This window comes from Baaleninema simplex PCC 7105, assembly GCF_000332355.1.
Lineage (GTDB): Bacteria > Cyanobacteriota > Cyanobacteriia > Cyanobacteriales > Geitlerinemataceae > Baaleninema > Baaleninema simplex.
Genome location: NZ_KB235957.1, coordinates 66,069 through 123,739, shown reverse-complemented (window position 1 = coordinate 123,739; position 57,671 = coordinate 66,069). Strand labels below are relative to the sequence as shown.

Genomic DNA, 57,671 nt, shown 5'->3' with positions numbered 1-57,671 from the left:
CGAACCGCCGTTCGATTTGGCAATTTTGGATATGCAAATGCCGAATTTGGACGGGTTGACCTTAGCGCGGAGAATGCGCCAACGGGAGAAAGGGCAAACGCTACCGCTGGCAATCTTAACGTCGATGGGGTCGGACGTAAAAGACGTCAACGTGGATTTAGCGGCGTTTCTCAACAAGCCCATCAAACACTCGCAACTGTACGACGTACTGGTGGGGGTGTTGCAAGGACGGCCGGTGTCTCGCGAATACACCGAAGCTCCGAAATTAGACGTTCATTTAGCCGAACGCCTGCCGTTGAAGATTTTGGTGGCCGAAGACAACGCAGTCAATCAGAAGGTCGCCACGCAAACCCTCGAACGCATGGGATATCGCGCCGATGTTGTCAGCAACGGCTTAGAGGTTCTCGACGCCCTCAACCGACAACATTACGACGTGGTGTTGATGGACGTGCAGATGCCGGTGATGGACGGGTTGGAGTCGGCGCGGCGTATTTGTCAGAAGCGATCGCCCCAGCGTCGTCCGTATTTGATTGCAGTGACGGCCAACGCCATGCAGGGCGATCGCGAAGAGTGCATTCAAGCGGGGATGGACGATTACATCAGTAAACCCATTCGGATCGACGAATTGGTGGAAGCCCTCAGCCACTGTCCCGTCGCCCGCCATCTGAACGTGGAAGAGTTGGCCAACGGTAACGCTCCGAGTCCGGCTGGCGATCGCCCGACGAACGAAATGAAGTCTCGTTCTGTGCTGTCCCCTTCGCCCTCCCCCTCCTCGACACCAGAAGCCTACGTCACCCCGTTAAACGAGAAAACGTTAAACGATTTGCGGGAAATCGACGCGTTGGAAGAGTTGATCGAGTTGTATTTCGAGGAAGCCCCCAAGTTACTCGAGCGTATCGACGATGCGATTCAACTCGACGACGCCGAAGGCTTGCGAGATGCTGCCCATTCGATGAAATCGACGAGTGCGGCGTTGGGTGCGATGCCCCTCTCCGAACTAGCCGAGCAACTCGAACGTTTCGGCAAAAAAGAGGATTTAGCAGACGCGCCGTCGCTTTGGGGGCGCTTGCAGGCTCAGTACCAACGCACTGTTGAGGCTCTAGAACGAGAACGGCAGGTTATCGCTTCCCAGTAGGGAGAGGGGGAGCCGGGGAGAGGGGGAGCAAGGGAGAGGGGGAGAGGGGGAGAGGGGGAGCAAGGGAGAGGGGGAGCAAGGGAGAGGGGGAGCAAGGGAGAGGGGGAGCAAGGGAGAAACAGTTATCTGTTTGCTGTCTTCACTGGTGACTGGTGACTGGCGACTGGTGACTGTTCCCCGTTCCCCGTTCCCTGTTCCCTGTTCCCCGTCTTCACTGGTGACTGGTGACTGGCGACTGGTGACTGTTCCCCGTTCCCCGTTCCCTGTTCCCTGTTCCCCGTCTTCACTGGTGACTGGTGACTGGTGACTGTTCCCCGTTCCCCGTTCCCTGTTCCCTGTTCCCCGTCTTCACTGGTGACTGGTGACTGTACTACGCCACGACTGAGGCATGGGGACGGGCGAAAATCATGCGCCCGGCGGAGGTTTGCAGGGCGCTGGTGACGACTACACGCATTTCACTGCCGATCGCGTCGGAACTCTCTTCGACGACGACCATCGTTCCGTCTTCGAGATAACCGACCCCTTGAGCGGGTTCTTTGCCGGTTTTGAGGATTTTGACCTCGAAGCTGTCGCCGGGAAGGTAGGACAATCGTACAGCTTGGGCGAGGTCGTTGACGTTGAGGACGGGGACTTTTTGCAGCGTTGCCACTTTGCTGAGGTTGAAGTCGTTCGTCAGCAGAGTTCCGTTGATTTCAGCCGCCAGTCGTACCAGTTTGGCATCGACGGTCATGGGTTCGTCGTAGTCCGCCGGGTGAATGGCGATGCGATCGGGGTAATCCTCTTTCATTTGGTTGAGGATGTCGAGACCCCGACGACCCCGTACCCGCTTGCGATCGTTCGACGCATCGGCCACCTGTTGCAGTTCTTCGAGAACGAACTGCGGGACGAGAAACTGACCTTCGACAAAGCCAGTATCGAGCAGGTTTTGAATGCGGCCGTCGATAATACAACTGGTGTCGAGGATTTTCGTGGCGGCGGGTTTGAGGGTTCCTTCGGCCACCATCAGGGTTTCGACGCTGTTGGGGTTGAGCAGGCGCAAAAACGCCCGGCCGTGGGTGTCGGCGAGGGTAACGCCGAGAAACCCAAACATGACGCTTCCCAGGACGGCGAGGAAGGGTTTGATGAAGGCGAAGTCTTTGGGAACGGGAACGAGGAAGACCGGCGCCAACATGAGGTTAGCTACGAGTAACCCCGCGACTAAGCCAATGGCTCTTGTCAGCAGGACTTCGAGGGGCATTTCGCGAATGTTGGCTTCGATGCGGCGGTAGGTGGTTTGTACCGACAGGCCGACCATTCCACTGACAATTGCGGCGAAGCTGGCTACGACCCAGCGCAAGCCGTCAATGTTGGTGACTTGCTGCATCGCACTACCCGGAAGCAGTTCGATACTGTAGAAGCCGATGCCTGCTCCCGCTATGATGAATGAGATAATGATGAGTGCGTCGAGCATCGTTCTAGCCGATTAGACGAATCGATCGGAGCGGAATACGTTTCGAGGAAACGTTAAATCTGTTGAGAGGGAAAATCGATCTCTCTCTCTCCGAAAAATCTTGACATGGGTTTATTATAATGGTCTGTTCTCCTAACGATCGCGCTTGGTTTGAGGGGGCAAAACCGAACTCGTGGGCGATTTTGCGATCGCAGTTGCGATCGGTCGTGAGTGTTGGGAGTGTCTACAGCGACTCGATCGCTCGTTCCTCAAACCTTGTCGAAAAATCCGATCGAAAGTCGATCGACTGTTTTTGAATTCTTTAAACTCTTGCAAAACGCCAAACTCTGGCGAAACTTGGCGTCAGATCGCCGTGACGCCGCCGCGTTCGGCTTACGTTCACGTCCCGTTTTGTTGGCGACGCTGTTTTTATTGCGATTTTCCGATTTCGGTCGTCGGCGATCGCAAGCACGGTGAAAATTCTCAGACCGTTCGAGCGTACGTCAACTGGCTGTGTGCGGAAATTCAAGCGACGCCGCCGCGCGATCGCCCGTTGGAGACGGTGTTTTTCGGCGGGGGAACGCCATCGCTGCTGTCGGTGTCTCAGCTCGATCGCATCTTAACAACCCTCGATCGACACTTCGGTATCGTCGGCGACGCGGAAATCTCCATCGAGATGGATCCCGGTACGTTCGATCGCGCGAAACTTCGCGGGTTTCTGAAGGCGGGAATTACTCGCGTCAGCTTTGGCGCCCAGGCGTTTCAGGACGAGTTGTTGCAATATTGCGGGCGATCGCACTCTGTCGCCGATATTTATACCGCGTTCGACCTCTTAGAAACCGAAGGGATCGCCAACGTCAGTTTCGACCTCATGTCGGGACTTCCCCACCAAACGCCCCAGCAGTGGGAAGCCTCCTTAGAGGCGGCGTTGAACCTCGATCCGGCGCATTTATCGCTGTACGATTTGATTTTGGAACCGGGGACGGTGTTCGATCGCTTCTACAAACCGGACGCCGAACCGTTTCCCGACAGCGAAACCGCCGCCAATTTCTACCGTCTCGCCCAGCAACGTTTGACGGCGGCGGGATACGGTCATTACGAAATCAGCAATTACGCGAAACCGGAGTTCGAGTGTCGCCACAACCTTACCTATTGGTGCGATCGCCCTTACTATGGCTTCGGACTGGGGGCGACGAGTTACGTCGGCGGTTTGCGGTTCGCCCGTCCCCGCACCCGGAAGGCATATGCTGAGTGGGTGGAGCGATACGTCAATTCTGGCGGTGAAATCGAGGCGGAAACGGTCTCCGACAGCGATTTGATTCTGGAAACGTTGATGTTGCGGTTTCGCTTGGCGGAGGGATTGGCGATCGCCGGGTTACAGCAAAACGTGACAGAGAAGACGTTACAGCGATTTTGGCAGGCGATCGCCCCTTATCTCAATTGCGGTTGGATGAAATTCGACGACGATGCTGGGAAGGACAAACGAGTTCGACTGAGCGATCCCGAAGGATTTTTATTTTCTAACGTTATTTTATCGACACTGTTCGAGCAATTAGAAGATTGTGCTGAATTGCAATGTTTTCACCTCGGGATATAGCAACCTTAAATCGGGTGTATCTCAAAACTGTAAATTTATCAGATCGGAGTCTCTGCCGTAAATTGAGATGTTGTTGGGTGGCGCGATCGCTCCACCTATAAACTGAGCGAAGCCGAAGTCCATGGACGGCAGCGTTGTCGAAGTCCAACCGACCCCAAACTCATATTTTTACATCCATTGAGATGACCCCTCTCACCTCCTCATTTCCTCGTCTCACTTATGAGTCATCGTCCGCACGCCATCCCAATCTCTTGAAGGTGGATGTTTTAACAGCGTTCTAGCGTGCTTCAAATGTAACTCTAGTGGCTTATCGTTCGGACAGATGTGTTGTGCTGCTTCAAAACAGGCGATCGCTTGCTCGAAATTTCCCGCCAAATAATCTTCTCGACCTGTTTTATACAAATACAAAAACTTTGCCATTCCCGGATCGAGATCGACCGATTTTTCATCGATTAGTTCGTAAATTTTAACCGCTTGATTTTTGCCTTTAACTCGAATTTTATCTAACTCGCGAACCCAAAGGCGATCGGCACATAAATTATAAGTATGTTCGCTAATAATAATATCGCAGCCATATTCTTTTGTCAGACTTTCGAGCCGGGCGCTCAAATTGACACCATCTCCAATTACAGTATAATCCATACGCTTTTGCGATCCAATATTTCCCGAAACGACTTCTCCGGAACTCACACCAATTCCAATATTAATTTTGGGTTGATTTTCAATAATACGATGTTGATTGAACTCCTCTAACCGCCGTCGCATATCTAACGCCGACCGAATCGCCATCCAACCGTGATTTTCTGTCAGTGGAAGCGGTGCGCCAAATACCGCCATTAACGCATCGCCAATAAATTTATCTAAAGTTCCCTCGAAATTAAACACCGCTTCCACCATCGTCTCGAAATACTGGTTAAGCAGCGTGACCACTTCCGACGCTCCCAAATTTTCCGTCAGTGTCGTATATCCGCGAATGTCTGAAAACAGAATCGTAACGTCCTTGCGTTCTCCCACCATCAAGGCGTCTTCTCCTAACGCCATCACCTGTTCGGCGACGTTGGGCGTCATATAGCGATACATCGCCGTTTTCATGCGTTTTTCGCGACTGATATCTTCTAACACGATCAATCCCCCTCGGACGCCGCCTTCTGGGTTGGTTAGCGGCGTAACAGTGAGGTTGATACTGCGTTCGAGACACTGTACCTGAGATCGGGGAACCTTCGGTGGTAAATTTCCGTTGCGGTGTGCGAAGGTTCGGCGTCCCCAGAGATGGTAAAAATCGCGATCTTGGAGATCGCTCGTGGCGAGAATCGAAATCGGCGTGTCGGGATCGTCGGCGTCTTCATCTTCGATCGCATACAATCCCAAACTGACAGTTTGTTCGGGGACGTAATGTCGTGCGGCGTGGGCTAAACTATCTTCGAGGCGAAATCTCAGGCTGTCGATCGGAATGGCGTCCCAAATAAACCCACCGGTCAAATTAGCTTCCCACAGTTGTTGGTGACGTTTTCCGTTGCGACCTTTCAGCGGACAGCCGAGAAGTTCTAACGCCGCTTCGTTAATGGTGACGATTCGACCTTGCATATCTGTCGAAATGACGGCGTCGGAAAGACTTTGTAAAATATCTTTTTGATACTGTTTTTCGACGCTGACATCTTGGAACAGTTGGGCGTTTTCTAAGGCAATTCCTGCTTGAATGTTAAACGCCTCCATGAAAAACTCATCGGTGGCGGTAAAACTGCCTTGATGTTTGTTGATTAGCTGAGTGACGCCGATCAGTTCGCCTTCGGAATTGAATACGGGCATACATAAAATGTTGCGAGTAATGTAGCCGGTACGTTTGTCAGTTGACGGATCGAAGCGAGGGTCTTGATAGGCATCGGGAATGTTGAGAGACGTTCCGGTCGAAGCGACGTAACCCGCAATTCCTTTGTTGGCAGGAATGCGAATTTCCATCATCGTTTTACCGTCGGCTTTGGCAACTTTCGTCCAAAGTTCGCCGGTTTCTTGAGAGAGAAGAAATAAGGTACTGCGATCGGCTTTGAGGAGGTTTCTCGCTTGATCCATTACCGATCGCAAGGTAGTTTCGAGATCTAAACTTTTTCCGAGGGAAGTGGTGGCGTTTAGTAATGCTCCAACCCCCCGTTGGTTTTGAGCGGCGGTATAAAAAGACTGACAGCTTTCGAGAATAATTCCGATCGAATCGGCAAAAAGCTGAAACTGTTCGCGATCGGCGTGGGTAAACGAAACGTTCCCCTGTTTGTTCAACAGTTGTGCGACCGCAGCAACTTTCGATCGATCCTTACTGCTAAAAATAGGAACGCATAGGAGATTTCTGGCCGGACAGGTGGGGGATTCGTCGACTTCTTTATTAAAGAGCGGATGGTCTCTGGCCGTTTCGACGGCCACCCCTTCTCCCGTCGTCGCGACGTGACCGAGAATTCCCACATCGCAGGGAAGTCGCATTTCTTTTGTCGTCCCGTCGTCGAGGGTGACTTTCGACCACAGTTGAGAGCGATCGCGATCGACTAAAAAAATCGTCGTGCGTTCGGCTTGTAGAATTTGTCCGACTTTGAGCGTAAACGCGTCGAGGAGCTGTTCTAAAATCGTTTCGAGTGCGTCGTCGTTAATGAGGTCGATCGCCCGAAGATATTGCTGAAATTCTGCGGTAATAAAATCCAGCAGACAAATAAATTCTGCAACCTCTAAGTCTTTCACGCGACGGGCCAACGCCCCCATCCGATTCCCTTGAATCAGCGTTGCTAGAACGTTACCCGCATTGGAAAAAATCATGGCTGCGATCGTCAAATTACGCTTGAACCCACATTCCGCACTTCAAAACGTAGTATGTTTGTCCGATCTGTCAAAACTTTATGCAGAAAGCTTTATCAAGATCGCAAGTAAAAATACATACTACACAAGTTATTGAAATTTATTTTCAACAACGAAGGCTGTAATGTACTTTCTTCGTTAAAAATCCTGTTGTAGTATGCTTGTGGTGCGGAAAGTGGGCTTGAAAACCAGTCAAACACGGCTCGAACGCCGAGCGATCGCTCAGGGGAAACAGGATATTGGAAAAAACGACTGAATTCTGATTCCTTCCACGATTCCCACCCACGCGATCGCCCGCTCGTTCCATTTTAGGCGAGGTTTTGGAACCCGGAAACATTGCCCCTTTACTCTTTGGTCTGGGAATCGAGCCAACACTTGAAAATAAAGGTTCCCGACGCACAACAGACCCCGATCGCGATCGGGGTCCAAATTGAAAGCTGTTCGGGATCGCGGCGTCGGTTACTGGAATAGCGGGGGTTTCCCAACAACACGATCGCGATTGCGGCTAACGTTAACCCTACCGACCACACCGCTAAAACGGACAGCCCCCACCGCCACGAGAACCCTGGAGTTTCCGAATTCGACGGCCTGCGATCGCCGCTCGACCGCCGCCACCGCATCAGTTGATGCTCCTGGGATGGTGTCAGACGAACCAGTTCCGAGTGCTGCTGTCGGGTCGGTTTCTCCTCAGACATCGATCGCGGATTCGAGAGGGGAAGAGGGGGAGAAGGGGAGAGGGGGAGAGGGGGAGAGAGGGAGCCGGGGAGCCGGGGAGCCGGTGAGAGGGAGAGAAACTGTGAACTGTTAATGGTGTTCGCTCTTCACTCTTCACTGAAAAAGCTGTCCTCACTGTTCACTGTTCACTGTTCACTGTAAAAGGGGAGTTATTGAAATCTGCTTATCGCGATCGAAACTTGGATTGGTGAAATTGTCAACCGAAGGCGTAACTCAGACGACGTTATCAATTGTCAATTGTCAATTGTCAATGGTCAATTATCAACTATCCACTAGCTATGGATTCTCGGTTGGGGATGTAACGTCGAGAGAATTTCGCTTTCGGCGGCGGCCAATTCCCGCAGACGCGCCTCGACCGTTTCGCGATCGAAATTCGCCGTGGCTAACCCCCAGTACGCCCCGTAATGACGAGCTTCTGAAGCCATCAAACTTCGATAAAACGCCGCCAGTTCGCGATCCTCGAGGTGCGCCGCCAACAGTCCCAGCCGTTCGTGCGATCGCGCTTCGATGAGTCCCGCCACCAACAACAAATCTAGTTGGCGTTGGGGTTCGTCCCGCCGAACTAGGGATTTGAGCTTTCCACCGTAGGGAGGTGGTGCCAACGGCGCTAACGGAACGCCACGACGCTCTAAAATTTGGTTAACCTGTTGAAAGTGGTCGAGTTCTTCTTTGGCGATCGCCGTCAGTTCGCCCACCAGCTTCGCATCGGAAGGATAGCGACACATCATGTTGAGTGCCACACCGGCCGCTTTACGCTCGCAGTGGGAGTGGTCGAGCAGAACAGTATCGAGATTCGCCAAAGCTTGTTCGACCCAAGCTTCAGAGGTGGGTTGCTGGAGAAATTTAATTCGTGGCTGCTGCATCGCAAATAATTCGAGAGGCTCGAAACAATGGCATTAGGAATGTTAGTCGAGGGAAAATGGGTCAGCGAGCGAAACCAAGAAGACCGAGAGGGTCGCTTCGTTCGTCCGAACACCACGTTCCGAAATGGGATTACCGCAGACGGAAGCAGCGGCTTTAAAGCTGAAGCCGGACGCTATCACCTATACGTGAGTTTAGCTTGTCCCTGGGCGCACCGAACTCTCATTATGCGAGGCTTGAAGGGGTTAGAACGAGCCATCGACGTTTCGATCGTCGATCCGTACATGGGTGAGGACGGCTGGTTTTTTTCAGATGCGCCGGGATGTATTCCCGATACCGTCAACGACGCGACCTATCTACGCGAGATCTATCTTAAAGCGGAGCCGAGCTATACGGGACGCGTGACCGTTCCGGTGTTGTGGGATAAAGAAACGGGAACGATCGTCAACAACGAATCGCGCGAAATCATTCGGATGCTCGATACCCAATTTAACGCGATCGCCTCGAACGACGTGATGTTTTATAGCGACGCCTCCCACGATGCGATCGAGGGGGCGATCGATAAAATTTACCAACCCATTAACAACGGCGTCTATCGCGCGGGATTCGCCACGACGCAAACCGCTTACGAAGATGCGGTGACGGAGTTGTTCGAGAACCTCGATCGGTGGGAGGAGGTTTTGAGCCAGCAACCCTATTTGTGCGGCGATCGCATGACGGAAGCCGACATTTGTATGTTTACAACTTTGCTGCGCTTCGATGCGGTGTATTACGGTCATTTCAAATGCAACTTACGACATATCTGGGACTATCCAAATTTGTGGAAATACTTGAAGTCAATTTATCAAATTCCAGCCGTTAAAGCGACCTGTGATTTCGACCACATCAAACAGCACTACTATAAAAGTCACGACAAAATCAATCCTACGGGGATCGTTCCCTACGGGCCAGTTTTGGATTTAGACTCTTGATTCAGAGATTTATGCGGGAAGAGAAAAGATTGTAGACTGGTAGAGGGGGCATTGCCTACGCTTTTTGACAAAGGTGGGCGATGCCCACCCTACAACTTTCTACAACTTTCTACAACTTTCGCGAAAGGGCTGGCACTATCTACCCTACAACTCAATTCACTTCATTGGAGGATTTTTCATGACTTGGCGTGGTTCGAGTTCCCCTTTCGATCGAGTATTTGCCTGTTTGGTGTACTTACTGCCCTTACTTGAAGCAGTCACGTTTGGCAGTTATTTATTTAACCAGATTCCAATTTTAGGACAGTTGATTCTCGTTCCTCTTTCTCCCTTTATAAGCGTTTACGGCTTAATTTCTGCCTTTCCGTTCGGACGCTTGATTCTGTTTTTTGTATTGTTGTTGGCGGTTGTCCGCAACCCGCGCATCAATCACTTTCTGCGATTCAACACCATGCAGTCTTTGTTGCTATCCATTGCTCTGTTTTTATTGGATATCGTCCTTCAACTCGTTGGACTTCCGTTAAGTATTTTTCAATCTTCGAGTAACCTTTTGGCGATCGCCATGTCGAACCTGCTGTTTCTGGCGTTCTTTGGGGCGGCGATTTACGCGATCGTTCAGTGCGTGCGCGGGCGCTATCCCGAGCTTCCCGTCGTTTCTGAAGCCGCCTATCACTACGTACAATATTAGGGAAATTCGGGGCGATCGCACCTTCGATCGGTTCTCGAGTGCGTCTCAACACTGTAAATCGATCGGACACGAGCTTTTACACTCGATTTAGCCAAAGAAAGCGATACGATAAAAAACAAGCGTCGAGCGAGACGCGAAATTTGCTATTTCTGGAGTTTTCACCCTATGAACGATCGATCCGACCTGGCGCTCTCTACTCGCATTTTGTCGGCTGTCATGTATCTGATTCCTCTCGTTGAGGGCGTTGTCTTCGGAACCTTCCTTTTTCGTCAGTTTCCCGTCCTGCAAGTGGTTTTCGTACCGCTGCTGCCTTTGATACAGCTATATAACAGCATTCCGTTCGGACGACTTTTAGTCTTTTTCATCTTATTCTTTACCGTCGTTCGCAACACCAACCTCGATCGCTTCGTGCGCTATAACGCCATGCAAGCCCTCTTCCTGAGTATTATCCTCTCCATTAGCAGCTTGCTGTTGAGTCTGTTCGCCTCGGGATTGCAGCAAGGCGCTCCCCTCCTGCTCGAAACCTTAGTCAATACCCTGTTTTTAGGCGTCGTGGCGGCGGTGGGATACAGCCTGGTGCAGTGCGTGCGCGGCCGCTATCCCGAAATTCCCGCCCTCTCCGATGCGGTGAACATGCAAGTTCCTTATTAATTCCGAATTCGTGCTGAATTAACCTAACTCTTCCGATGGGGATTCCTCAGACGAGGTGGAGGGTTCCGAGGGGAGAGTTCGAGCGACGACGGGATTTTCCAACGCCCCGATTCCCTCGATTTCTACCCGCACGCGATCGCCGGGTTTCAGCGATCCGATCCCGTGAGGCGTTCCCGTCAACACCACGTCACCCGGTAAGAGTGTCATGATTTGGGAAATGTAAGAGACTAAAATCTCCGGCGGAAACACCATGCGATCGATCGGTGAAGACTGTCGGGGATTTTTTTCGTCGTTGACAAAGGTTTGAATTTTCGCGCCGGGGTTGATTTCGCGGACGATCCAAGGTCCGAGGGGACAAAACGTGTTAAATCCTTTCGCCCGCGTCCACTGTTTATCTTTCCGCTGCAAATCCCGAGCGGTCACGTCGTTGGCGATGCTGTATCCCCAAATTTTCGAGGCGGCTTCTTCGGGCGAACAGCGTTCGCAGGAAGTCCCGATAACTAACGCTAACTCCCCCTCGTAATCGACCTGCTGCGACTGAACGGGATAGACGATCGCCTCGTTGTTTCCCACGATCGCCGTGGGTGCTTTGAGAAACAATAACGGTTCCTGGGGAACGTCCGACCCCATTTCTTCAGCGTGTTTTCGATAGTTTTTACCCACGGCGACGATTTTCGACGGCGCGCAGGGGGCTAAGAGTTGATATTGTTCCGCCGCCAGTTCGCGATCGGTGGGCTGACCGTTCAACCACGGAGGCGCGTCGAATACCTGCACCGCGTGATTGAGTTGAAGCAAACCGTAATAAATGCGTCCTTGGGCAGTTTGGACTCGGACGTATCGCTGTGCCATACCGATGGGTGAGCGTTTAAGCGTAAATTATACCCCTTCTGTTTCGATCTCCCGACGATCGCCCCCGATTTCGTCCGATGTGACCCGATCGCCAACCTCGCACCGACCCTTTTAGAACCGGGGGCGAAGATGTTAGAATAAGAGCTTGACTCAAAATTTCAGTACCTCCATCTGCAATGGCAATCAAAATCCGACTCAAACGGTTTGGTAAAAAACGAGAAGTAAGCTATCGGATCGTGGCGATGAAAAGCAGCGCGCGCCGCGACGGTCGCCCGATCGAAGAACTCGGTTTCTACAACCCGAGAACTGACGAAACTCGTTTAGACGTTCCGGCGATCGTCAAACGTCTCCAACAAGGCGCTCAACCGACCGATACGGTTCGGCACATTCTGCAAAAAGCCAATGTCTTCGAGCAAGTTAAGCCTACCAGCAACGCCTAACAGCCCGGATTTCGTGGGATTAGTCCGTTTTTCGATCGAACCGTTTCTCGAATCGCCCGAATCGTTGAGCGTCGATTGCGAGTACAGTTCGAGCAAACCTCAAGTTTGGGTTCGCGTGGCCTTTGACGAAGGCGATCGCGGGCGCGTGTTCGGTCGAGGCGGACGCAACATTACCGCAATTCACAATACCTTAAGCGCGATCGCCAAAACGGCCGGTCGATCGCTGGTATTGGACGTATTTGGCGGCGCTGAATTTCATCGGGAACCGGACTCCCCCAAACCCCGCAACGGAGGATCTGTCGATCGCCACCCTCGATCCCAGCGATCGCCCCGTCGCCGTCCGCGTTCTCCCCGACTGAACTCTCAGAACAGCCAGGATAGCTAAAGACCGCAAACTGTGGGGACAGTTGGCCTTTTCTACCTTGTCCCCTCTTCACTCTTTTGTTTCCCCTCTTCACTCTCTTAACCACTTTCTAACCGCAATGCATGACTGACCGACTGACCATCGATCTGTTCGCTCCCGAAAACGCTCTCGCCCTAGCGGGACAGCAGGAAATTAATCTCAGAACCCTATCGCGTAAAACGGGGGCGAATCTCGTCCTACGGGGTCAAGAGTTAATGCTGTCAGGAACCGCCAGCCAAGTCGAACGCTGCAAGAACTTAGTGGGGTTGCTCGGTCCGCTGTGGAAAGTGGGAAAACAAGTCGCCGATGTGGATATCGCAACGGCGATGCACGCCCTCGATACGGGGCGCCAGGGAGAGTTACAGGACTTACGGGAGGATATCATCACGCGCACCCGTCGCGGCGACGAAATTCGCGCGAAAACCTTCCGTCAGCGTCAGTATGTCAAAGCGGTTCGCACTCACGATTTGACCTTTTGCATCGGCCCGGCGGGAACGGGAAAAACCTATTTGGCGGCGATGTTAGCGGTGCAAGCCCTCCTCGACAAGCAATACGAACGGTTGATCCTCACGCGTCCGGCGGTAGAAGCAGGGGAACGGTTGGGGTTTTTACCGGGAGATTTACAACAGAAAGTCAGTCCGTTTTTACGTCCGCTGTACGATGCCCTTTACGAACTGATCGATGCGGAAAAAATTCCCGATTTAATGGAACGGGGAATCGTCGAAGTTGCCCCCATTGCCTATATGCGCGGGCGCACGTTAAATAATGCTTTTGTAATTCTCGACGAAGCGCAAAACACCTCTTCAGCACAGATGAAAATGGTGTTAACACGGTTGGGATTCAATTCGCGCATGGTAGTCACGGGAGATGTGACTCAAACGGATTTACCCAATCATCAAATGTCGGGTTTGAAGGTGGCCGAACGAATTTTAAAAAACGTTGAAGGCATTGCCTTTTGTCATTTAACCTCGGCGGACGTGGTGCGCCATTCGTTGGTGCAAAAAATTGTGACGGCTTACGAGAAACATGAAAAAAATTCGCCGTCTTAGGGAAGTTAAATCGCTGTATGGAATGGTGTGAATTTTGCTGTGAAGTTGGCTAGATCCCCGGCATCTCCCAAGATTCCGGGGATCTGGAAAGAAAAACGATAAGAAAACCAAGCGGTTTGTCAAGTAATTTTAAAAAAATTAATTTAAGAAATATCGCAGTTTCAAATTAGTGATTATATATTAAAACACAAGAAAAAATCCTGAAAAGCTTTATCTCTGTTCCCTATTCCCCGTTCCCTATTCCCTCTTCCCTTTTTATTACAAAACCTATTCACGATTGCTCTATTAAAAAATGCCCAAAAAACGCCTCGATACCCTTTTGGTCGATCGCAATCTCTGTCCGTCTCGTCAACTGGCGCAACGCTGGATTCGTGCTGGAGAAGTGCGCGTTAACCAACATCCCATCGACAAACCGGGAACCCAAGTGTCAGAAGACGCTGAAATTACGGTGAAGACGCGATCGAAATTCGTCTCGCGGGGTGGAGAGAAGTTAGAGTGTGCGTTACAGGTGTTTCCGGTGGAAGTGCGCGATCGCGTGTGTCTCGATGGTGGAATTTCCACCGGAGGCTTTACGGATTGTCTGTTACAAGCTGGCGCGAAACGAGTTTACGGCGTCGATGTGGGGTACGGACAAGTCGATTGGAAACTTCGCAACGACGATCGCGTAATTTTGAAAGAACGCACCAACTTACGCCATTTAACTCCCGAGGAACTGTATTCAAACGACGATCCCCGTCCAGATTTAGGAGTCGTGGACGTTTCCTTTATTTCTCTAGCGAAAGTGTTTCCGGCGATGTGGAATTTAATGGTATCGCCGAGAGAAGCGATCGTGTTAGTGAAACCTCAGTTTGAAGTAGGGCGATCGAAAGTGGGGAAAAAGGGCGTCGTGCGCGATTTTAAAGCTAGGGCGGAGGCGATCGCACAGGTTCGAGATGCAGCCAGAAGTTTGGGGTGGTGCGATCGGGGTTTAACTCAGTCTACCGTTCGCGGTCCGGCGGGAAACATTGAATATTTAATGTGGTTGAGTGAAGACGGAACGCCACAGTTAACGGACGAATTCGTTTTAAGCGTCGCGAAAGAAGAGAAGTAGATAAAAAATTAAACGATCGAATTTGGGGTGATAATGCCTATCGAAGTAAAACAATTGAATTGCCTTTAGAATAAATTAGCTTTGATAGAAAGACATTCTTCGAGATGTAAAAGACGATTTCGTTTGTTTATTCTGCACTTCAATCCTTAATTTCTCGAGATACCCTCCATTTAGCTGAAGCTGGAGAGAGCGATCGGCGATCGCTCTCTCCAATTTACCCCAAATTTAGATTTTTACAAAAGTGAGAGGCACTCAGTTTTAACGGTGTGGTTCTTGCCGTTCTCCCAATTCCGAACAAGCGGGTTGCTACACCTCGAAATTGGCAATATCCGACAACTCAGCGGCCGATACGTCGAGAACGAACGCTAACGGACGAGAAGATTCTGTTCCTTCAAACGTTATGAGAGTTCCGCTCGAGACTTCCCAGAAGCCGAAGTCGTCAAACGTCAATCCCGTAGTCTCGAGCAGTTGAGAGACATCGATAACATCTTCACCAAGAGTAAAGTCGGTAATCAAATCGCCGCTGTCGAACTCGTCGGTATAGACGAACGCGTCTCCACCATCGCTACCTGTCAGAACGTCGCCGCCGCGTCCGCCCACAATGATGTCGCTGTCATCGGTTCCCGTCAGCCAATCCGAACCGTCTGTTCCAGAGACGATTTCGGACTCGGGCGTCGAGTTTTCAACCGTTTCTAGATCTGAGTCGTCATTTTCACCGACGGAGCCAGCTTCAGAACCCGATTCTTCGTCGTCGCTTTCACTGACGGAGCCAGTTTCAGAACCCGATTCTTCGTCGTCATTTTCACCGACGGAGCCACCTGCGGAGCCAGACTCGCCCGATTCGTCGTTCGCGTTACCGCCTTCAGAACCCGATTCACCCGACTCGTCGCCATCAGAAACCGGGGGTTGCTCTTCGACGCTGTCGTCACCCTCTCCTCCGTCCGTCGCAGCGATCTCTAACTGAACCAACAACGGCTCGTGATCGCTGGCGCGTTGGGGCGTTTCGGCAAATTCACTATTCACGCGAACGATATCGAATTCCGCCCCGTTCGCCAAGCTGTCGCTGACGAGGATGTGGTCTAACTCTTGAGAGTTGCCTTGGAAGATGAAGCTATACCGCTCGTCTTCGTCGAGGGTGTTGACTAAATTAGTCAGGCCGACACTTTCGAGACCCGTGACGGGGGACACGAACTCGAACTCGTTCAAGTCGCCTAAAACCACTAAATTAGCATCGCTGTCGGCACTCAACAGGTCAGACGCGAACGACTGAACCGCTTGAGACTGCGCTTGGCGTTCGTCTAAGCTGCCGTTGACGGTAACGTCTTCCTGGCGAGCCTCGAAGGGTTGCTCGGTGCCGAGAATGGGGGCGCTACCGCCTTTCGAGGAAAAGTGATTGTTGACGACAGTAACGTCTTCGCCTTGGACTTCAAAGGTCGCCACGAGGGGCAAACGAGCGCCTGCAAAGACTTCGCCGGGAGCTTGAGAGCCGATCGTGCGAACCGAACCGTCTACCAAGCTGACGCGATCGCTGTCGTATAAGAACGCGGTGCGGATATTTCCGCCGGGTTGACCGCCGCTGAGATTGTCGCCGATGAAGGTGTTGTCGATAAATTGGTAGGTGGGGCCGCCTGCGTTGGCGATCGCATCGATTAAGGTTTGCAGAGTTTCGTCGGCGGCTACCGTTCCGTCATCGACCGAACCGCTGTTGTCTTGAACTTCCTGCAAGCTAACGATCTCGGGAGCGTTCGAGTTGTTGACGATTTGTTGGGCGATCGCCTCGAAGCGACCGTCTGCAACGTCAGTATCGCCGTCGTTATCGTTGGGATCGAGGTTGAGAACGTTATAACTGGCGATCGCGATCGCATCCTCACCCCCAGCCAGAGAGCTAGTTTCCGGTTGCAAACCGTTTGAGACGATATTGCTGGTAAAGTCCTCCGTCGGCAGAATCTCGAAGTTACCGAAGCTGTAACCGACAACCCCCGTCACGTCGCCTAAGAAATCCCCCACGTTGACGCTGGGGAAATCGAAGTTAAAGACCCCAGAATCTTCGTCGATTTGCACCTTCTCGGGGTTGAAGTCGTCGGGGCTGATGTTTAACGTACCGCGATCGCTAATTCCAGTAGCATCGACCCCGTTGTCCACCACTGTAAAAATTTCGCCAAAGCGGTTGGTTCCCGCCACCGCCACCGCATCCTGAGCGGTAACGCGCATGGCTTCGAGGGACTCGAAAAAGTCGATTCCGTCGGTTTCCGGGTCGAAGCTGCCAAACGCGTCGTCGTCGATGTTCTCGCTTGGCGGAACGCGGCCGCCTCGACCGAGAATTTGAGGCGTCGGAAGTGCGTTATTACTGCTAATCAGCGCGATCGTGGGATTGCCACCGATCTGAGTCGTGGGGAGGTTGCGCGTGTCCGTTCCACCGGGGAAGAATTCAGAAACCGTACCCGAGACCTCGAGTTCGTCGCCGATATCGACGCCGGGACTGCTACCGGTAAAGACGAAGAGGGCGTCGGAAGTAGCAATGTCGCCGTCTCCCGTCGCGTCTTGCAGATAAAAACCGTTGGAATCGATCGCCGTGACGATCCCTTCTGTCGTCACCGTATCGCCGGAAATACTCGAAACGTCGGGCAGATTGTTAAAATCCACGCTGACGAAGGGAGAGGTATGACCCGCCCCTTGAATCTCGTAAATCGGCGTAATATCGCTACCGCCACCGTTACCACCGCCGTTACCGCCACCGTTACCGCCGCCACTGCCAAAGGTTTGGCCGTTGTTGGCTGCGTCCGGGGTTTCGGCATCTGGGACAGTCCAGGTAAAGTCAGACGCTTGGGTTCCCGTTCCAGTTAGTTGTAGGGAAAAACCAACCGGCGTGCTGCTGCTCTCGGAAACGCCGATGTCAGTACTGGTGAGACCGACGGCGGGGCCGCTGGCAGCTTCAAAACTGCCTTCGTAGCTGAGGAACTGCACCACGTCTCCGGCAGCATCGACGAGGGCAAATCCATCGGGGGAACCGTTCTGGATACCGTTGGACGGAAATTCGACGGTGACGAAGCCAAACCCGTTACTTTGGTCGGTGAAGACGTTACCGCTCAAATCCACGGTGTCGTAAGGCGATCGCTGACTGTTCGTCCCGTTGTAGAGAACCAAACTCCAGCCATCTAAGCTGGTTCCCGCTTCCCCGGCTAACTCGATGAATTCGCCGGTATCGGTTCCCGCGTTGTCGTAGTGGAACTCGTTGACGAACACGTTGGCACTGGTGGTCGCTTGGGGTTGGATTTCGTAAATACGGGTGCTGCCGCTGACTTCGTTCGCGACGACGAGTAAGGGGACGCCGTTGGGACTGTCGGCTTCGGACACGAAGGTCAAGCCTTCAGGGCCGAGATCTCCGGCGTCGCCAGTTCCCGGTTCGATACTGAAGTCGCGATCGTTGACGTATTCGACGAATTGGGCGTTACTGGGTTCGGTGACGTCGTACACCATAATGCCGCCGATGCGTTCGAGTCCGACGAAGGCGTAGGTGCGTCCGTCAACGTCTCCAATGGTGACGCCTTCGGGTTCGGGGCCTTTGTTGTCGCTGCGGCCGTCGATTTCGTTGTCGTCGTTGTTGGCGTTGAAGTTATCGGGAAAGGCATCGGCAGTAATTCGCTCGAAGTCGTCGCCGCTGTCAAAGACAGGGTTGCCGCTGCTATCCCAAATGGTAAAGGAACGAGCGCCGTAGGCTTGCAGGCGATCGATGTCGCCGTCGCCGTCGGTGTCGCCGTCGATAGTAGACACGTCGAGGCGATCGAGTTGGACGAGTTCGTCGGCGGTGAAGGCGTTGGGATCGAGGTTGGTTAAATCTCCGACTCGTTCGTCGGCGTCTCGGGCGTCTCCTTCGTTGGCGGTGACGTAGTAGGTTTGTCCGCCGACGCTGTAGGAGGCGATCGCATCGGGCATATACATTCCGAAAACGGGTAGTTCTTGAATGTTAATGCCGTCGTTGTCGTTAGCGTCTAAGCCGTTTCCCGGTTGGCTGTGGTCTTTTAAACCCAGCGGAACGATATCTTCGACGGTGGCGGTGGCAATATCGACGATCGCCACGGCGTTGTTTTCTTGCAGCGTCACCCAGGCTTTGCTGCCATCCGGGGAAACGGCAATGTATTCGGGTTCGAGATCTTCGGAAACGCTTTTTCCAGGGAAGATCCGAACGCCTTCGCTTCTTAGGGCGTCTTCTTGTCCGTCAAAGGCGGTAAAGTCAGCCGTAGAGACGGTTTGGGTGGCAACGTCAACGATGCTAATGGAACCTTGCGGATCGACACCGCCGTCGGGTTCGCCTTCGTTGGCCACGAGGATCGTATTACCGTCGGGGGTAAAGGTCAGCATATCCGGTAACGCTCCCACTTCGACTTGACCGGTGGGGGTTCCGTCGGTATTGAAGAGAACGACAACGCCAGGTTGGGTCGCGTCGTCGTTTTCGACGGCGGCGGCGAGGACGCTGAATCGGGTCGCGACGCTGTTGAGGCCGCCACCGAAGCTCGCGAGGGAGATCGACGGTAAGGAAGAAGGATTTTGCGGATCGCTGAGATCTAAGACATCAATGGCGTTGCTGTCGCCGTTAACGATAAATAGTCGTTCGCTAATGGAGTCGTAGGCGGGAATTTCAGCGGCACTTTCATCGAAGATTCCAGTCGTAAATCGGGAGATCGGGTTAAGTGTAACGGCCATATTGATGAGTCCTGATATGGTTTTCAATGCTCGAGTCAGTCTCGTCCGACGCGATCGACGAGAACGCGACCGAATGTTGACGCAGAAAGACTTCGGTGTCGCGATCGAGCAAACACCGATAAAACAAAGTTGGAAAACGCAAAACTCGAGGACAGGGGAAGCGATAGGTGTTCGCCACCGCAAGCTGTCCGTTCGATAAAAACCTTTAAGCGTCCCAAAAAACACGTAAAATGTTCTCGTTTTTTTGGGAGAGCGAGCGATCGCCTCAGTAAATTTATGGTTTTTATGACGGCTCGCAACCGCAAATTTACTGAATTTTTCCTCGCGATCGCGTTAAGAAATCATTAACGTTCTTTAAAAAAACAAGAATTGGGTTAAAAATTCATGAAATATTTCAAAACTTTAAACAATCTTTTCAGATTAAAATCTTGTTTTGTGGTAAGCGTGTCGGCGATCGCTCCCTCAAAGGAGTCTAATTGACGCACAGCCTCCATCGATCGAACGTGGGCGACAAACAGGACAAACGAGCGGTGTTCGTATTCCGATCTTTCCCATGAACCTTACTGTTGCCCGTTGTCCGTTCCCTGTTCCCTCGACCGAAGGTCGGTGAGATATTGCGCGAGGGTAAACGCATCGACACCTAGCTCGCTTCGTTCCATCGCCGCTCGTTTCCCCGCTCGGGCGTGCCACCACACCGCCGCCGACACCAACGGTTCGACAGGAACCTTCCAAGCGATCGCGATCGCCACGAGTCCCCCCATCAACCCCGTCAAAACATCTCCAGTTCCCCCTCGAGCGAGGGCGGGGGTACTGTCGGGATTGACGTTCGCGAACCCGTCGGGATAGGCGATCGCCGCTCTCGCCCCTTTCATCACCACGATCGCCCGACTCCGATCGGCGGCGGTTCGAGCAGCCAAGACGGGATGGGAATGTTGGAGATGGGGGAACAAGCGGCGGAACTCGCCGGGATGGGGCGTCAAAATCAGGGGGTTGGCGTTCGTCAGCTCCGAACTCGGGCGTCCCTCTCCCCACTTGGGCAAGCCAGACAGCACGTTCAACCCGTCGGCGTCGAGAATAACCGGTGTCGTACTCTCGAGAACCGTTCGGACGATCCCCTCCGTGTGGGGCGTTAACCCCGGTCCGCAGGCGATCGCGTCGTAGCGATCGAGATCGAACCCCTCGGGAAATCTCGCGATCGCGCCTTCTTTCGTTTCGGGACAACCCAGCACCAAGACTTCGGGTAACTGGGCGTGAACCAAGGGTTTGACCGTTTCAGGAACGGCGATCGATACCATTCCCACACCGCTGGCTCTCGCCCCCAACCCCGCTAAAATTGCCGCTCCAGAATACTGACGAGAACCGCACACCAACAGTAAATGTCCCTGTTTGTACTTGTGCGTCGCTCGGTTGCGAGGAATGGGAAACGCCGCCAACGCCGTCTGAGGCGTGATGCGTTGCAACGACGGCGTCTCCCCCAACACGGCGATAACGTCAGCCAGGGGAATATCGAATTCGACGAGTTCGGCATTTCCGATAACGTCTAAAGCCGCATCTTGAAAAAATCCTAATTTCCACAACCCCAAACAGAAGGTATATTTTGCCTTCAAAGCCGTTCCTAAAATCTCTCCCGTATCGGTATGCAGTCCCGAGGGAACGTCAATGCTGGCGACGGGTTGCGGTTGTTGGTTTATCCAGTTGACGACTTCCGCTAGATCCCCTTCAATGGGGCGAGTTTGTCCGAAGCCGAACAATCCGTCTGCGAACAAGTCACAAGTTTGAAGCGATTCGACGGATTCGACAAAGGAAACGCCGAGACTGCGGACGTACTGAGCCTGTTGTGAAGTTAGGGATTTGGCTTTGTCTCCCAACGGACGGTAGACGGACACGGGAAATCCCCGAAAGTGCAGTTCTCGGGCGATGACGAGGGCGTCTCCGCCGTTGTGTCCCGGCCCGACGAGAACGCCCACGTGAGGGGTTATTTGGGGAAAGTCTCGTTCGAGAATCGCAACCAGACGCGAGGCGATGCGACTGGCGGCTTTTTCCATCAACGCGGCGACGGGCATTCCCGCCTCGAACAGACGAGATTCGATCGCAGCCATCTGTTCGGCGGTGACGATAACGCGATCGGTGGTATCGAGGGGGAGGGGAAACGGTGTCATCACGATCGGTCGGAAGAAACAGCCTTTTGTGTTAAGTTAACGCGATGGTGTGCCTTCCTCCAACTGCCGTTTCAAGCATCGACGCGATCGCGTTTGATATGAGAGGTAATGGAAAACGGGCTGCGGCGACTGAGGTAGGTGCGGACGACTTCTAACACCCGTTCGGGTTTGGGAGGTTTTCTCAAGAACTCCGAAGCCCCGCTGAGATTGGCTCGGACGCGATCGATCGTGCCGTCACTACTGGTTAAAATCACGATGGGCGTCGCTTGAAAGACCGAGGTTTTTCGCAAAAACGCGCAAAAATCGCAGCCGTGAATCACCGGCATCGTCAAATCGAGGAAAATTAACTCGGGCTGCTCGGCTAACAGCGTTGCCATTTCCTGTAACGGATGTTGAATCTTGAGGACGCGATACCCCGCCGGTTCTAAAATTTGTCTGAGGCGTTCCCCGACCACGGGGCTGTCGTCGATACAGGCGATCGTGCTTCGCGTCCCCTCTACCGCTGCCGCGACGAGCTGCCTTTGCTCGAAGGGGGATGGCAGATCGGGCAAACGACAGAACTCCAGTGTCCCTTGTCGAACGAAGTGATGTAGCGTTCGCGTCAAATAGGCCAGCGATCGCTTGCGCTTGTGGGCGATGTCCCAGAGCGTATGTTGTCCGCCCAACAGTTGGCGCACCGACAGCGACGATTGCGAGAGTCCCGCCGGGGTTTCAGGGCGAGCGTGCCATCGCGGGGCGTCGTCGGGATCGATGTAACTCAGTCCCATCCCCTGCCACTGCTGCCAGAGATCCGCCACCTCTTGAAACAGGCGATCGAATTGGGGTTTCGGCAGAGACGCCTCCACCGGCGAAACCGTTTCGGGGCGAGCGATCGGTATCCAGTTTAAGGTCGCTTCTGGCGTATCGAAAGCGCCGAAGAGGACTTCGCGAGCGACGGAAGCCACGACTCCTCGTAGCCGAACGGCACTCGATTCGTCTAGCTGACAAGCCCGATGGAGCAGGTGGTATTCCCACAGTCCCGTCGACGAAACCGAGTCGAGATCGAGTCGCCAGTGGGGACAGTGCTGTGCTAGAGCGCGGTTCCAGCGGCGAACGCGGTGACGGCCGCCGAGGCTGTAGAGTAACTGGCCGTCGAGGAAATAATACTGCCAACGATCGCCTTGCCCACTCAACACGAGTTTTCCCGTTTTTTCGTGTTGTTGGATATCCGAAAAGGCTTGGGCGAGCGTCGCAATGCCGGGTAGATGACAAACCATGATGGCGGCAAAAGCGTTCGTTTTATCTATTGTATCTGTTAGTTACCCTCGAATTCCAACCGTGTTTCCCGTATACTTTTTCGAGGAATCGATCGATGGTTTTCCGTAATTTTACTCAAGTTTTCTGTGGCCGATGGCCGATAATTGAAATAGCGGTGCAAATTCGCGCTGTCAAGAATTGTCAGGGCAAGCGAACCCAACGAGCGACCTGTCCTCGTCCGGCTAGACCAGGGGGGCTGTAACGACGGTGAAACGACTCGCGACGAAAAACTCACGGCGCAAAAAACGTCTCGCCACCTCGGTCGTCCTTTTTCTCGCCGCTTGGCTGTTTGGCGTTGCCGTTCCGCCCCTGCTGGCAGCCAACGCACGATCGGTCATCGTCGAACCGTCTGCCGCCGCGACGCCGTGGCTCGAACAGGGACGACGACACTACGAATCGGGCAGGCTCTCGGAAGCCATCGATGCCTGGCAGCAAGCCGCGACCTTATCCGACCGTCAGGGGGCGTCTCTCGATGCGGTTTTGGCCCGCAGCTATCTGTCCCTGGCCTATCAAGATTTGGGACATTGGCGTCAAGCTGAGGTCTTACTCGACCGGGCGATCGAGGCGATCGACCCGACGCGAGACGACTCCCGAGCCAGTGCCGTTTACGCCCAAGCCTTTAACATTTTGGGGAACTTCCAACTCAACCTCGGACGTGCCGAAGCGGCCCTCAGCAGTTGGGAACAGGCCGGACGGTGGTACGCCCGAGCTGGGGACGAACTCGGACGACTCGGGGCCGAGATCGATCGCGCTCAAGCGTTACAAGTTTTAGGACTGTACCGGCGATCGCAACTCTTGCTCGACGAGGCCAACGCCGACCTCGCAACCCTACCGGATTCAGCCGTTAAAGCCACGGGACTCCTCAGTTTGGGAAACGCCCTCTACGTCCTCGGCGATCGCCACGAAGCCCGGCGCGTCCTCGAAGACAGTCTCGCCATCGCCCGACGACTCGACGAGACGTTCGACCTCAGCCCGATTTTACTAGCCTTGGGCAACACCGAACGGGCTGACAACAACTTCGAGGCGGCCGCCGACTATTACGACCGGTCAGCCACCGCTGCGACGACCGTATTGGGGCGTATCGAGGCACAAGTCAACAGTGCCAGTTTGTTCGCCCAACAGAAAACCCCCGACGCAGCACTCCCGAGGCTCTCTGCGTTGTACGAGGCGCTCGAAGACCTGCCTCCGAGTCGCCGGGGCGTGTACGCTCGGGTGAACTTCACCCAAAGCTGGCTCGAGTTGTCCGAACAAACTCCCGAGTTACCCCTCGACCGAACTGCCATCGCCCAACTGTTAGCCGATGCCGTCCTGCAAGCCCGACAACTCGACGATCCCCGCTCTGAGGCTTACGCGTTGGGACAGTTGGGTCGCTTGTACGAGGAAAGCCAGCAGTGGACGGAGGCGCGGCGACTCACCGAACGGGCGCTCTCGGTCGCGCAAACTGTCGATGCTAACGATATCGCCGCCCGCTGGCAATGGCAGCTCGGGCGCGTGTTGAAACAACAGGGAGATTACGAAAGCGCCATCTCGGTTTACAGCAGTGCCATCGAGAGTTTACAGGGATTGCGGCGAGATTTAGCGGCGATCGCTCCAGAAGCTCAGTTTTCGTTTCGCGACAGCGTCGAGCCGGTATACCGTCAGTTGGTGGATTTGCTGCTGACGCCGAACGGACTGGATGCGGAGATTCCCCAAGCGAACCTTCAAAAAGCTCGCGAGACCATCGAAGCGTTGCAACTGGCGGAGTTGGACAACTTTTTCCGAGAAGCCTGTCTCGACGCTCGACCGGTACAAATCGATGCCATCGACGCTAACGCGGTGGTGGTGTACCCGATTGTTTTACCCGATCGCTTAGCCGTTGTTCTCTCGATCCCCGGACAACCGTTACGTCACTATGCCACGCCCGTCTTAGAAGAGGAGATCGATCGCACGCTGGAAGATTGGGTGCAGTACCTGAATCCGATTTTTCCCGAACGCTTGCGCTTGGAGCGGGCGCAAACGCTCTACGATTGGCTGATCCGACCGGCTGAATCTTTGCTCGAGCGCCGCGACACCGAGACTTTAGTGTTCGTCCTCGACGGGATGTTACGAAACTTGCCCATGGCCGCTTTGCACGATGGAGAGCGCTATTTAATCGAACGCTACGCTGTTGCCCTCGCTCCGAGTTTGCGGTTGTTACAAGGGAACGAGAACGAGTCGTCCGAAACGTCTTTGGCTTTGATGGGAGGACTTTCGGAATCTCGGCGAGGATACGCCGCACTACCGGGCGTCAAGGCAGAAATTCAGAAAATTTCGTCGCTGCTGGCGGGAGAAATTCTTTTAGATCGGGAGTTTACCAAAGCGCGAGTTCGTGGACAGGTTCGAGAGCGGCCGTTTTCTATCCTTCATTTGGCGACCCACGGACAGTTTAGTTCCGATGCCGAAGAAACCTATTTGGTGACCTGGGATGGCGAAATTAAGGTGAAGGATTTAGATCGGTTGCTGCGATCGCGGGAAACGGGAACGCGGGTTCCCATCGATTTACTGGTTTTGAGTGCCTGTCAGACGGCGGCCGGCGACAAACGGGCGGCGTTGGGACTGGCGGGGTTTGCGGTGAGATCGGGCGCTCGCAGTACCCTCGCGACCCTGTGGGCGGTCAACGATCTCTCGACTCCCCAGTTAATGGAGGCGTTTTACGAACACTTACGTCGCCATCCCGAGCGATCGAAAGCGGAGGCGTTGCGACAAGCCCAGTTGACGTTAATTCAAACCTCGCAATACAACCATCCGTTTTATTGGTCGCCGTTTGTTTTAGTGGGAAATTGGCTGTAAAGATCGAGTTTTAAAAACGTTGCGATCGAAATCCTCGATCGCGCGATCGCGACCCGTTTTGACGGGTATCGACTCCTACTCTCTCGAAATATCGAATCTTACACTTTAAACTCGGCTTCAAACAGCGATTCGAGCCGTTCTTACTGAGACACAAACACGCAAATTTCAACAGTGCCGGGATCGCAATTTACGCAGTTTCACGTAAAAAAACCAGAGAATTTACGGACGAACTATCGCGTAAGGGGTAAAACCCCCGACGATCGTCAAGACGTGAGTGTAAAGCGAGCGTAAAAATCCGTAAATTATAGCGTGCGATCGCCAAAAAATCGATTATCATGGAACTGTAATTTCTGCCAAAACAAACGAGCGAAGGTGGCGTCATGTTCGAGCAGAACCCCAACTCTCTTTATCGCCTTTTAACAGCAACGCTGGCAGGAACTGTCTTGTTTGGTGCAAGTACGCTCGACGGGGTCGCTAAAACCGCGAAGGTGGACGTGGCAACGAGCCAGTCTGAGCGTGCGAACGTTCCGGACGTCACCTTCGATCCGCCAACAGACGAGACCTTAGACGATTCGGCCGGCGGTGCGACCCGACCGGCCGCCCTTAAATGTCGGCAAGATCCGACCAGTGAGGTTCCCCTCTCCGCCCTCGTTCCCGATCGCCAAGTGGGATTGACCCTGTCGGAGCGGCCCGAGTTTTTTGCCTACGTGCCGGAAACCCACGCCGAAGCGGCTTACTTCAGCCTCAAAGACGAAGACGATCGCGAAATCTACAGCCGCGAAATTTCCCTAGCCGAGACGCCGGGTATCGTCCGCATCACCTTACCGTCGGACGTGCCGCCGCTAGACTTCGATCGCATCTATCGTTGGCAGCTCGGCATCCTTTGCCAGCCCGCCCCAACCGATCTGCCTTGGATCGAAGGTCGCGTGCGCCGAGTCGCTTCGGCAGTCGAACTCCCACCTCAGTTCGACCGTCTTTCGGCTGTCGAACGAGCGGCTTGGTATGGAGAAGCCGGATTGTGGTACGACACACTGTCGGCCTTGGCAGGGGAATACACCCATCGTCCCAACAATACTCAGTTGCTTCAAACTTGGGAAAACTTACTCGTCGAAGTGGGGTTAGACCCTATCGCCTCCGAGCCACTCGTCAGTTTCTAGCACGGCTTTCCTGACGCCACATGGGAATGTACTCGAAAGTTCGCAAGCGGCTCGAAGGATGGAAAACGAAAACCCCAACGATCGTCGGTTTGGCGGTGGCCGTTGCCACCACAGCGGCTACCGCAACGGGTGCGTTCCAACTCCTCGAATGGGCAGCGCTCGATAGCTTTTTTCGCCTGCGACCCGAGGAAGCGATCGACGCTCGCCTACTCCTCGTCACCATCGACGAAACCGAACTCAAACACTTCCAAGCCTGGCCGCTTCCCGATGCTGCCCTGAATCGCGTCGTCAACACCCTACAGCAGCACGAACCCGCTGCCATCGGGCTAGACATCTACCGAGACCTACCCGTCGAACCCGGTCACGCCGAGTTTGTCGAGACGCTGCGAACGACACCGAACCTCATCGGCGTTGAAAAAATTGCCGGAGAACCCGTCGCCCCTCCCCCAACTATCGCCGGGAGCGATCGCGTCGGGTTTGTCGATCTCGTCCTCGATGCCGACGGGAAAATTCGTCGCGCCCTACTCTCTCACCCCGATTCCCAAGGTCAGCTACAACTGAGTTTCGCCGTTCGCTTGGCGACGCTCTACCTCGATCCCCTCGGCGTCAAACTCGAAGCCCTCGGGCGTCGGGGACGACAGCTCGGCTGGGGTCGGGCGCGGTTCGTTCCCCTGCAACCCAACCAAGGCGGTTACGTCAACGCCCCCACCGCTGGCTATCAAATCCTACTGGACTATCGCGGCACGCTCGATCGCTTCGAGCGGGTGTCGTTCCTCGAGGTGTTCCGAGACCGCGTTTCTCCCGATCTCGTGCGCGATCGCGTCGTTCTCATCGGTTCGACCGCCACCAGTCTCAACGACTTGTTTTACACTCCCTACAGCACCCCCTTCGTCCCCGAAACCCAACGAACTTCGGGGCTTGTCGTCCACGCGAACATCGTCAGTCAAATTCTCAGCGCAGCCCTCGACGGTCGCTCTCAGTTACGTCCGCTGCCGCAATGGGGAACCTGGCTCTGGATCTTCAGTCTCTCTGGAACGGCGGCGATCGCCAGTTGGAAAGTCTTGACGCAACATCAGTATGCTTCGGCCGTCCCGATGCTGTGGACGACGGCCGCCGCAGCCGGACTCTTACTAGGCAGTTACGTCGCGTTTCTCTGGGGCTGGTGGATTCCCGTGGTTTCTCCTCTGTTCGCCCTTTTTACCACGGTCGTCGTCACGACCTCCACCTACAGCTTTCATCTGCAACGGCTCGTGGCCACGGACAGCTTAACGCAAGTGGGCAACCGCTACGCCTGCGATCGCTTTCTCGAACGCGTTTGGACAGACTGTCACAGCCAAGGCGATCGAAACCTCTCGATCGTTCTGTGCGACGTGGATTATTTCAAAAATTACAACGACACCTACGGCCACCCCGCCGGCGATCGCTGCCTCCAAGAAATCGCCCGCACCATTGCTGAATCGGTACGCAGCCAAGATTTCGTCGCACGCTACGGTGGAGAAGAATTCATCGCGATCTTGCCCGAAACCGACCTGCACGACGCCATCAACATCGCTCGCCGCATCTGTCAGAACGTCCGCGCCCTCCATATCGACCATGCTAGCTCGGCGACGAGCCACGTCGTCACCCTCAGCTGCGGCGTCGTCAGCAGTTACCATTGCCGGTCGCTTCAGGCGAAAGATCTCGTCGAAGCTGCCGATCGCGCCTTGTATCTGGCGAAGGCAGACGGGCGCGATCGCTACCGTACCTACGTTTGTCCCCCAATTCCCCAGCGACCGATATATTAGTGACATCCTCCCACGCTGAATCAAAGATTACAGTGTGGGCTTCCAAGAATCACTTCTTGGCTTTTCTGGTTACTCCCTTTCGGGATTTCGGCACTTGCCTAGTCGTTTCCGACCCCGGTAGTACGCCTGCACAGACACTTTCGATTCCCCCAAGCCCTGGGGTACTGAGGAGGCTTAACCCTCGATTGCGAATGACTTGACCGCTTGCCACATCCCTGTCCGTCGTATAGTCGCACTCAGGACAATGATGCACCCTCACACTCAAATCTTTCTGGACTCTTGCTCCACATTCGGGGCAGGTTTGGGACGTGCCATTTGCGTCAACTTCCGCAAAGAACTTCCCGCGCTTCCAGCACACATATCTGGTAATGCTTCGGAACTGACCAAAAGCAGCATCCAGCATGTGCTTACCCAGCATCCCTTTGGCGCTAACCCGATAGTCCAGATCTTCCATGAAGACCATATCGGCAGTATCACAAAGAGCATGGGCTTGCTTAAAGTGGAAATCCTTGCGAGTGTTGTCAATCTCGTGATGCATCCGTGCAACCTTAATGCGCTGCTTCTCGTAATTTTTAGACCGCTTCTGTTTTCTACTCAGCCTGCGTTGCAGCAATTTCAGCTTGCTTTGCTTTTGCTTAAAGAACTTAGGCGGCTTTACGAGAACACCGTCACTGGTTGCCAGAAACTTCTCCAGTCCCACATCTACGCCAACGGGATGACCATGTGGCATAGGATCTCGAACGCTAACGTCGCACTGAATGTTGACCAATGCATACCATCTATCTGCCTTCTTGAGAATCCGCACCTGCTTCACCACAAACCCATCAGGGATCGGGCGGTGCAAGTTAATCGGAATCAATCCGATTTTCGGCAGCTTCAAATGCAACTCTGTGATAGGACTGTCTTTGAACTGGGGAAACAACAGCGATTTGAACTGCCCGTATTTTTTGAATCGGGGGAATCCAAATCCACGTCCCTGGAACCCTTCCCAAGCTCTGTGCAGTTGCTTGATGGCTTGCTGCAAAACTTGAGAAGGCACATCTCCCAAACGCGGAAATTCCTTTTTGGCGTTTGGCAGAGCGTTCAATTGCTGCACTTCGCTGGGGAATTTCAAATCCGCAGGCAGAATGTATTCCTGCTCGATCGAGCATCGGTCTACGGGACACTTCCGGCTATTGCACCAATCCTTTATCTCTCGCAACGCATAGTTATAGGCATTGCGACAAGTTTCCATCCACTCAAACAGGGTTTCCTGTTGAGCGGAGTCGGGATAGATGCGATAGCGGTAGTTCATGGTCAGCATACCTCTAGTACACACTATTTACTGGAAGTATGTTACTTGGTAAATGCTTGTCTCATCCCCATCTAGGGGAATCGACAAGCGCGGGGAGTCCATGTATCCCACGCCAAATCAAAGATTATGGCGTGGGTCTTATAGCCCCCCGAACCCCCCAGGAGATAAATGTCAGACCGAGCGCAGCGGGGACAACAACTGCAACCACACCGACAGCGCGACATCGGGGGGCGATCGCTTCAATTCTTAAAGCACCAACACGGCCGAACAGAAACGTTGATAGGGAAACCACAACAGCGGTGCGACCCCGCGCCAAGTGGCGCCAGGGAGCGCAAACCTAAAGAGTCGAAATTCTGGCGGTGGCGAGATGGGATCGTCTCGAGCCTCCTCGTCAGTGCGATCGTCGTTGCGATCGAATCGCTTGGGGGACTCCAACTCCTCGAATGGGCTGCCCTCGATCGCCTGTTCCGCCTGCGTCCGCTCGAACCGATCGACGATCGCGTCGTTCTCGTGACCTTGGACGAAACCGACCTGCGAGAGTTCGGTCGCTGGCCGGTTCCCGATCGCGTTCTGGCCGAAATCGTCCGCACGATTTCCGAAGACGATCCCGCCGCTATCGGTGTCAACCTCTATCGGGATTTACCGGTCGAACCCGGCCACGACGCTTGGGTCGAGGTCGCCAACACCACCCCCAACCTCGTCGGCGTCGAAAAAATCGTCGGCGATCCCGTCGCTCCGTCCCCGTACCTCAAACAGCGCGATCTCGTGGGATTTGCCGACTTCGTCCTCGACGGCGACGGCAAAGTTCGCCGCGCCTTGCTCTCTCACCCCGACGCCAGCGGTACTCTACAACAGAGTTTCGCCGTGCGGTTGAGCTTACTCTACCTGAAACAGCGAAACGTCACCCTCGAAGCCCTCGAAGCCGACTCCCGACACCTGCGCCTCGGTCGCGCCGTCTTCTCTCCCCTCAGCGGCCGCGAAAGCGGTTACGCTAACGCCAACGCCGCAGGCTATCAAATTTTGCTCAACTATCGCGGGATGGGCGATCGCTTTCTCCATCTGTCAGTCCGTCGAGTCCTAAACGGACAGTTCGAGCCGGGAACGTTCCGCGATCGCGTCGTCCTCATCGGCACGACCGCCACCAGTCTCAACGACACCACTTACACCCCCTACAGTAGCGGGTGGCTGGCCACGCCCGACGGCGCCCCCAACCTCGTCGTGCAAGCGAATATCGTCAGCCAGATTCTCAGTGCCGCGCTCGAGGGCCGGCCGCTCTTGATGGCGATTCCCCCGTGGCTCGAGTGGGGATGGACGTTCGCGTGGGGCAGTGTCGGGGCGATCGTGGCGGGGTTGGGACTCCGGCGACGACGCCCGCGCAAACCTTCGGCCTCCTGCGTACGATGGGGCATCCTCAGCGGCAGCCTCGTCCTCGTTGCGGGAGTGTTGGGTGCGACGGTAGTGGGAGCGTTTTACGGTGGGGTGTGGCTGCCCGTCGTCGCCCCGGCTGCGGCGTTATGGGGCGTCGCGCTCCTGGCGACCGCTCGACGGCTACGAGAGGACCAACAAGATAGCGATCGCCGCTTGTTACAGTTTCTCGAAGCTTTGCCGGTGGGCATTACCGTGTTAGACGCCGACGGACGAGTGTATTACAGCAACCACACGGCCAAACAAATTCTCGGCGATCGCTTGCTTCCCGGCGCAACAGACGAGGGACGCAGCGCCCCCAACACCTACATCAACCAAACCGATTTGGTCTATCCCGAAGACCAATTACCTGCCGTGCGAGCGTTGCAGGGTGCCACGTCTCCCGCGAACGTCTTAGACGTGCAGTTGGGGGAGGAGGTCGTCCCCTTGGAAATGTGGGGATCGCCCATCTTCGACCGACAGGGGTGTGTCAGTTTCGCCGTCGTCGCGTTTCAGGACATCGGCGCCCGTCAGAAAGCCGAAGCCGAACAGCAGCGGGCGACGCGGGAGTTGTTCGATCTCAATCGCAATCTCGATCGCGCGTTGGCTGCCGAACAGGATTTAACGGACGCCGCCGGTCGGTTCGTTCCCCACGAGTTCCTCTCGTTTTTGGGATACGAAAGTTTGGTCGACGTTCGGTTGGGCGAGGCGGTCGAGAAAGAAATGTCGGTATTGTTTTCGGATATTCGCGATTTCACGACCCTCTCAGAACAGATGAGTTTGGAGGACAATTTTAAATTTATTAATGCCTATCTCTCGCGCATGGAACCGGCGATTTCTGAGAATCAAGGGTTTATTGATAAGTACATAGGCGACGCCATCATGGCGTTGTTTGGTGAAAGTGCCGACGATGCAGTCAAGGCGGGAATTGCCATGCTCGAACAGCTCGCCGAGTACAACACGACGCGAACGCGTCCCGATCGCCCCCCGTTACGGATCGGTATTGGGATCAATACGGGATCGCTGATGTTGGGAACGGTCGGCGGACTTCACCACATGGACAGTACGGTGATTAGCGATGCCGTGAACTTGTCGGCGCGTATTGAGGAGTTGACGAAAGTTTACGGCGTTCCGTTGTTAATTTCGCACTCGACGTTTTTGCAACTTGAGGATACGAACCGTTATGCGATTCGCTTGATCGATCGCGTTCGTGTGAAGGGAAAATCGGAACAGGTTTCTGTGTTTGAAGTGTTCGATGCCGATGCTCCCGAACTGAAGGCGTCCAAATTGAAGAAACGAACGGACTTCGAGCAAGCCGTGATGTTGTATCACTTGAAATCTTACCGAGAAGCGGCTCGATTGTTTCGCCATTGTTTGAAGCACAACGATTGCGATATGGCCAGTCAAATTTATCTCGAACGCTGTCAAGTGCATTTCGACAACAGCAATGGTAATTTCGAGTAGGCGTCTCGTTCTCTGTCTCCTCCATTGTTAGTTCTATTGAGGGGTGAAACCCCCCATTCTAAGCAAAAACCGAAGGGTCGATCGTCTAAATTTCCGCAATATAACGGATGACAAATTGCACCTTTCCTCAGAAAATTGGGGGTAGATCGTTATCTGGGTGTCACAGCGATCGGGGTGCCAAACAATGCAATCTAAACTGCAATTTAAAGTATTAGTAACGCTACCAATTCTCGCGATGTCAATAGGTGAAAGCTACGGGTTTTATGGGCGATCGCCGTTTGCCGATCGCTCGTTCGATCGGCAACCCACAGCCGTTATCGTGTCGTTCTCCGGCTCGGCTCAGACTTGCTCGCCGACCTTAGCCTGCCAAGTGTTCGAGCCTCGCGACGGGAACGAAGGACAACCCAAAGATACCGTCGGATAGCTCGCTCGGACTCGCGGTGTGTCTACCACGCCGCATCGCATCGTAGCAACGCTTTCGAGAAGACAACCCAGATCGAAAACGCACTGAAACAGATCGGGGTTGAGGTCAGACATCGCTCCGCTCTCGCTTCGCCTTCCCGTCCCGATGGGTTCGCAAAATGGCAGTATAAAGGAGAATGGCTTTTCCGTTTTCCCGATGCCGTCACAGCGAGCGAGACCGAGGAGACTCGCGCGTACTGCCACCGATCGCCTCGCTAAAGCGCAAGCGCTGTTGGAGGTTGAAGGAAACTGGAACCGACAGCAACGCAGCCGTCGCACGCAGCAGCGATCGGCGGATCGGGGGGCAGACCCATCAATGTTCGGTGAAAAAATTCAACAGTGCGTTCGACGGTGGCAAGGGGCGAAACAACGCCAACCGGCAGGGGCGATCGCCACCGCATTAGGAGCCTCGGGCGTTGCGATCGCCGGAACCCTCGCCGGTGCGTTTCAACTGCTCGAATGGGCTGTTCTCGATCGCTTCTTCCAACTCCGACCGCCCGAACCTCAAGACCCTCGCATTGTCCTCGTCACCATCGACGAACGGGACATCACCCATATCGGTCGCTGGCCGATGCCCGATGCCGTGCTGGCCGACCTGTTGTTGAAAATACAAGCCCAACAACCCGCCTCGATCGGGCTGCATCTCTATCGCGACGTTCCCATCAATCCCGGATACGACAAACTGACCGAAGTTTTACGGACGACGCCCAACCTGATCGGTATGGAAAAGTTCGTCGGTCAGTCTATCTCTCCGCCCCCCGTCCTCCGACAACTCGATCGCGTCGCCTTGGCGGACATGGTTCTCGACCCCGACGGTAAAGTGCGGCGGGGATTGATTTCGATCGAACCGCGAGAGGGAGAGTTGCGGTTGACCTTTGCCGCCAAACTCGCTCTCTTATATCTGCAAGATCGCAATATCGACATCGAACCGGCCGAAGACCGTCCGTGGAAAGTTCGCCTCGGACAAGCTCGCATCGAACCCCTTCGAGAAAACGACGGCGGATACGCCAGAATCGATAACGGTGGATATCAAATTCTCCTCAACTATCGAGGGACGCGCCAAGCGTTCCACCGCGTTTCGATGACTGAGGTTCTTGAAGGCAAGGTTCCCTCGGGCTTAATGCGCGATCGCATCGTTATCGTCGGACCGACGGCTGCCAGTCTCAAGGAACAGTACAACACCCCGTTCAGCGATCGCCTCGGCAGCAGCTACACCCAAATGTCGAGCTTGGTCGTTCACGCCAACCTCACCAGCCAACTCCTCAGTGCAGCCCTCGACGGCCGGCGTCTGTTTCGCTATCTCAGCGAACCCGTCGAGTGGCTGTGGGTGGTCTTGTGGGCTGGGGCGGGAACGGTCGTCGGCTGGTACTGGTGGCACACCAGCCAGTTTCGCAGCTATACTTCGCCGGGATGGTGCATTTTAGGGACTTACGCCGTGGCGATCTGTGGCAGTCCTTTACTGATCGGATATGTGGCGTTTCTCAACGGTTGGTGGATTCCCGTGGTGTCGCCCATCGCAGCGGCATCGGTGGCGATCGTTACCGTGTCGTTTCGCAAAACGCACGGGTTGCAGCGACTGGCCACCTCCGACAGCTTGACGCAAGTTGCCAACCGACGCTATTTCGACGCGTATCTCCAGCGCACTTGGCAAATCGCCCAACGCAAACAGCAATCGGTTTCGTTGATTTTGTGCGATGTGGATTATTTCAAAAACTATAACGATACCCACGGACATCCTGCCGGCGATCGCTGTTTGCAAGGGGTCGCCCGCGCTATCGTGGGGGCGGTGCGTCGCAGCGATGTCGTCGCGCGTTACGGCGGCGAAGAGTTTGCGGTCGTCCTCCCCGAAACTCACCTCGACGACGCCCTCAAAGTTGCCCGACGCATCCGCGATCGCGTTAACGACTTACACATCGACCACAACGGGTCGCCCGTCGGCCCTTACGTCACGCTCAGTTGTGGGGTGGCGAGCTTGGTTCCCAACTCCTCGGCGTCCCTCGAGACTCTGATCCAAACGGCCGATTTGGCTCTATACGACGCGAAAGAGGACGGGCGTAATACGTACTGTTTTCGCCAGTTGTAGTCTAAATTACAGAAATATAACGATACAATGATGAAGCCTGCTTCACGCCGTACGAGTTTGGCGAGACAATGGAGGTAAATAAAGATTCTGCAGTATAGGTTACATCATGTCAGAACAGACGATAGAATCAATTCTTCACGAGCAACGGACGTTTCCCCCAGCCGCAAATTTTGCCGCTAACGCACATATTAAAAGCATGGCCGACTATAAGGCTTTGTGCGATCGCGCTGCAAAAGACCCGGAAGGGTTTTGGGGCGAGCTGGCCGAAACCGAACTCGACTGGTTTCAAAAGTGGGAGAACGTCCTCGACTGGCAACCCCCCGTTGCCAAGTGGTTTGAGGGAGGCAAAACGAACGTTTCTTACAACTGCCTCGATCGCCACTTGACCACCTGGCGCAAAAACAAAGCCGCGTTGATTTGGGAAGGGGAACCCGGCGACTCGCGCACCCTCACCTACGCCCAACTGCACCGCGAAGTCTGTCAGATGGCCAACGTCATCAAACAGTTCGGCGTGAAAAAAGGTGACGTCGTGGGGATTTATATGCCCATGATTCCCGAAGCGGCGATCGCCATGTTAGCCTGCGCCCGCATCGGTGCCGTTCACAGCGTCGTTTTCGGTGGATTCAGTGCCGAAGCCCTGCGCGATCGCCTCAACGCCGCCGAAGCCAAACTGGTGATTACCGCCGACGGCGGTTTCCGCAAAGATAAAGTCATCACCCTCAAAGACCAAGTCGATAAAGCCCTCGCCGACGACGCCGCCCCCAGCGTCGAAAACGTCCTCGTCGTGCGGCGCATCGAAAAAGACACCCACATGGAAGAGGGTCGAGACCACTGGTGGCACGAAGTCCGTCAAGGCATCTCCGCCCACTGTCCCGCCGAACCGATGGACAGCGAAGATATCCTCTTCATCCTTTACACCAGCGGCAGCACCGGAAAACCGAAAGGCGTCGTCCACACCACCGCCGGGTACAACCTCTACGCCCACGTCACCACGAAATGGACGTTCGACCTTAAAGACACCGACATTTTCTGGTGTACGGCAGACGTGGGTTGGATTACCGGACACAGCTACATCGTGTACGGCCCGCTGTCTAACGGGGCGACGACGGTGATGTACGAAGGGGTTCCCCGTCCCTCGAATCCCGGCTGTTTCTGGGATGTCGTCGAACAATACGGCGTCACGATTTTCTACACGGCACCGACAGCCATTCGTGCCTTTATTAAAGCTGGCGACAAACACCCCAACGCCCGCGATTTGTCCAGTTTACGGATTTTGGGAACGGTGGGCGAACCCATCAACCCGAAAGCTTGGATGTGGTACTACCAGGTGATTGGTGGCGAACGTTGTCCGGTCGTCGATACCTGGTGGCAGACGGAAACGGGCGGTTTCATGATTACGCCGCTACCGGGGGCGACACCGACGAAACCCGGTTCGGCGACGCTGCCGTTCCCTGGTATTCAAGCGGACGTGCTGGATTTGGACGGAAACGAGATTCCGGCGAACCAGGGCGGATATTTGGTCGTCAAGCACCCCTGGCCGGGCATGATGCGGACGGTGTACGGGGACTTCAACCGTTTCCGCCGCAGCTATTGGGAGCATATCGCCCCGAAAGACGGTCAGTACTTCTATTTTGCGGGAGACGGCGCTCGCAAGGACGAGGACGGCTATTTCTGGATTATGGGTCGCGTGGACGACGTGATCAATGTTTCGGGACACCGCCTCGGGACGATGGAAATCGAGTCCGCGTTGGTGTCTCACCCTGCGGTGGCGGAAGCAGCGGTGGTTGGGAAGCCAGACGAGATTAAGGGTGAAAGCATCGTGGCGTTCGTGATGTTGGAGGAGGACTACGAGGCTGGCGACGATTTGGATAAGGCGTTGAAGCAGCACGTGGTTGAGGAAATCGGCGCGATCGCCCGTCCGGGTGAGATTCGGTTTTCGGACGATTTGCCGAAAACCCGGTCTGGGAAGATTATGCGTCGGATTCTCCGCAGTCTGGCGGCTGGGGAAGAGATTTCCGGCGATACGTCGACGTTGCAAGACCGCAGTGTGTTAGATAAGTTGCGCGAACGTTAAGTTTTTTGGTCAATTTATCAGTGTGGTAGGGGCGATCGACTCGATCTCCCCTATTTTTGGGACTCACTACACCAGAACTTGAGGACACAGAGGTTTTTTGGGATTTCAAGCCTAATGGTATGGGCCACGACTCGAAACCGTGACTTTTGCCCCACATTCCGCACTTCAAATGTAGTATATAAATAGTATAAGTTGAATCGGAAAGGAATAAGGAATTAGGTATTTCGACTCAGCCAACTGACCCCTTGACTTGAAAATAACATTCAAGAGTGAGAAAGGTAGGGTGTGTTCCGGCGTCGATCGCTCTTTGCTTTTGAGCATAAAGGTTAAACCTGCCGGAACGCACCGCCCCCAGATTTCAAGGATTTCAAAAAATCATGTTACTCGAATTAAGACAATTAAAAATCCAACCCGGACATCAAATATTACTCAAAGATATTAACTGGCAGCAATTTAAAAATATCCTAGTCGAACTCGGAGAAAATCGCGCTTCGAGACTTTCCTACAGCAACGGCTTGTTAGAAATAATGGTTCCCTTGCCCGAACACGAAAAGGCAAAAGAAATTATTGGCGATATTATCAAAATTCTATTAAACGCTCGAGGTTTAAATTACGACTCCTTGGGTTCGACCACTTTAAAAAACGAACGTATGAATCGAGCCGTAGAACCCGATGCCGGGTACATCTCAAAAATGTAAATTTATACGAGAGAATAAGGATTTCAGCCTCCAATTCTCATATTTTTGCAAAACTGAGATGCACCCAAAGCTAGAGGCGGTTTTAAGGCAATCAAAATGTTTGCAAAAAGCTTGTCAGTTCAAAGAGAATTTTAGAGAGATATATGAAAGCACTCAAGAGCGAGAAAAGGGTAAAGAAAAACCTAAGAAATGGTTGCATGAAGCACAGAGTATTTATGGTGATGCTGTCAAGACAATTCGCAATCATCTTAACACAATATGTAATTATTTCTTGAGCCGAACAACCAATGGTGTTATGGAGGGCATTAACGATCGTCTCAAACTGATAAAGCGTCAAGCTTATGGCTTTATGAATTTTGAAAATATGCGCAAGCGCTTTCTATCTTGATTTGTCCAATAAGTTTCTCTTATCATCTCATGTCCCGAAGACCCTGAATGTGTAAGTTCTGACAGTAACGATCGAAAGATTTTTCTAGAGTTTTTGTTCGTGATTTGTTCCTACTGTAGAAGCGAATATTATAGTAAAAATGGGCGCAACTCTTATGGAAAGAAGGGGAGATAACTGGATGACGTGATGACCGGATGATGTATTCTCCTCACCTCATCTGGTCATCACTGGTGACTGATGACTGCTCAGTGGTGCAGAAAACTTTTCGAGATTGGGAATTGACAAAACGCATAAAATATGTGTTGGGGTTCGAGCCAGATCCCCGGCATCTCCGAGATGCCGGGGATCTCCGGCAGCCATTTACCGATCTGGGATTTTGCGGCCAACCCTTTAATACGGCGATATCTTTTCTAACAAGGGTTTCAGGACTTTTCTGCACCACTACGCTGATGACTGTCTTCAGGCGTCGATATGTCAAAATTTGGGAGAAGCTGTCCCTCAACTCCCAGAACCGATGACCCGCAACGGTAATTCTGTCGAATTTTCCCCGAAAACCTATTGGCGTACGGTCGGGGCGATCGTCGCTGCTTTGTTTGTCGTTCCAGCGATATTACAAGGTGGCATTGCGTTCTTTCGCGCGTTTTTCGATACCTTGACGACGATGTTACTGGCCGTGAACGTCGTGGGATTCGCAGCGATCGCGGGAACGGGAGGCTTGCTGTTCTGGCAGCGCGATCGCCACCGCCGACAACAACAAACCGCCGATTTGCGAGAGCGGCTGTACCGACAGATTCACGAAACTCGCCAACCCTTTACCCTGCAAGAGTTTGCTGCGTGGGTGCAGTCTCCTCCCTCCCAAGTCAAACCCCTACTCGACGAAACAGCGCGGGAATTCGATGCTAGATTTGAAATAACGGATCGAGGAGATGTTCGTTACTGCTTCTATCCAGATTCCACGGCGTCCCGTTCGCCCGATCGCAACGGCGTCGAACCCGAGACCTTGCCACCGCCACTGATTCAAGCGCAACTGGCTCGTCGGCTCGATGTCAGTCCGAGTACGATCGGCAAACGCAAGCACAAGCCTGATTTCGCCGAATGGGTTCGAGCTAAAGATCCCGATGGCATCCCGTGGCGCTATTGTGACGAGGCGAAGCAGTTTTTTCCCGTCGATTCCGAGTCGATAGGTCGTTAGTGGAAGCGTTACCAATTTTGGATCGCCGTACTCTCGCCGATCTCAACTATGCTATCGAACGTCACAATCCGTTCTCGGGCTTGTCCGAACTCGGGGAACTCGAGGTTTGGGGTGGCGCAGTACCCGACTGCGAAAGCGTTCATCGAGAAGCGACCCGTGCTGTTTCGGCGGCGTTGGAAGCCGTCGAAGGGGGAAAGCGCATCGAAACGCTCGCGGTGTTGGGGGAGGAAGGAACGGGCAAAACTCACCTGATCGGCCGGGTTTGGCGTCAGTTGAAAGCTTCCGATCGCGGTGCGTTCGTGTACGTAGACGCGCAGCAGTTTCAGGAAGGGACGGCGATCCGCCAGGGATTGCTATCGGCCGTGGTGCGCGGGTTGACGCAACGGGGCGCGACGGGATTCATGCAGTGGCAAGAGTTGGCGAGTTTTTTGGCGAACCAGGCGTTTCGCGGTCTCGACGCGACGGCCAAGACGATGACGCCGGACATGGCGGTGAAGCGGTTGAAAACGCAACCGAACGATCGCAACCGCCTGTGGATCGATCGCGTGGCGGAGGCGTTTTTTAAGGTTCGACCCGATATCGACGATCCCGATGTGGTCAGGGCGATGTTGTGGACGCTATCGCCGTCGCAAGCGCCCTTCGCGCGAAAGTGGTTGGCGGGGCGATCACTGGCGGCGTGGAAACTCGACGAGTTGGGACTTCCGAGTCACGCGGCGGAGGTTCGGGAATCGAGAGCCTTGGAGTTGCTGCGGGACATTTTACAGTTAGTCGGAGATTGGCGTCCGGTGCTGGTGGCCTTCGATCGCCTCGACGATCTCGATGACGAAGAGGAAGAGGACGACGATCTCGAGGAACGGTGGGACGTGCGCGTTCCGGTGGGGGCGATCGTGCGCTTGTCGCAAACGGTGCGATCGCTGCGAAGTCGTTACGGCGCGGTGCTGTTGAGTGCGATGATACCGGATACTTGGTATCAGACGCTGCAACCGATGTTGGGGTCGATGGTACGTCACGTTAGCGATCGCTCCGATCCGGTGCGCTTGTCGGAACCGGACGAGACCACGATTCCGGCGGTGGTGAGAGCTTGGTTACAACAGTTTTACAGAGAGCGACAACTGACTCCCCCGACGCCGCTGTATCCGTTCGACAGGGCGCAGTTGACGGCGTTAGCGCGGGAAGACTCGAATTTTCAAGAGGTGATCGACTGGTGTGGCGAGAATTTCCATCCGGTGGAAAACGATCCCATCGAACGGGTGGCGCAGGCGTACGATCGCGCCTTGGAGGTCGATCGCGCGCGGGAAACCCTCGACGAACGACTGGTGGTGAAAGCCCTGGCCTTCGCCCTCGAAAGTTGCGTCGGAACGACGGTTGAAGAGGTAGAGGTGCGATCGGTCGATCGGGAGGTCGCGCCGAAATCTCTCAATCGCGGCGCGATCGATTTGAAGATATCGGGATTGAGGGAGGGAACGCCAGTGGCCATCGGCGTGGCGGTGGTGCAGAGCGATCTCGGGACGACGGTGGGGGCGCGGTTGCGGAAACTGTGCGATCACGAAACCTTTGGCTTGACCGGTAGCTGTCTGGTGCGATCGCCCGACCTCGAAATCCCCCACCGCTGGAAGGCGCGACGAGAACTCGAACGCCTCGAAGCGTTGGGGGGAGCTTGGGTGGAATTGCAGGACGTGGCGTCCTTGTTGGCCATCTACCACGTCTTTTTACATCGCCGTGTCTGGGGTTTGTCGCGATCGCGGATTTTGGCGTTTGTGGCGCATAAAGGACTCGCCGTCCAAAATTCTACGATTCGAGGGATTTTGCGATCGCACGGCCACGGAAATTCCCCATCCTGTAGCGCCGTTGACGAACCGCTCGAACGAGGAGAAGATTTCGTGGGCAAACAGAACTGCGATCGCTACAATTCTTGAACGAACCTGAAGATCTAGAAATATCGTAAAATTGAAAGTCCGATTCCAGTAAAAATGTTACGATACCTTCGACCGAACTCAGTTTGACGGGGTTTTATGTTAGAAAATCGCGACTATACTTTGATTATCGATCGAAGTGGCAGTATGTCCGAACCAGATCGAACGGGCGGAAAAAGCCGCTGGGAAACGGTTCGAGATTCAACACTTGCCCTAGCCCAAAAATGTGAAGAGTTCGACCCAGATGGCATCACGGTGTATTTATTTTCTAGCAAATTTCGCCGTTACGATAACGTCACGACCGAAAAAGTCGAGCGCATTTTTGCAGAAAATACGCCCGTAGGAAAAACTGATTTGGCCGCCGTTCTCGAAGACGCATTTAATAATTACTTCGATCGCAAAAAAAACGGCCAAACTAAACCCAACGGCGAAACCTTTCTCGTGATTACCGACGGCGAACCCGACGATCGCAAAACCGTCATCAAACTGATTATTCAAGCCTCCCAACAGATCGATCGCGACGAAGAACTCGCGTTGTCCTTCATTCAAGTAGGAACCGATCCGAAAGTGACCGAGTATCTAAAAGCCTTAGACGATCGCCTCACAGAAGCCGGAGCGAAATTCGACATCGTCGATACCGTGACCTTAGAGGATATGAAAGAGCAATCGCTATCGGACGTTTTGTTAAACGCGATTATCGATTGAGATCGTTCGAGAGTTCTGCTACAGTTATCGATACTCGATTGCCTGGAACTCGGCGATGCAACTCCTCCAAATCGACGCGTTTACTGACCGACCCTATTGCGGGAATCCTGCCGCTGTCTGCATTCTCGAACACCCCGCCGATGAAGGCTGGATGCAGTGCGTCGCGGCCGAAAAAAACCTCTCTGAAACCGCCTTTCTCCACCCGGAAGCGGACGGGTATCGCCTGCGCTGGTTCACGCCCAAGGTAGAAGTCGAGTTGTGCGGCCACGCGACGCTCGCCAGCGCTCACGCCCTTTGGGAACTCGATCTCGCCGATCCCAACGATATACTGTACTTCTACACCCGCAGCGGTCGCTTGAGCGCCAAACGCGATCGCGAATGGATCGAGTTAGATTTTCCAGCCAGTCCCGTCGTACAAATCGAACCCCCGTCGCAACTGCTCGAAGCGCTTGGCGTCCGACCGCAGTTCGTCGGCGAAAACGTCTTGAAAGACCTGTTGGTCGAAGTCGCTACAGAAGACGAGGTGCGACAACTGCAACCCGATTTTGCTAAACTCACTAAACTTTCTGCTCGCGGCGTTATCGTCACCAGTTCCTCGAACTCTGAGTACGACTTCGTTTCGCGGTTTTTCGCTCCAGCGGCGGGAATCGACGAAGACCCCGTGACGGGGTCGGCGCACTGCGCGTTAGCCCCCTATTGGGGCAGAAAGTTAGGAAAGATGGAATTGACGGGCTTTCAAGCATCCCATCGCGGGGGGATCGTCCGCGTTCGTCGCGATAGAGAGCGTGTGGTGTTGGGCGGCCGAGCCGTGACCGTGTTGCGGGGTCAGTTGTTAGTTTGACAGTCGAGTTCTTGCTACCGCGCTCGAGTTTTAACGGTTTTGCGCTTTAACCTCTCTCTATGCAATCTCTGGCGATTTACTGGAACTGTTACAGTGTTGAATTTAACCCAACTCGGGCTGAAGCAATTCTGTCTGAGGTGCGATCGCGAGGAACGATCGCTATTTTTCGGGCGTATGGCAGTTGGACGCCGGAAGAGTTTCAAACTTTAAAACGGTATAATATTGAAGGTTTTGAAGTTTTAGAAAATTCTCACGAACTCGAATCAAAAATAATTTGCGATATCGCTAAGACCGTTTTTAAAAATAAGACGATCGACGGTTTTATTTTTGTGGGTAGCGATCGCTTATTTTTGAATTCAATTTATATTGCAAAACACCAAAACAAACCCGTATTAGTCATTTGCGATCGTAAAAACGACAGCCAGTTACTCTGTCAGTTAGCCGACGAATTTATACCGATCGCCCAACTCGAACCCGCCACCCAAGTTCCAATATTTCAAAATTCAAAACTTCTAGAACTCGCTTTAACCCATCGCTCTTATGCCAACGAATCATTAAAATCCATCGACCATAACGAACGCTTAGAATTTCTGGGCGATTCCGTCTTAAACTTTATTAGCGCCTCTTATTTATATCAAAAAAAGACAGAGTTTAGCGAAGCCAAACTTACGCGACTGCGATCGAAATTGGTGGACGAACCCCAGCTAGCTAGTTTCGCCCGACAACTCGAACTCAACCGCCATATCAAACTCGGTCAAGGGGCAGAAAAAGAAGGCGGCCGTCAGAACGATTCTCTTCTGAGCGATGTTTTTGAAGCCGTCGTCGGGGCATATTTTCTCGATGCGGGAATCGATGCCGTGCGGGAGTTTGTCGAACCCTTTTTCGAGGCGGCGATCGAAACCTTAAATACGGCAGATCTCCTCAAAGGCGATCGCCTTACCGATGCCAAAAATCGCTTTCAAGAATGGACGTTAGCCCAGTTCGGAACGCCCCCAACCTATCGTCTGATTGAAGAATCAGGGCCGCCCCACGCTCGACAGTTTACCGTCGAAGTCGTCGTCAACGACACCGTTTACGGACGCGGACGCGGTTCGCGCAAACGGGAAGCCGAAAAACGCGCCGCAGAAGTGGCGTTAAAACAGCTAGACGAGGCAAAGTAGACGAGAGCGAAACGCTGCAAACCTAAATTTAAAAAACTTTCGATGATGGATCTTTTTGCTGTCCCGCCACCGCTTCCCGTCGCGATCGCCGAAACACCCCAAGTTTCCCTACAAGGGGCGATCGAATTTCACGTTCATTCTGCCCCCGATATCGTCGATCGCAAACTCGACGATTTCGAGTTAGTCGAACAGGCGGCGAAGGCGAAAATGAAAGCGGTGGTGTTGAAAAATCACGTTTTACCCACCGCCGATCGCGCCGAACTGTCCCATCGCCTCCATCCCAACATCGAAGTCTTTGGCGGCGTGGTTCTCAACGAAGCCGTCGGCGGACTCAATCCCAAAGCCGTCGAAGTCATGGCCGATACCGCCGGACATCGCGGAAAAGTGGTCTGGCTTCCCACCATCGACGCCGACTATCACCGACGCAAATTTGGCAAGACAACGCCGGGAATTCGCATCGTGACAGGAAATCGCCTCGTTCCGTCTGTGGAGGCGGTGTTGGAGGTGGTACGCGATCGCGATTTAATCCTCGAAACCGGACATATTTCTCCCGAGGAAGTCTTGGCGGTGGTGCGTGAAGCTCGGACAATGGGAATCGAGAAGATCGTCATCACCCACGCGATGGCGGACGTTCCGGGGTTGTCGATCGCCCAAATGAAAACCCTGGCGCAGATGGGGGCATACTTAGAGTTAGATTACGTGAATGCTTTAATGGGGGAAGAGGCGATCGATCCGGCTCATCGCCAATGGCATCGCGTCTCGGTAGAGGAGATGGCGCAGGCGATTCGAGACATTGGCGTCGAACACTTTATTCTGAGTACGGATTTGGGACGTCCGAACGATCCGACTCCCGTGGAAGGATACATCCGCTTTGTGCGGGAATTACAGGATTTGGGGATGTCTACTGAGGAGATCGACGTGATGGCACGTCAGAATCCGGCGAGGTTGTTGGGAGTGTAACTCACCCATTCGATCTCGTTCGCTTTAGTCAACAACCCGCCGTCAAGCCTGTTAGCTATGACGGGGGCTTGAAAAAGCCCACAAGTTGACCAGCCTAAGTCTTCCGAAGACTACGTTACGTCCGAGAGTTTAAGTTCCTACCGACGAGTACGTTGCCAGCTTGTCGCTCTAGAACTGAAAAGTTAAACAGCTTAAAACGGGTTAAGGCAGTGCTTTTCAGAGAGTACCGAGACGTAACCTTGGCGAGGCAAACGTTACCCCTTTTGGGAGTTGTGTATTATGCACGTTTTCGTTCTGACAAAGACAAAAACCCCCTAGCACCATGCCATCCAGCCAAGGCGCGGCGGCTCCTGAAATCCGGTCGAGCTTCGGTATTTCGTCGCTATCCATTTACCCTTATCTTGCACGAGATTGAAGCCAAAGATTGTGTCGTTCCGGAAACTCAACTCAAAATCGATCCCGGCTCGCAAACAACTGGGTTGGCTATCCTGTCCGAAAACCGAATCATTTGGGCGTCCGAACTCAGCTATCGCGGACAGCAAATTAAGAACGACTTAGAGAAGCGTCGCGCTTTACGACGCTCCCGACGCCATCGAAAAACTCGTTACCGAAAGCCTCGCTTTCTTAATCGTACTCGTCCGAAGGGTTGGCTTCCACCGTCTCTCAACGCTTCGGCTCCGCTCAGCGTTGAGTCCGAGCGGAGTCGAGGACTCAACCATCGGGTCGAAACTACGATGACCTGGGTGAACCGTTTGCGAAAACTTTGTCCGATCGTCTCGATTTCTCAAGAACTCGTGCGGTTCGATACCCAAAAACTCCAAAACCCCGAAGTGAGTGGTATTGAGTATCAGCAGGGCGAATTGTTGGGCTATGAAGTGCGCGAGTACGTGTTGCAAAAGTGGGGTCGGAAGTGCATCTATTGCGGTGCGGAAGACCTACCATTAGAGGTCGAACATATTCATCCCAAATCCCAGGGAGGGAGCAACCGAGTTTCTAACCTCGCTTTGGCTTGTCATACTTGCAACCAAGCTAAGGGAAACCGAGATATTCGCGAGTTTCTATCGGGCAAACCGACCGTTCTCAACCGTATTTTGAAACAAGCAAAGCGCCGTTAAAGATGCGGCAGCAGTCAACGCAACTCGCTGGAAGCTGTACCAACAGTTGAAAGAAACTGGATTGCCCATCGAAGTGGGAACGGGGGGTTTAACCAAGTTCAACCGTACCCGATTGGGGTTGCCGAAAACTCACTGGCTCGATGCTGCTTGCGTCGGGAAATCGACTCCCGATCGATTAGATGTCGCGGTCGAGAAACCTTTACTCGTTGCAGCCAAAGGTCACGGAGTTCGGCAACGATGTCGTCCCGATCGATACGGTTTTCCGAGGGCTGTTGCCCCGAAAGCCAAATCTTTTCAAGGTTTCCAAACCGGCGATATAGTCAAGGCGACAATTCCTCAAGGAAAATTCGCCGGAAATTACACGGGGCGGATTGCTATTCGGTTTCGCCCTTCCTTTCGACTGAACGCTGGGGTTAAACCTTTTGATGTTCATCCGAAATATCTGACGACTGTTCAGAAATCAGACGGCTATGAATACAGATTCTCGAAATAAGGATGCCCTGTCGGGCAGTTCGTTTGTTGGCGGGAATTCCCCTCCCGCTAATCCTGTCGGATATAACGGGAGTCCCCTTCCCGCATTTTAGATGGAAACAAGTTCTGAGAGACCCGAATCGCGACGAGAGGCGATCGAACGTAAAAATATGGACGATATGCTCTTGACCCTAGAGCATTTGTTCGAGCGAGAAGAATCCACAGCGAAAATCGTTCTCGACTGTCTGTATAATATGGGGTCGGAAAATTTGATTTATCGCAAGGTTTGCTTTCGTCCGCTGCGAATCGCACTCCGACCCTTTGCGAAACTCTCGAAACCTGTGTTTTTGTTTTTTGGACTGCGTTGGTTTAAAGCCAACTGTCCTTGGTTGATTGCGGATTGGTTGCAATCGCTGGTGGAGTTCGACGGACAGACAAATCCCGAGGACACCGAACTGCAACAGATTCAAACCCCGGAACTGAACGAACTTCCACCGCCGGATTACGTTCTCAAAGCCGAACGCAGCGATCGCGAGATCGAACGCCTCAACGCGCAAGTTCGCTTGCTGACGAGTTCGTTAGTGGTGACGGTAGCGATTTTGGGAAGTATGCTGGCATGGTTGGGGTACGAACTTCACGTGACGCGATCGCTCGACAGCGATCCTCCTATCGCCACGCAAGATCGACAACAGGAATTTCCGTTTTGATCGATTGGCTGCAAAATCGGCGAAAGAACTCTTAATTTATCTTTACAATGATTTTAAGGAAAGCCTTAAAACTGCTTTCCGATACCACATTTTTGTAAATTTGTCAAGTTATCGCCCGTCGATTTCATGAAACGGATTTTATTATGGCATCGTAACGATCTGCGACTGCACGATCGCAAAGACTTACAGGAAGCGATCGCCACCGACGCCCAAATTATCCCCCTCTATTGTTTCGATCCGCGTCAGTTTGGAAAAACCGCCTTTGGCTTTCCTAAAACCGGATCGTATCGCGCCCAATTTCTTCTCGAAAGCGTCGCCGATTTACGAAATTCGTTGCGCCAGCGAGGAAGCGATTTAGTGGTGCGATGTGGGAAACCCGAGGCGATCGTACCGCAACTCGTCAAAGATCTCGACATCGACGGGGTATTTTTTCAAGAAGAGGTGACGTCAGAAGAAACGACGTGCGATCGGGCGGTGACGAACGCCCTAAAATCGATGGGCGTTAACGTTAAAATATTTTGGGGATCGACGCTATTTCATCCCGAAAATCTCCCCTTTCCAATTTCTAAGCTTCCCGAAGTATTCACCCAATTTCGCAAACAAGTCGAGAAGGAATCGGAAACTGACAATCTTTTCCCAACACCGAAACAACTCCCACAACTTCCCGATATCGACGTTGGAGAACTCCCCACTTTAGAGGCGTTAGGTGTCGAACCGCCACAATTTGACGATCGCGCCGTTTTAGAATTCCGGGGGGGAGAAACGGCGGGAATGGCGAGAGTGAAAGAGTATTTCTGGGAACGCGATCGCCTGCGGGTTTACAAACAAACCCGAAATGGAATGTTGGGGGCGGATTACTCCTCTAAGTTTTCTCCTTGGTTGGCGTTGGGGTGTTTGTCGCCGCGATATCTTTACGAGGAAGTGAAAGCCTACGAAGCCGAACGAGTTCGTAACGATTCGACGTATTGGTTAATCTTCGAGTTGTTATGGCGAGACTACTTCCGATTTATCTGCCAAAAACACGGCGATCGCGTCTTTTACCGTTCGGGATTGCGCGGATTAGATATCGATTGGAAACAGGATTGGGAACGGTTCGAGTTGTGGGCGCAAGGGAAGACGGGATATCCCTTTGTCGATGCGAACATGAGAGAACTTCAACTCACTGGATTTATCTCGAATCGCGGACGCCAAAACGTCGCCAGTTTCCTGACAAAGAATTTAGGAATCGACTGGCGCATGGGGGCGGAATGGTTCGAGTCGTTGTTAATTGACTACGATGTTTGTAGCAATTGGGGAAATTGGAACTATACGGCAGGAGTAGGAAACGACGCGCGAGGATTTCGCTATTTTAATATCCCCAAACAAGCAAAAGATTACGATCGCGACGGGAAATATGCAAAGCATTGGCTTCCGGAATTGGCAGAGGTTCCGGGGAAAAAGATTCATGAGGTTTATAAACTGGAAGCGTTGGAGTTAAAGCGATACGGTATTACGCGAGGGGTAGATTATCCGAATCCAGTAGTGGATTTGATGAAATCGGTGAAGGCGAACGAGGCGGTTTATAATGCGGCTTTATCGGGTTGATTCACCACAGAGACACAGAGGACACAGAGAAGATTTGTGTTAATCCCCAAACACTAATTTGAGGTTTAAAATAAAATTGGGTAAAATGTCTGCTTCTGATACAGTTTTTGGGTTTTCTAAAATTTGGACGGGTTGGTCGGGACGATAACAGTATACTCGTTGCGTTTCGGGATCGAGAAGCCATCCTAAGCGAGCGCCGTTTTCAATATATTCTTGAAGCTTAGCGTTGAGAACTTCTAAATCGTCGGTGGGCGAACGCAGTTCTGCGACAAAGTCGGGACAAATGGGGGCAAACTTTCGGCGTTGCTCCCGAGAAAGCAGGTTCCAACGGGAATTAGCAATCCAAGCCGCATCGGGAGCGCGAATCGCGCCGTTTGGCAGCGTAAATCCGGCGGAGGAGTCGAAAGCAACTCCGAGTTTAGTTTGTTGGTTCCAAAGCCAAAGTTGGGCGCTTAATCCCAAGTTTTGACGACCCGTTTCACTTCCGCTGGGGGGCATGGCGATGAGTTCTCCTCGAGCCGTTCGTTCGAGTCGTAAATCGGGATTACTGCGGCAAAGTTCCTCGAAGGTTTCGTCAGTGAGCTGTAGGCTGGGTTGGAGGTTCAGAGTAATCATCGCTCGCTATATTTTCAACATTATTGGTTTCTTGGCGTCCTTTGAGCCAATAGGTTGACATTTCACCTTTTCCTTTGACCTTGACGGTTCCTCGACTTTCCAAAATGTACTTATTTTTTAAAATGTTGTAAGTGGCTTGCGTGACTTGAATTCGTCCCGGTTCGCCCGACGATTCCATACGACTGGCAACGTTGACAGCATCGCCCCAAAGGTCGTAAATAAACTTTTTAGTGCCGATCACGCCAGCGACGACGACACCGGTATTGATGCCGATGCGAATTTGAAATGTATGACCGCCTTCGTTGTGAAAACGTCGGACAGCCGCTTGCATTTCTAAGGCCATTTCTGCCATCGCTTCGGCGTGGTCGGAACGGGGGACGGGTAAGCCAGAGGCGACCATATACGCATCGCCGATGGTTTTGATTTTTTCGAGTCCGAACTGTTCGGCGAGGCGATCGAACGTGGAAAACATGAGGTTGAGTAAATCCACGAGTTCGATGGGGGTCAGCCGGGCTGAAAGAGGGGTAAATCCGACGATGTCGGCGAATAAAATACTCACCTCGTCGAAACTTTCGGCGATCGCACTGCGGTCGTGTTTGAGGCGATCGACGATGGTTTCGGGCAAAATATTTAGGAGTAGGTTTTCAGCGCGTTCTCGTTCTTCGGCGAGGGCTTTCGCTCCCGTTTCTAAGCTTTCTAACATTCCGTTGACGCTGTGGGCGAGGCTGCTGAGTTCGTCGTTTCCCGTTTCGCGGACGCGCAAGGATAAATCGTTGCTGGTTCCGATTTCTCGAACCTCGTGGCTGAGATGGCTCAGACGCCGCAATACGAGTTTTTCGAGTAGTAACACGATCGCCCCGCCCAGCAGCAACCCGACGACGAGAACCGAACCGATGAGGTAGCGTAGGGCGATTTGACCCTGGCGGTAGATGTCGCGGGGGAGTTCGACGCGCAGCAACACGATCGGTTTTCCAAAGAGATCGTCGAGGAGGGTGTAACCGGCGATGGTGTCGCGATCGAGAACTTGGGTGAAAATGGGGGAAGCGCGATCGCGATCGCCGTTTGTCTTCACCGGCCCGATTTGACGGCGAATTCGAGCCACATCTTCGGGAACCTCATCGCTGTTGAGGCGATAGAGCGAAATCTGAAGTTGAGTTCGCTGTTCGAGTTGGGCGAGGCGATCGCGATCCCAATACTGTCCCATCAGTAGAATCCCCCGCGTCGGCCCCGTTTCGTTGCTGGGAAGGATGGGGCGAGCCGACACGGCCAGAATCCCCTCTGAGAGCAACAGTAAGCCTTTTTGGGAGCGATCGAAATCGAGGCCGTTGGCGAAAATCTTCTGAGGAAACAGAGTATTTAAGAGGGCTTCGGGAACTGGGGTCGGCTGTCTCTGATGGAAATCGTACCCTCGGGCGAAGACGGGGGTTTCCTCGCGATCGAGCAACACCAACAGGTTGAGTTCGAGGTTGAGAAAAGTTTGGTCGACGAGATTGCGATCGCGATAACCTTCGTTTTGGGTTTCGATGTAGTTATAGGTATCGTCCCAAGCCGCCCAGTCGAGAGCCGTGCGATCGAGCGCGTTAATTTCCGCTTGCAAGGCCGATCTCGCCCGTTCGACGTTCCGTCGGGTATGCTGTGTTTCGACCTGGGCGAAACGCAGCAACAAAATCGTTGCGAGGCTAGACGACAGTAAGGCGATCGACCCTACGAGAATCAGCCCGATGAGGAGAAGGGTTTTTTGACGCAAACTCATAGCGCCAGTTTATTCGACCTCGATCGAAAATGGCAGTCGCATATAAGCTCCCCGAGGATCGTTATAGGTACTGAGGTCTTCCAGAGTCGTTTGCAGGTCGCTCCAAATCTCCTCTAAAGGTTCCGGTAAGGCCGACTCGTCGGGCGTTCCGAAGAGATCTTCGAGCAGTTGTTCTTCAAAACTCTTGATGCGGGGATATTCCTGCACCGTCCAATTTTCGCCGAGTTCGGCCAGTTCGGCGGCCGTCTCAACGGCCGTTTCCAGACCGCCGAGGCGATCGACTAAGCCCTGTTCCGCCGCGTCGAGTCCCGACCAAACCCGTCCTTTGGCAATATCTCGGACGCGATCGAGGGGTAACTCTCGCCAGGTCGAAACTTCTCGGATAAACCGTTGGTAGATGGTGTTGACGAAGCCTTGGAGGATGGCGAGTTCTTCTTCGGTTTTCGGGCGGGAGGCGGTGTCGAAGTCGGCTAGGGGAGAGGTTTTGACCACGTCCCAGGTAATCCCGTTTTCGTTCCCGATTTCTTGGACGTTGAAGAATACGCCGAATACGCCGATCGAACCGGTGATGGTGTTGGGTTGGGCGACGATTTCGGTGGCCGCCATCGAAATCCAATAACCTCCAGAAGCGGCGACGTTCCCCATCGACACGACGATGGGTTTTTCTTGGCGGATGAGTTCGACTTCTCGTTTGATCGTTTCCGAGGCGATCGCGCTTCCACCGGGACTGTTGACGCGCAACACCACCGCTTTGACATCTTCGTCGAGGCGCAAGTCTCGCAGTTGTTTCGCAAAGCGATCGCCGCCGATTTGTCGGACGCCCCCTTCTCCTTCGACGATAGGGCCTTCAGCGTAGATCACCGCAATTTCGCGATCGCTGTTTCCGACGACATCGCGGTCTCCGTTGGGGTTAGTACTCTCGATATAGCGACCGAGGCTAATGCGTCGGAAGGATTCGTCGGCGTCGGTCACGTTGGTGAGTTCCTTGAGTCGCGCGATAATTTCATCGTCGTAGGCGACGCGATCGATCGCTTGGTATCCCACGGCTTCCTCAGCTTGCAGCAGTCCCCTCGCACTGGCGAGGGTGCGAATTTGCTGGGCGGTGAGTTCGCGGTGTTCGCTGACGGTATCGGCGAACTCGTTCCAAATGTCGGTCAGGAAGTCTTGGAGTTGTTGGCGGTTTTCGTTGCTGTAGTTGCTGCGGATAAAGGGTTCGACGGCGGATTTGAACTCGCCGACGCGCACCACCTGTACGCCGATTCCGTATCGATCGAACGCTTCAGCGAGGAAGGTGGTTTCAGCACTCAAGCCGTTGAGAATCATGACCCCGAGGGGATCGATCGAGAGTTCGTTCGCCGTCGATGCGAGGTAGTATTCTCGTTCGGTCCAATCGCGATCGTGAGCGATGATGGGTTTTCCGCTGTCTCGGAAGCGATCGAGGGCGGCGCGGACTTCGATGAGGTTGGCGTATCCCGTTTCCATGGTTCCGGGAGTTCCTTGCACGAACAGTCCCACGATGCGATCGTCCTCGGCGGCGGTATCGATCGCGTTGACCACGTCTCGCAGGGGCAGCGTTCGGGCGTCTTCGTCGTCTAAAGCGCGTTGTAAGGCTTCCCCTGTAGTCGAGATCGGTTCGGTGTCCTCGATGTTCACCGCTAAATCGAGAACCAGTAACGAATCGTCTTTAACGCGGGGGCCGCCCGTATCTCGTAAAGCCGCAGTGACGGCCAGGAAAATCAGTCCCCCAAACCCAATGACGGAAAAGAGGATCAAGCCGACGATGGTGGCGAATATGTTTTTTATAAAATCCCGCATATTTTTACAGTCGTAGGGTGCGCGTTTTGCAGTGAGCAGCGAGCAGTGAGCAGCCAGCAGTGGGCAGCCAGCAGTGAGGACAGTTTTCAGTAAACAGTGTCTTCATTATCGCAACAGACAAGGGTGTGTGACCCGGCCGAAAAATGTAGTCTGAAGTTAGATCGATGGATTGTTCCCGCGTCACGCCACGCACCGCCCCAACCACTCATAACCTCATAACCTATCATCTCCCCCTCTCGCCCAGGGCGATCGCCCCAAAATTTGCGTCGATGCGTTAACTTCTCAACAGAGAACCCTTTAGATGTCAGAACAGAACCCGTGGCTGCAAACGCGCGAACTTCCTTCGAGGCTAAGTCGTCCTCGACTCCTGCCATCGAACTGCACCGTTTGACATTTGCGTATCCCACTCTCAGACCAGTCCTGCAAGATCTCGACTTACAAATCGAGGTGGGAGAACGAGTCGGACTCATCGGCCCTAACGGAGCCGGAAAAACAACCCTATTCTTAGCGATTTGTGGGGTACTCAAACCCACGTCGGGCGAGGTTCGGGTGTTTGGAGAACCCGTGATTCCCGGTGCGTTTCGTCCCGAGGTGGGACTGGTGTTTCAAAATCCCAGCGACCAACTGTTTTCGCCGACGGTGTGGGACGATGTGGCCTTTGGGGTGCAAAATATGGGATTGTCCCCCGAAATTGCCAACGCCCACGTGCGCGACGCCCTCGAACTGACGGGGGTAACTGCTCTGGCCGATCGCCCACCACACCATTTGTCTGGAGGACAGAAACGCATGGTGGCGATCGCGGGAATTCTCGCGATGCGTCCGAAGTTAGTCCTGTATGACGAGCCAAGTGCGAATCTCGATTTGCAATCGCGCCGTCGTCTGATTCAATTTTTACAAACTTCTCGGGAAACTTCGGCGATCGCTTCTCACGATCTCGATCTAATTTTGGAAGTGTGCGATCGCGTCCTTCTCCTCGATGGCGGTCGTCTCGTGGCCGATGGCTCTCCGAGGGATATTTTAGGTGACGAGCGCTTGATGGCCGAGCGCGGTTTGGAAAAACCCCACAGTCTGATCCCTCACGTTCACCCCTCCTGTACTCTCGATTCTGATGGAACAACACCCCACAACTTTCACTCCCGCGAATCCTCCTCGAGCTAAAGTTCGACCGCACGTGTTTAAAAACGACTTCGACGGCGGGGCGACGCCTCGAGTCGATAACTACCACTGGCTCTCAGACGCCGAAAATCCCGAGGTCATCGCCTATTTAGAAGCGGAAAACGCCTACACCGACACGATGACCGACCATTTATCGGATTTTCGCGAAACGCTCTATGCAGAAATGTTGGGGCGCATTCAGGAAACCGATCGAGAGGTTCCCTACCGTCACGGCGATTATCTGTACTACCGACGCACGGAAGCCGGAAAACCCTACGACATCTTCTGTCGTCGCTTTAAGGACGAAGACGCACCTGAAGAAATTCTCCTCGACAGCAACCAACTCGCTGAAGGCTGCGAGTTCTTCAATTTGGGAATCTGTGCGGTGAGTCCCAACCACCGCATTCTCGCCTACGCCATCGATACGACGGGAGACGAACGCTATACGCTGTTTTTCCGCGATCTCGACGGCGATCGCCCGTATCCAGAACGCATCGACAACGTGGATCCGTCGTTTGCGTGGGGAAACGACAACTGCACGGTGTTTTACACGCAACTCGACGACAGCTATCGCCCTTACCAAGTTTATCGCCACCGCTTGGGGGACGATCCGGCGACGGACGAGTTCGTTTATGCTGAGGACGATAAGGCGTTTTATTTGTCGATCGCCAAAACTCACAGTGACGCCTATATTTTGTTGGCGTCGGAAAGTAAAGTCACTTCGGAAATCTGGTTTCTCGACGCCGATCGCCCTCGCGAGGCGTTCCGGGTGGTGCGTCCTCGAGACGTGGGAATCGAATATAGCCTCGAACACCACGGCGATGAATTCTATATTCGGACGAACGAGAACGCGACGAACTTTCAACTGGTGAAAGCGCCGATCGATCGCCCGCAGCAGTGGGAAACGGTGATTCCCCACCGCGACGATACGATGTTAGTGCGGGTGTTGCCCTTTGCCAACCGTCTCGTGTTGTTCGAGCGCAAAAACGGACTTCCGCAAGTGAGCGTCTGGGACGTGGCGACGAAACGCTACCAGGCGATCGCCTTTCCCGAACCCACCTATCACGTCTCGTTTGGCGACAATTACGAGTTCGAGGCGTCTTATCTGCGGTTGAACTATACCTCGCTGGTGACGCCGCCGTCGGTCTTCGACTACCACTTCGACAGCGGAACGTTGGAACTGAAGAAGGAAACCCCCGTGTTGGGGTACGATCGCGCGCAGTACGTCAGCGAGCGACTCTATGCGACGGCGTCTGACGGAACGCAAATCCCCATTTCGGTGGTGTATCGCCGCCAAAATTGCGATCGCGACGGTTCTCATCCGCTATGGCTGACGGGATACGGTTCTTACGGGATTCCTTATCCGGTGTCGTTCCGCTCTACGCGCGTTTCTCTGCTCGATCGCGGTGTGGTGTTTGCGATCGCTCACGTGCGCGGTGGCGGAGAAATGGGGCGTCCGTGGTACGAAGCGGGGAAACTTTTTAAGAAATACAATACGTTTACCGATTTTATCGCCTGCGCCGAACACCTCATCGCTCAAGGGTGGACGAGAAGCGATCGCCTGGCGATTTCTGGTGGAAGTGCGGGAGGGTTGCTCGTGGGAGCGGTTCTCAACGAACGCCCCGAGTTGTTCGAGGTCGCGGTTGCAGACGTTCCTTTCGTAGACGTGGTCACGACGATTCTCAACCCCGATTTACCCCTGTCGGCGATCGAATGGGACGAGTGGGGCAATCCCAACGAGGAGCCGTACTACAACTATATGTTGTCGTATTCTCCTTACGACAACGTTCACAAACGAGACTATCCTCATTTGTTAGTGTTAGCAGGATTGCACGACGCTCGGGTGAAGTATTGGGAACCGGCGAAGTGGACGGCGAAATTGCGATCGCTCAAAACTGACGACAACCTGTTATTGCTCAAAACGAATATGGAAGCAGGTCACGGCGGCGCATCGGGGCGTTACGGCTATTTACGCGAAATTGCCTTTGAATACGCTTTCGTCCTCGATCGCTTGCAATTGTCTCGCTAGAGAGCGTTAGAGAGTTCGTCTTGAATTTAGAAATTTGGGCGGATTCTTTTCTTGACGTTTTTGTAGTATGTATGTAACATAAAAATATCGAGGAGGCATCTCAGTAAAGTCACGTAAATTTTCTCGTCTAGGTCAGGCGTCACCCCAATTTTTGCGGAGATACCGACGACTATAGAGATAGAGAACGCTTCGTTCCGCGATGTGAATGGGAGTGTCGGGGAGCGACAGCGATCGATTTCAGGGTACGACTATGCGCCAACTTCATGTCACGATGGCTCGCGATCGCGTAATTTCCAAGCCATCTCAACCTCTCGTTCGTCCCCGAGTTCGGACGCAACGAAACCGTCAGGGATGTATCCATTGGCTGGGGGGACTTCGCGAATTGTTCGAGACCCTCTCTGTTCCCCAACCTCATCCTCAATTCGACCTTTACGCTAACTACACCCTCGAACGCAACATTTGGTAATCGGACAGTTCGCTGTTCGCTGCTAACTGCTGTAAAAGCGGTGCGTGATGATTTATGGGTCTCACGTTCGACATCCGATTGTTCGAGTCACGCACCCTACTGCTGTAAAAGTGGGGTTTTACAAATGTTCGATCGCACGGCTCTCGAATGTCCGAAATGCGGACGTCACACGATCGTTCGCAGTAGCGAAACCCAATGGAGTTGCATCAACTGCGACTTCTCCCGCGACTTGCAACACGATCGCGACGAATCTCTAAATTGGCTGCTGGTGTTAGGGTTGGTGGCGATGGCGATCGTCTTTGTCAGCGAACTGTCTCGTCCGCCGATTCGAGTTCGGCGATCGCGCGATCGCGAACCGAGTGCGATCGTTCGGACGCCATCCCCCGCCCGGTAGATTTACTTAGCACCCTCGCATCTCCTTCGATCGAGGGTGCGATCGTCGATGAAACCGTTTCTATCAAGATCCGTCGCAGTACTCCGCCTATACCGCGAAGCGGTTAGGGGGTGGTGAAGCGGCGGTGAGTTGAGGTGCGTCCCCTGAACAATGCGATAGCGAGAGAAGGGGATAGCGCCGAAACGAGCAATCAAATATAATTGATAAGGCGGTAACACGCTGAAAACATACGGATGGCTCATCCAGTAGGCAGCCCAGGAGTAACGGTTAAGACACTGGCAACCTGTATAGAGCATA

General features: G+C 53.7%; 43 protein-coding genes and 1 pseudogene (1 of these 44 only partly in view). 31 read left to right on the top strand and 13 right to left on the bottom strand.

Translation table 11 applies throughout. The features are described from left to right. On the top strand, positions 1 to 1,135 hold the 3' end of the coding sequence (locus GEI7105_RS0101250) for a response regulator (RefSeq protein ID WP_017658675.1). The gene continues 3,080 nt to the left of window position 1, outside the view; only the last 1,135 of its 4,215 coding nucleotides appear in the window; its start codon lies off the left edge, out of view; it ends in the stop codon at positions 1,133 to 1,135. 370 nt (positions 1,136 to 1,505) lie between these two features. On the opposite strand, the gene GEI7105_RS0101245 is transcribed toward GEI7105_RS0101250, so the two are convergent. Next, positions 1,506 to 2,585, bottom strand: a complete 1,080-nt coding sequence (locus tag GEI7105_RS0101245) for a PIN/TRAM domain-containing protein (protein ID WP_017658674.1) — start codon at positions 2,583 to 2,585, stop codon at positions 1,506 to 1,508. 172 nt (positions 2,586 to 2,757) lie between these two features. Between GEI7105_RS0101245 and hemW the strand changes: the two genes are divergently transcribed. Next, entirely contained in the window at positions 2,758 to 4,161 is a 1,404-nt protein-coding gene (gene hemW / locus GEI7105_RS0101240) for a radical SAM family heme chaperone HemW (protein WP_017658673.1), read from the top strand. Positions 4,162 to 4,374: 213 nt separating this feature from the next. On the opposite strand, the gene GEI7105_RS0101235 is transcribed toward hemW, so the two are convergent. The 3 genes from GEI7105_RS0101235 to GEI7105_RS0101220 form a co-directional block, all read right to left on the bottom strand. Further along, positions 4,375 to 6,954, bottom strand: a complete 2,580-nt coding sequence (locus tag GEI7105_RS0101235; RefSeq protein WP_017658672.1) for an adenylate/guanylate cyclase domain-containing protein — start codon at positions 6,952 to 6,954, stop codon at positions 4,375 to 4,377. A 383-nt stretch (positions 6,955 to 7,337) separates the two neighbouring features. Next, a complete protein-coding gene (locus tag GEI7105_RS0101225) occupies positions 7,338 to 7,688 on the bottom strand; it encodes a hypothetical protein (RefSeq protein ID WP_017658670.1) in 351 nt (116 codons plus the stop codon). Positions 7,689 to 8,000: 312 nt separating this feature from the next. Then, positions 8,001 to 8,591, bottom strand: coding sequence for a MiaE family protein (locus GEI7105_RS0101220; protein WP_017658669.1), 591 nt, complete (start codon positions 8,589 to 8,591; stop codon positions 8,001 to 8,003). Between the two features lie 27 nt (positions 8,592 to 8,618). Here GEI7105_RS0101220 and GEI7105_RS0101215 point away from each other — a divergent pair, with 27 nt between their 5' ends. From GEI7105_RS0101215 to GEI7105_RS0101205, 3 genes are all read left to right on the top strand, one after another. Continuing rightward, a complete protein-coding gene (locus GEI7105_RS0101215; RefSeq protein ID WP_026097339.1) occupies positions 8,619 to 9,560 on the top strand; it encodes a glutathione S-transferase family protein in 942 nt (313 codons plus the stop codon). Positions 9,561 to 9,738: 178 nt separating this feature from the next. Then, positions 9,739 to 10,245, top strand: a complete 507-nt coding sequence (locus tag GEI7105_RS0101210) for a Tic20 family protein (RefSeq protein WP_026097338.1) — start codon at positions 9,739 to 9,741, stop codon at positions 10,243 to 10,245. 165 nt (positions 10,246 to 10,410) lie between these two features. Beyond that, positions 10,411 to 10,896 (top strand): Tic20 family protein, encoded by a 486-nt coding sequence (locus GEI7105_RS0101205; protein WP_017658666.1) that lies wholly within the window; start codon positions 10,411 to 10,413, stop codon positions 10,894 to 10,896. A gap of 18 nt (positions 10,897 to 10,914) precedes the next feature. Here the strand turns inward: GEI7105_RS0101205 and GEI7105_RS0101200 are convergent, their stop codons facing one another. Next, complete coding sequence (locus GEI7105_RS0101200; RefSeq protein ID WP_017658665.1) at positions 10,915 to 11,745, bottom strand: fumarylacetoacetate hydrolase family protein; 831 nt, start codon at positions 11,743 to 11,745, stop codon at positions 10,915 to 10,917. Positions 11,746 to 11,921: 176 nt separating this feature from the next. Between GEI7105_RS0101200 and rpsP the strand changes: the two genes are divergently transcribed. The 4 genes from rpsP (at position 11,922) to GEI7105_RS0101180 (ending at position 14,727) form a co-directional block, all read left to right on the top strand. Beyond that, positions 11,922 to 12,185, top strand: a complete 264-nt coding sequence (gene rpsP / locus GEI7105_RS0101195) for a 30S ribosomal protein S16 (protein ID WP_017658664.1) — start codon at positions 11,922 to 11,924, stop codon at positions 12,183 to 12,185. Further along, the gene (locus GEI7105_RS0101190; protein ID WP_071591932.1) at positions 12,148 to 12,570 is read left to right on the top strand and encodes a KH domain-containing protein; all 423 of its coding nucleotides are present in this window, start codon (positions 12,148 to 12,150) and stop codon (positions 12,568 to 12,570) included. Before rpsP ends, GEI7105_RS0101190 begins: the two co-directional genes overlap by 38 nt. Before the next feature lie 101 nt (positions 12,571 to 12,671). Next, positions 12,672 to 13,637 (top strand): PhoH family protein, encoded by a 966-nt coding sequence (locus GEI7105_RS0101185; protein WP_017658662.1) that lies wholly within the window; start codon positions 12,672 to 12,674, stop codon positions 13,635 to 13,637. Positions 13,638 to 13,929: 292 nt separating this feature from the next. Beyond that, positions 13,930 to 14,727: a TlyA family RNA methyltransferase gene (locus tag GEI7105_RS0101180; RefSeq protein ID WP_017658661.1), complete on the top strand. Its 798-nt coding sequence runs from the start codon at positions 13,930 to 13,932 to the stop codon at positions 14,725 to 14,727. 306 nt (positions 14,728 to 15,033) lie between these two features. Here GEI7105_RS0101180 and GEI7105_RS33000 read toward each other — a convergent pair whose 3' ends face one another. The 4 genes from GEI7105_RS33000 to GEI7105_RS28520 all read right to left on the bottom strand — a co-directional run bounded on the left by GEI7105_RS33000 (position 15,034) and on the right by GEI7105_RS28520 (position 22,843). After that, a complete protein-coding gene (locus tag GEI7105_RS33000; protein ID WP_017658660.1) occupies positions 15,034 to 19,428 on the bottom strand; it encodes a choice-of-anchor I family protein in 4,395 nt (1,464 codons plus the stop codon). A 35-nt stretch (positions 19,429 to 19,463) separates the two neighbouring features. Continuing rightward, positions 19,464 to 19,646 (bottom strand): hypothetical protein, encoded by a 183-nt coding sequence (locus tag GEI7105_RS36480; protein WP_144053622.1) that lies wholly within the window; start codon positions 19,644 to 19,646, stop codon positions 19,464 to 19,466. A gap of 342 nt (positions 19,647 to 19,988) precedes the next feature. Then, positions 19,989 to 21,587 (bottom strand): bifunctional ADP-dependent NAD(P)H-hydrate dehydratase/NAD(P)H-hydrate epimerase, encoded by a 1,599-nt coding sequence (locus GEI7105_RS0101155; protein WP_017658657.1) that lies wholly within the window; start codon positions 21,585 to 21,587, stop codon positions 19,989 to 19,991. Between the two features lie 71 nt (positions 21,588 to 21,658). Continuing rightward, a complete protein-coding gene (locus tag GEI7105_RS28520; RefSeq protein ID WP_017658656.1) occupies positions 21,659 to 22,843 on the bottom strand; it encodes a response regulator in 1,185 nt (394 codons plus the stop codon). Positions 22,844 to 23,090: 247 nt separating this feature from the next. Here GEI7105_RS28520 and GEI7105_RS0101140 point away from each other — a divergent pair, with 247 nt between their 5' ends. The 3 genes from GEI7105_RS0101140 (at position 23,091) to GEI7105_RS28510 (ending at position 28,632) form a co-directional block, all read left to right on the top strand. Beyond that, positions 23,091 to 25,691 (top strand): CHAT domain-containing protein, encoded by a 2,601-nt coding sequence (locus GEI7105_RS0101140; RefSeq protein WP_017658654.1) that lies wholly within the window; start codon positions 23,091 to 23,093, stop codon positions 25,689 to 25,691. 380 nt (positions 25,692 to 26,071) lie between these two features. Continuing rightward, a complete protein-coding gene (locus GEI7105_RS28515) occupies positions 26,072 to 26,848 on the top strand; it encodes a DUF928 domain-containing protein (protein WP_017658652.1) in 777 nt (258 codons plus the stop codon). Positions 26,849 to 26,874: 26 nt separating this feature from the next. After that, on the top strand, positions 26,875 to 28,632 hold the full coding sequence (locus tag GEI7105_RS28510) for a CHASE2 domain-containing protein (RefSeq protein ID WP_071591942.1): 1,758 nt from the start codon (positions 26,875 to 26,877) through the stop codon (positions 28,630 to 28,632). 49 nt (positions 28,633 to 28,681) lie between these two features. Here the strand turns inward: GEI7105_RS28510 and GEI7105_RS0101120 are convergent, their stop codons facing one another. Further along, a complete protein-coding gene (locus GEI7105_RS0101120) occupies positions 28,682 to 29,935 on the bottom strand; it encodes an RNA-guided endonuclease InsQ/TnpB family protein (RefSeq protein WP_017658650.1) in 1,254 nt (417 codons plus the stop codon). 159 nt (positions 29,936 to 30,094) lie between these two features. On the opposite strand from GEI7105_RS0101120, the gene GEI7105_RS0101115 reads away from it, so the two are divergent. The 15 genes and pseudogenes from GEI7105_RS0101115 to GEI7105_RS0101040 all read left to right on the top strand — a co-directional run bounded on the left by GEI7105_RS0101115 (position 30,095) and on the right by GEI7105_RS0101040 (position 49,147). Next, positions 30,095 to 32,794 (top strand): CHASE2 domain-containing protein, encoded by a 2,700-nt coding sequence (locus GEI7105_RS0101115; RefSeq protein ID WP_017658649.1) that lies wholly within the window; start codon positions 30,095 to 30,097, stop codon positions 32,792 to 32,794. A 235-nt stretch (positions 32,795 to 33,029) separates the two neighbouring features. Next, positions 33,030 to 33,218, top strand: a complete 189-nt coding sequence (locus GEI7105_RS0101110; RefSeq protein ID WP_144053621.1) for a hypothetical protein — start codon at positions 33,030 to 33,032, stop codon at positions 33,216 to 33,218. A gap of 195 nt (positions 33,219 to 33,413) precedes the next feature. Continuing rightward, positions 33,414 to 35,339: a CHASE2 domain-containing protein gene (locus tag GEI7105_RS28505; RefSeq protein WP_158413139.1), complete on the top strand. Its 1,926-nt coding sequence runs from the start codon at positions 33,414 to 33,416 to the stop codon at positions 35,337 to 35,339. A 106-nt stretch (positions 35,340 to 35,445) separates the two neighbouring features. After that, positions 35,446 to 37,413, top strand: coding sequence for an acetate--CoA ligase (gene acs, locus GEI7105_RS0101095; RefSeq protein ID WP_026097337.1), 1,968 nt, complete (start codon positions 35,446 to 35,448; stop codon positions 37,411 to 37,413). Positions 37,414 to 37,790: 377 nt separating this feature from the next. Beyond that, on the top strand, positions 37,791 to 38,111 hold the full coding sequence (locus GEI7105_RS28500) for a Uma2 family endonuclease (RefSeq protein ID WP_017658644.1): 321 nt from the start codon (positions 37,791 to 37,793) through the stop codon (positions 38,109 to 38,111). Positions 38,112 to 38,169: 58 nt separating this feature from the next. Next, positions 38,170 to 38,499 carry a transposase gene (locus GEI7105_RS28495; protein ID WP_245555352.1) on the top strand — a complete coding sequence of 110 codons (330 nt, stop codon included), beginning with the start codon at positions 38,170 to 38,172 and terminating at the stop codon, positions 38,497 to 38,499. A 514-nt stretch (positions 38,500 to 39,013) separates the two neighbouring features. After that, positions 39,014 to 39,691: a hypothetical protein gene (locus GEI7105_RS0101080; protein ID WP_017658642.1), complete on the top strand. Its 678-nt coding sequence runs from the start codon at positions 39,014 to 39,016 to the stop codon at positions 39,689 to 39,691. After that, positions 39,691 to 41,607, top strand: a complete 1,917-nt coding sequence (locus GEI7105_RS0101075) for an AAA family ATPase (RefSeq protein ID WP_017658641.1) — start codon at positions 39,691 to 39,693, stop codon at positions 41,605 to 41,607. The genes GEI7105_RS0101080 and GEI7105_RS0101075 overlap by 1 nt, the downstream gene beginning before the upstream one ends. A gap of 96 nt (positions 41,608 to 41,703) precedes the next feature. Then, positions 41,704 to 42,309 (top strand): vWA domain-containing protein, encoded by a 606-nt coding sequence (locus tag GEI7105_RS0101070; protein WP_017658640.1) that lies wholly within the window; start codon positions 41,704 to 41,706, stop codon positions 42,307 to 42,309. A gap of 55 nt (positions 42,310 to 42,364) precedes the next feature. Beyond that, positions 42,365 to 43,150, top strand: a complete 786-nt coding sequence (locus GEI7105_RS0101065) for a PhzF family protein (protein ID WP_017658639.1) — start codon at positions 42,365 to 42,367, stop codon at positions 43,148 to 43,150. Between the two features lie 59 nt (positions 43,151 to 43,209). Continuing rightward, entirely contained in the window at positions 43,210 to 44,310 is a 1,101-nt protein-coding gene (gene rnc / locus GEI7105_RS38110) for a ribonuclease III (protein WP_017658638.1), read from the top strand. 42 nt (positions 44,311 to 44,352) lie between these two features. After that, a complete protein-coding gene (locus GEI7105_RS0101055) occupies positions 44,353 to 45,270 on the top strand; it encodes a DUF6282 family protein (RefSeq protein WP_144053618.1) in 918 nt (305 codons plus the stop codon). A 272-nt stretch (positions 45,271 to 45,542) separates the two neighbouring features. Next, a pseudogene (iscB, locus tag GEI7105_RS28490) lies at positions 45,543 to 46,878 on the top strand (RNA-guided endonuclease IscB). 91 nt (positions 46,879 to 46,969) lie between these two features. Further along, positions 46,970 to 47,563: a hypothetical protein gene (locus GEI7105_RS28485; protein WP_144053617.1), complete on the top strand. Its 594-nt coding sequence runs from the start codon at positions 46,970 to 46,972 to the stop codon at positions 47,561 to 47,563. Between the two features lie 126 nt (positions 47,564 to 47,689). Beyond that, a complete protein-coding gene (locus GEI7105_RS0101040) occupies positions 47,690 to 49,147 on the top strand; it encodes a DASH family cryptochrome (protein WP_017658633.1) in 1,458 nt (485 codons plus the stop codon). Positions 49,148 to 49,186: 39 nt separating this feature from the next. Here the strand turns inward: GEI7105_RS0101040 and GEI7105_RS0101035 are convergent, their stop codons facing one another. The 3 genes from GEI7105_RS0101035 to sppA are packed head-to-tail and all read right to left on the bottom strand — an operon-like array spanning position 49,187 to position 53,330. Then, positions 49,187 to 49,762, bottom strand: coding sequence for a Uma2 family endonuclease (locus GEI7105_RS0101035; RefSeq protein ID WP_017658632.1), 576 nt, complete (start codon positions 49,760 to 49,762; stop codon positions 49,187 to 49,189). After that, entirely contained in the window at positions 49,722 to 51,515 is a 1,794-nt protein-coding gene (locus GEI7105_RS0101030; protein WP_017658631.1) for an adenylate/guanylate cyclase domain-containing protein, read from the bottom strand. Before GEI7105_RS0101030 ends, GEI7105_RS0101035 begins: the two co-directional genes overlap by 41 nt. 9 nt (positions 51,516 to 51,524) lie before the next feature. Next, positions 51,525 to 53,330, bottom strand: a complete 1,806-nt coding sequence (gene sppA, locus GEI7105_RS0101025) for a signal peptide peptidase SppA (RefSeq protein WP_017658630.1) — start codon at positions 53,328 to 53,330, stop codon at positions 51,525 to 51,527. A gap of 318 nt (positions 53,331 to 53,648) precedes the next feature. On the opposite strand from sppA, the gene GEI7105_RS0101020 reads away from it, so the two are divergent. The 4 genes from GEI7105_RS0101020 to GEI7105_RS0101005 all read left to right on the top strand — a co-directional run bounded on the left by GEI7105_RS0101020 (position 53,649) and on the right by GEI7105_RS0101005 (position 57,374). Further along, complete coding sequence (locus GEI7105_RS0101020) at positions 53,649 to 54,488, top strand: energy-coupling factor ABC transporter ATP-binding protein (protein WP_017658629.1); 840 nt, start codon at positions 53,649 to 53,651, stop codon at positions 54,486 to 54,488. Beyond that, positions 54,439 to 56,514: a S9 family peptidase gene (locus GEI7105_RS0101015; RefSeq protein WP_026097335.1), complete on the top strand. Its 2,076-nt coding sequence runs from the start codon at positions 54,439 to 54,441 to the stop codon at positions 56,512 to 56,514. The genes GEI7105_RS0101020 and GEI7105_RS0101015 overlap by 50 nt, the downstream gene beginning before the upstream one ends. Positions 56,515 to 56,764: 250 nt before the next feature. Further along, complete coding sequence (locus GEI7105_RS0101010) at positions 56,765 to 56,980, top strand: hypothetical protein (protein WP_144053616.1); 216 nt, start codon at positions 56,765 to 56,767, stop codon at positions 56,978 to 56,980. 124 nt (positions 56,981 to 57,104) lie between these two features. Further along, positions 57,105 to 57,374, top strand: coding sequence for a hypothetical protein (locus GEI7105_RS0101005; RefSeq protein WP_017658626.1), 270 nt, complete (start codon positions 57,105 to 57,107; stop codon positions 57,372 to 57,374). Positions 57,375 to 57,671 lie beyond the last annotated feature (297 nt).

Excerpts from the sequence above, each read along its gene's own strand:
- GEI7105_RS33000 (WP_017658660.1), bottom strand. The coding sequence starts at position 19,428 with ATGGCCGTTACACTTAACCCGATCTCCCGATTTACGACTGGAATCTTC.
- GEI7105_RS0101155 (WP_017658657.1), bottom strand. The coding sequence starts at position 21,587 with ATGACACCGTTTCCCCTCCCCCTCGATACCACCGATCGCGTTATCGTC.
- GEI7105_RS0101055 (WP_144053618.1), top strand. The coding sequence starts at position 44,353 with ATGATGGATCTTTTTGCTGTCCCGCCACCGCTTCCCGTCGCGATCGCC.
- GEI7105_RS0101215 (WP_026097339.1), top strand. The coding sequence starts at position 8,619 with ATGGCATTAGGAATGTTAGTCGAGGGAAAATGGGTCAGCGAGCGAAAC.
- rnc (WP_017658638.1), top strand. The coding sequence starts at position 43,210 with ATGCAATCTCTGGCGATTTACTGGAACTGTTACAGTGTTGAATTTAAC.
- GEI7105_RS0101015 (WP_026097335.1), top strand. The coding sequence starts at position 54,439 with ATGGAACAACACCCCACAACTTTCACTCCCGCGAATCCTCCTCGAGCT.
- acs (WP_026097337.1), top strand. The coding sequence starts at position 35,446 with ATGTCAGAACAGACGATAGAATCAATTCTTCACGAGCAACGGACGTTT.
- GEI7105_RS0101120 (WP_017658650.1), bottom strand. The coding sequence starts at position 29,935 with ATGCTGACCATGAACTACCGCTATCGCATCTATCCCGACTCCGCTCAA.
- GEI7105_RS0101010 (WP_144053616.1), top strand. The coding sequence starts at position 56,765 with ATGCGCCAACTTCATGTCACGATGGCTCGCGATCGCGTAATTTCCAAG.
- GEI7105_RS28515 (WP_017658652.1), top strand. The coding sequence starts at position 26,072 with ATGTTCGAGCAGAACCCCAACTCTCTTTATCGCCTTTTAACAGCAACG.
- GEI7105_RS0101115 (WP_017658649.1), top strand. The coding sequence starts at position 30,095 with ATGTCAGACCGAGCGCAGCGGGGACAACAACTGCAACCACACCGACAG.
- GEI7105_RS0101205 (WP_017658666.1), top strand. The coding sequence starts at position 10,411 with ATGAACGATCGATCCGACCTGGCGCTCTCTACTCGCATTTTGTCGGCT.
- GEI7105_RS0101035 (WP_017658632.1), bottom strand. The coding sequence starts at position 49,762 with ATGATTACTCTGAACCTCCAACCCAGCCTACAGCTCACTGACGAAACC.
- GEI7105_RS28520 (WP_017658656.1), bottom strand. The coding sequence starts at position 22,843 with ATGGTTTGTCATCTACCCGGCATTGCGACGCTCGCCCAAGCCTTTTCG.
- GEI7105_RS28505 (WP_158413139.1), top strand. The coding sequence starts at position 33,414 with ATGCCGTCACAGCGAGCGAGACCGAGGAGACTCGCGCGTACTGCCACC.
- GEI7105_RS0101210 (WP_026097338.1), top strand. The coding sequence starts at position 9,739 with ATGACTTGGCGTGGTTCGAGTTCCCCTTTCGATCGAGTATTTGCCTGT.
- GEI7105_RS0101235 (WP_017658672.1), bottom strand. The coding sequence starts at position 6,954 with ATGATTTTTTCCAATGCGGGTAACGTTCTAGCAACGCTGATTCAAGGG.
- GEI7105_RS0101005 (WP_017658626.1), top strand. The coding sequence starts at position 57,105 with ATGTTCGATCGCACGGCTCTCGAATGTCCGAAATGCGGACGTCACACG.
- GEI7105_RS0101190 (WP_071591932.1), top strand. The coding sequence starts at position 12,148 with ATGTCTTCGAGCAAGTTAAGCCTACCAGCAACGCCTAACAGCCCGGAT.
- sppA (WP_017658630.1), bottom strand. The coding sequence starts at position 53,330 with ATGCGGGATTTTATAAAAAACATATTCGCCACCATCGTCGGCTTGATC.
- GEI7105_RS0101065 (WP_017658639.1), top strand. The coding sequence starts at position 42,365 with ATGCAACTCCTCCAAATCGACGCGTTTACTGACCGACCCTATTGCGGG.
- GEI7105_RS0101220 (WP_017658669.1), bottom strand. The coding sequence starts at position 8,591 with ATGCAGCAGCCACGAATTAAATTTCTCCAGCAACCCACCTCTGAAGCT.
- GEI7105_RS28500 (WP_017658644.1), top strand. The coding sequence starts at position 37,791 with ATGTTACTCGAATTAAGACAATTAAAAATCCAACCCGGACATCAAATA.
- GEI7105_RS0101030 (WP_017658631.1), bottom strand. The coding sequence starts at position 51,515 with ATGAGTTTGCGTCAAAAAACCCTTCTCCTCATCGGGCTGATTCTCGTA.
- GEI7105_RS28485 (WP_144053617.1), top strand. The coding sequence starts at position 46,970 with ATGGAAACAAGTTCTGAGAGACCCGAATCGCGACGAGAGGCGATCGAA.
- GEI7105_RS28510 (WP_071591942.1), top strand. The coding sequence starts at position 26,875 with ATGTACTCGAAAGTTCGCAAGCGGCTCGAAGGATGGAAAACGAAAACC.
- GEI7105_RS0101110 (WP_144053621.1), top strand. The coding sequence starts at position 33,030 with ATGTCAATAGGTGAAAGCTACGGGTTTTATGGGCGATCGCCGTTTGCC.
- GEI7105_RS0101185 (WP_017658662.1), top strand. The coding sequence starts at position 12,672 with ATGACTGACCGACTGACCATCGATCTGTTCGCTCCCGAAAACGCTCTC.
- GEI7105_RS0101080 (WP_017658642.1), top strand. The coding sequence starts at position 39,014 with ATGACCCGCAACGGTAATTCTGTCGAATTTTCCCCGAAAACCTATTGG.
- rpsP (WP_017658664.1), top strand. The coding sequence starts at position 11,922 with ATGGCAATCAAAATCCGACTCAAACGGTTTGGTAAAAAACGAGAAGTA.
- GEI7105_RS0101200 (WP_017658665.1), bottom strand. The coding sequence starts at position 11,745 with ATGGCACAGCGATACGTCCGAGTCCAAACTGCCCAAGGACGCATTTAT.
- GEI7105_RS0101245 (WP_017658674.1), bottom strand. The coding sequence starts at position 2,585 with ATGCTCGACGCACTCATCATTATCTCATTCATCATAGCGGGAGCAGGC.
- GEI7105_RS0101070 (WP_017658640.1), top strand. The coding sequence starts at position 41,704 with ATGTTAGAAAATCGCGACTATACTTTGATTATCGATCGAAGTGGCAGT.
- GEI7105_RS0101225 (WP_017658670.1), bottom strand. The coding sequence starts at position 7,688 with ATGTCTGAGGAGAAACCGACCCGACAGCAGCACTCGGAACTGGTTCGT.
- GEI7105_RS28495 (WP_245555352.1), top strand. The coding sequence starts at position 38,170 with ATGCACCCAAAGCTAGAGGCGGTTTTAAGGCAATCAAAATGTTTGCAA.
- GEI7105_RS0101180 (WP_017658661.1), top strand. The coding sequence starts at position 13,930 with ATGCCCAAAAAACGCCTCGATACCCTTTTGGTCGATCGCAATCTCTGT.
- GEI7105_RS0101040 (WP_017658633.1), top strand. The coding sequence starts at position 47,690 with ATGAAACGGATTTTATTATGGCATCGTAACGATCTGCGACTGCACGAT.